The following is a 57,334-nucleotide window of genomic DNA, read 5'->3' as shown; positions in this document are numbered from 1 at the left end:
CTGCCTGCCCGACGAACTGAACCGCCGCCCCACCACGACCGGCGCACTCGGTCCCTACGCCAGCCTCCTGACGGGTCATCAGGACTACGTGGAGAACGCCGCGTTTCTCTCGGTCGTGCAGGCCGTCGCCTCCGCGGCCCGCCTGCGGGAGATCCAGGTCCTCGCGGATTCCTACACCCGCCACTTCCGCAACCGCTCGGACGGCGGCGCCCGCCCCCACGAACGACGCACGCTGCTCGAACACATCACGGACGCGCTCGGCCACCTCGAACTCGAGCTGGGCTACAGCGTGGAGACGCCTGCCGATCTGGCCACGCTGATCCCCTCCCTCAGGCCGACGGCGTACCACACCGCCTTGTACGAGGCGATGGGGGTGACCGAGCGCGCCGCCAAGATCAGCAAGGGGCTGTCCCGCCTCGCCAACTCCGCGGCGGCCGAGCTGACGTCGATCCAGTCGACCGAACAGCGCTCCGCCGACCGGCGCCGCGTCCGTACGGTCGCCGCCGTCACCTTCGTCACCACGGTGACCGCGACCCTGGGGCTCCTCTTCGCCTTCTTCGGCGTCAACTCCTCAGAAGTCGACGCCCACCGCTCGATGTTCGACCACACCTACACGCCTGTCTACGCCGTCATCGCGTCCGTACTCGTCCTCGCGTTCGCCCTGTACGCCACCCTGCAGGCCGTCGACCGCGCGGCCCTGCGCCGCGACCGCGCCCCACTCCCCACCTGGCACGGCACCCACCGCCTCCTCGCCCACGAACTGGGCGGCTCGATCCTGGACGGCACCCCCCTATCCACATCCCTGCCACCGGTCCCCGCTCCCCGCCCGACGCCGCCCCCACCCCCGTCCCCGCCCCCGGCCCGCCAGTCGGCCGAGCGGTGAGAGGCCGAGGGCCTCGACTTCCACTCGCCGCGAAGGTCCTACGTCAGCCAGCTGATCGAGGCCGGCCACGACGCCGGGATCGCTTCCTCGACGATGTGGCCGAGCCCGGGTCGCAGCCGACCCGAGTCAGCCGGCCGCTTCGACGTACGAGGCCAGGTTGGCCAGCGAGGAGGCGATCCCGGCCTCGTGGACCGCTTGGTCGATACCGGGTGGCACGTCCGTGGCGGTGACGGTCACCTCGGTCCTGTCACCGTCGGCAGCGAGGTGCCAGGTCATCGTCATGGTGCCCGCGAATGACGGGTCGTCGGCCTCGAACACCGCCCGCTGCACCACGCGCTCCGGTGGCACCAGGTCGGCGAACGCGACATCGACGACATCCGTCGCATCCGAAGTCTTGCCGGGGCCGCCGGAGGGGTCGAGGTAGGTGAGGACCATCCGGAACCCGCCACCAGGCCGGGGATCCCACCGCTCGACCCGCCCGCGCATACCGTCCGGCGGCAGCCAGGCCTCAAGGGACTCCCGGTCGAGGAGGGCGCCGTAGACAGTCGCCGGTGGTGCCGCGATCACCCGGCTGGCGCGGTCGGTCCTGCCCATGGACCGATTCTAGGACCTTGAAGTGCTCTCCCGGCTGAAGCCGGGAGATTCCTGCTTACCTTGCGGCAGCGGGCTTGACGCGCTTCGCGCGCCTGACGACTGCCCTCCCGGCAGCCGGGATGAGCGCGAGGCCCATCCGGTACAGGTGCAAGACGTTCCGGGCTGCGTTGTGGTCGGCGTTGCCCGACCAGCCGCAGTCCGGGTTCTTGCACACGAACACGGCCTGGCTCTCCCGGCTGCCGGACGTGGTGAAGCCACACGCTGAGCAGCGCCTGGAGGTGCCGGGGGCGGGGACCTTGACCACGGTGCCGCCGAGCTGGGCGGTCTTGTACGTCAGGATGGTGACCGTGCGGCCCCATGCCTCCTGGCTGATGGAGCGGTTCAGCCCAGATTTCTGGGCAACGTTCTTCCCCGGCTCTTCGACCGTTCCCTTGGCGGACTTGACCATGTTCGTGATGCTGAGTGCTTCGACCACGACGGTGGCGTATGTGCGGGCGATGACGGTGGTCGTCCGGTGCTGCCAGTCCAGGGCCCGGCGCTTGGCTTTCGCGCGCAGTCCTGCGATCTGGTCATAGGTGCGGTGCAGCCGACGGCTGGTGCGCTCGCCGGGCTTGCGGTGCTGCTTACGCTGCGCGGCACGCTGCTCCAAGTGCAGAAGCTTGGCCTTCTCCTTGCCGGTCAGCCATGCGCCGTGCTCGTACGTTTCGCCGTCCGAGAGGGCGATGGGCACGGTGACGCCCACGTCGATGCCGACGTCCGGTCCCTGGTGGGGATCGGGCTTGACCTGAAGGGTCTGAACACGGAAGGCGATGTGCCAGCCGAGCGCGTCCTTGATCAGTCGTGCCCCGGTGATCCGGTTCTCCGCGCCTGCACGCTTGCCTACGGGCAGGTCTTTGGTCCACCGGAAACGGACCAGGCCCACCTTGGGAATGTTGACCATGCCCCAGCGGCGGTGCACGCGGGTGATGTTCAGGTCCCGGCCCTGCGGGATGTCCACGGACATCACCGTGCGGAGGCGGCCCTTGAAGTTCGGGGCGTCGGCGCGGCCCTCCCAGCAGTTCTTCCACGCCCGGAAGTACGTCTTGAGTACCGCTTGCGCGGCCTGGGCGGGGAGGACGGCGAGAAAGTCGATGTCCTCGCGGGCCTGTCGGATCGCGGCGTCCGCGTTCGCGAGTGTCCGCTTCTCCTTCGGCATCATCTGCCACCACGCGTGCAGCAGGTTCCACATCGTGCGGGCCGCGTGCGCCTGGTCGTCTGTCTTCAACATCCCGGCAGGCGACAGCGCGAGCCGGGCACGGTGCCCGAACTGCCGCTTGACCAGGGTGTTGTGACTCACAATCGAGAGCCTATGTCACCGCGCTGGAACCCTAATCCCGATGTCAGAACCGGTCGCCATGTTGTCTACAACCTGCACGTTCACTTGGTTTTTGTCACGAAGTACCGGCGGAAGGCGTTCACCGACGCCATGCTGACCCGCACAGAAGAGATCATGCGGGAGGTCTGCGCCGACTTCGAGGCCGAGCTGAAGCAGTTCAACGGCGAACAGGACCACGTCCACCTGCTCGTGCACTACCCGCCCAAGGTCCAGCTCTCCAAGCTGGTCAACTCCCTCAAGGGCGTCAGCTCCCGCAGACTCCGCCAGGAGTACGACAGCCACGTCCGCCGGTACCTGTGGGGTGGACACTTCTGGTCCGGCTCCTACTTCGCAGGATCATGCGGCGGGGCACCCCTGACCGTCGTCAAGCAGTACATCGAAAACCAGCAGCGCCCCGTCTGACCGTCACCCCGGAGGCGCAGAGCACTCCGGCGCTTCGCGCCTCCGGGCCAAGGATGGCCTTCACCCCCGCCCTGAAGGGCGGAGCACTGACCAAGATCAGAGGTAGAGGTTCCACCAGGCCCATGACGGGTTTCGTATCCCGGACTGTTGAGCGGCGGCGACCGCTGCTGACGCGGGACGGCTGACGAGCTCTGCCGGCCCGCGCGTGGTAGCCGCCGGCGGTGGCAGGGTTCTCTGCTCCCCGCGCCCGAGGGGATGGCCGCGGACTGTGGACGTACCGGCCGGAGCCGGTGTCACCCATTCGCCGGTAGTCACAGAGTGTATTCGATTGGTTACTCTGAGCTAGTTTTCGGCTACTGAGGCGCGACCGGTCGCGTTACGCCAGGACTCATGTCCCGGCGTGGAGAGCGAGACCTTACGTGCGTTCTTGGTGCCGACACCCACCGCACACCCGGTACCCCGGGCCGAACCTGCTCAAGGCGCTGCTCCATGGCGACTGCGAGGCAGAGATGGGAATTACGTGATCAGACGAGCAACCTGGCAGGCGGTGTTGGCGCTGAGTTGCGCCGGCGCCATGCTGGCTCCAGCAACGCCTGCTTCGGCCGATACCGGCGAGGGCAAGCTGACCGTCAATGTGTTCAGGGAGTATGCGGCCAAGGGAGATCTCAACCCGCAGATCCAGACGGCCCTGGCCGGAGCGACGATCCGGATCAGGAGCGACGACTCGGGAGAGGAACGGTTCTACCCGGTGGGCCCGGACGGAACCATCACCATCGATTTCGACGACTGGCTCGACTCCGAGGGCAGGTACCGCATTGACCTGACCGACTGGCCGGACAAGTACGACCCGGCCACCGGCAGGGGATTCCTCCATCCGGCATTCGCGGGCTCCGGACTCTCCTCCCACCTCAATTACGTGGACCTGAGGAGGGGCAAGGACACCACGCTCAACCTGGGCGTGTGGAACCCGGACGACTACTGCCAGGACAACCCCACCCTCGCCACAGCCTGCCAGCAGGCGGCGACCAATCCGGACAGCAGCAAGACCCTGGTGACCTTCCCGTACAACTCCCGGGGCGACACCCAGGGCAACAACACGAATCCGAAGCCGATCGCCGACGTCGGGGACACCGGAGCCCTCTACGGGCTCGCGTACCGCAAGAAGGACAAGCGGATCTTCTCCGGGGCCTACGCCAAGCGGCACACGGAGTACGGCCGCAACGGCCAGGGCGCGATCTATGTCACCGACCGGACCACCGGCGTCACCGGAGTGTTCGCCGTCGTGCCGAACGCGGGCACCACGCCTCACAACCAGGCCAACCGCGTGGACGCCCCCTTCTCCAGCCGGCCCGGCAAGGAATCCCTCGGAGACATCGAGATCTCCTCGGACGGCTCGGAGTTGTACGTCGTCAACATGAACGACGGCAACCTCTACACCTACGACGCCACAGTGGTATCGGCGCTCGCCCCCAAGCGGGCGCCGGTCAAGATCCCGGACACCGCCTGCACCCCCGCCGGCGACTGGCGGCCGATGGGCCTCGGCGTACGGGACGGCGTGCTCTATGTCGGAGGCGTCTGCTCCGCCGAGAGCACCCAGAACGTGAACGATCTGCGGGCCGTGGTGTGGACGTACAACCCCGCCACCGGCACCTTCGGTGCGGCGCCGATCGTCAACGAACCGCTGAACTTCCCCCGCGACCCGGCCGTCGACCCCACCCCGGGCAACTGGAAGCCGTGGACGAGGGACAACCTGGCGCTGTTCCCCACGGGAATCCAGGCCTACCCGCAGCCCATGCTCAGCGACATCGAGGTGGAGCGCGACGGAGGCCTGGTCCTGGGCTTCCGCGACCGGTACGGCGACCAGTCCGGTCTGCAGATGCCCAACGCCAACCCGGCCACCGGCATGGCGCTGGAAAACGGCAACACGGGCGGTGACATCAACAAGGTGTGCCGCAAGTCCGACGGCACCTACCACTGGGAGGGCAGCGCCGACTGCCCGCGCGTCGGCAACGAGTTCTTCACCGGCGACAACTGGTACAGCGGGACCATCCACCGGGAGACCGCGCAGGGCGCGCTGGCGCTGCCGCTGCAGCAGGACACGATCGCCAGCACCGTCATGGACCCGGTGCGCACCATCCAGTCCGGCGGAATCGGATGGTTCGACCGTACGACGGGCAGCCGCGGCGGCGACCCCTCCCAGCAGGGATTCGGCGTCGTCTACGCCAACGACGGCGGCTTCGCCAAGGCCCACGGCCTCGGCGACCTTGAACTGTTGTGCGACGAGCCACCGGTACAGATCGGCAACCGGGTGTGGGTCGACGACGGCGGCGGCAGCCAGAACACCGACGGCTATGAATCCCTGGGCTTCCCCGGTGTGACGGTCACCCTGCGGGACGCGGCGGGCAACGTCGTCGCCACCAAGAAGACGAACGCGAAGGGCGAGTACTACTTCGACCACCGCGACGGACTCCAGCCGAACACCGCCTACACGGTGGAATTCGACAAGACCACCGCCGACACCAGCAAGCTCCCGGCGAAGTTCAGGGACATCAGCAAGCTCAAGTGGACGCCCACCACGGGCCCCGACCCGGCGACCAACTCCGACGCCGTGCCGACCGGCGGCAATGTGTCCTCGCCGACCGCCGTGGCGAGCGTGACGACCGGACCCCCGGGAACGGTCGACCACGATCTGGACGCCGGCATGTGGGCAGGCACCTGACCGCCGCCCCAGCCGCCCCAACCGACCGGAGGGTCCGAGCCACGCCGCTACGAGCGGGGCCCGGGCCCTTTGGCCTTCCCCGAGTTCAGGAGAACAGCGAGGCACCGAGGGGACGCGCGGCCGAGAAGCCCGGCAGCACCAGGAAGGTGCCGGAGGCGGTGGCCGTGGCGAACCGGGAGAGCTCGTCCCCGTCGTCCAGCCGCTGTTGCGTCGCCACGAAGGTGCGCAGCTCACGCTGGAAGCAGATGAACAGCAGCCCCCGGTCGTCCGGCCCGTTGGCATAGCTGTAGCCACGCCGCAGCATCAGCCCGCTGCCCGTGGCGTTGGGGTGGGCGCGCCGCGCGTGTGCCAGTGCCGGGACCAGGTATCGACCCTGCGCGGACTTCGCGCCCAGGTCCAGGGGAGCGTCCGGGCTACCGCCGCTGAGCGGTGCACCGTCCTCGCGGCGCCGCCCGATCGCCCGTTCCTGCTGGTCGAGGTCCTGGGCGAGGAAGCGTGCCACGTCCAGTCTCAGGCGTCGTACCACCGCGACCGTGCCGCCCCGCACCCTGTCCGGGGCCGGCAGCCACACCTCACGGGCCAGCTCCTGAGGGGTGCGCGGCACTGTCATGCCGTCCAGGAACCCCAGCAGATTGCGCACCGGCCCGGGCCGGTCGCGGGGCGCGGGGGACCGGAAACCGTACTGCTCCCAGCGCGGAGCCGCCGAGTGTTCCCGGAGCCAGGCTCTCAGGGCGCCATCAGCCAGCGTCACCACCTGGGGGTCGGACGCACAGACCTGGACCATCAGGTCGCCGCTCCGGGCCGCGTCCGGCATCTCCTCCCGTGCGAAGGCGGGCAGTTCGACCGCCCCGGGCAGGCCGCCGTCCACGGCGGCGACGACCCGCGGGCCCACCCCGACGGTGACGGTCAGGTCCCCCGGCGGGAGCCCGCCGAGGGCCGCATCGCCCCCCTGCGTCAGCGCGAGGACCCGTGTGCCCAGCCCGGCGACCAGATGCGTGTTCCGGCGCACGAAGTCGGCACCCGGAGCGCCCGGTTGGCCCACGCCGGGCAGGTCGTGGACCGACAGGGCCAGATGCTGCTGGGGTTGCGCCGGGCGGTCCACTCCGGCCTGACGACTGCCCCGGGCGGACACGGCCATGGTGCCCGGCGCGGACCGCGCTCCAGCAGGGGAGCCTCCCGACGGTGCTCCCACCTGCGACCCGTCGGCCGGGAGAGCGGTGGGCCGTTGCCGCGCGGCTACCGCGTACCCGGCGATCCCGGCAGCCGCCGTGGCCGCCGATCCCCTCACAAGCGCCCGGCGCCGCGACAGCCACTGTTCCGTGCCCGATTCACCCAAGCGAGTACCGTCTGTGATCACCCGACTACTCTAAGCTAGAATCCGGTGTCCTCATGGATCGGAAGAAACCTCGCATGAACCCGCACATCGTCCGCCCGGCAGGGGGCAGTTGGCGCGCTGCGACGCTCGGCTGCGTGCTGGTCACCGCGCTCCTGTGCGGCGGCTGCTCGGGAGCCTCCACCGGCACCGCCGGCCACGGCAACGGCCCCGCACGCTCGACCGGTTCCGCCACCATCCGGGTGCCGGGGCAGGCGGCCACGATCAACGCCGCCCTCGACAGGGCCCACCCCGGTGACCTGGTGCTCGTCTCACCCGGCGTGTACCACGAGACCGTCACGGTGCGCACCGACCGTGTGGTGCTGCGCGGCACCGACCGCAACCGCGTGGTCATCGACGGCGAGGGCAGGCGCTCCAACGGCGTGGTGGTCACCGCCGCGGGCGTCTCGGTGGAGAACCTGACCGTCCGCAACCACCTCCTCAACGGAGTGCTGGTGACCGGCATGAGCGACGCCGGCGGCGGACTGGCCCGCGGGAGCGACGGCTACCAGCACCTCGACCCGGCCCGCTTCCCTCCCCTCGACGGCTTCCGGGTCCGCTATGTCACCGCCCACGCCAACGGCCTGTACGGCATCTACGCGTTCAACGCCCGGCACGGCGTGCTGGAGCGCAACTACGCCTCGGGCAGCGCCGACTCCGGCCTCTACGTGGGCCAGTGCAAACCGTGCCACGTACTTGTCCAGGACAACATCGCCGAACACAACGCCATCGGCTACGAGGGCACCAACGCCAGCGGACCCATCTGGGTGCTGCACAACCGCTTCACCCACAACCGGGTCGGACTGACGGTCGACACCGACTACCAGGAAGCCTACGTACCCCAAACGGGCGGTGTGGTCGCCGGCAATCTGGTCGCCGACAACAACGCCCCCGACACACCCGAGCAGGCCGACGGAGGCTTCGGGATCGGAATCGGTATCGCCGGCGGGCAGCACAACGCACTCCTGCGCAACCGCGTCAGCGGAAACTCACGCGCCGGCATCGTTCTCGCCTCCCACGAGGACGTACCTCCCCTGGACAACCGACTGGAGGACAACACCCTGTCCGCGAACGCGGTCGACATCTCCTACCAGGCCTCCGCCCGCGCCCCGGGCCAGGGCAACTGCCTGCGCGGAAACACCCTGCACCGCACCCTTCCGGAAGACCTTCCGCACACTGCTCCCTGTCCTGGGGGAAACAGCAGGACCTCCGCCACGGCGCCGCCCACACGCACCGCCCCGCCACCGGCCGGGATTCCCTTCCTGGACGTCGCCCCGCCCTCCGCCCAGCCACAACTCCCGCACGCGCGATCCGCACCCGCCACCCCCGCCGTCCGCCTGCCCGGCGACGTGCACGCCGACCGCGTGCCGCTCCCCGGCCCGGACCTGCTCGCCGTACGTCCCCGCCACGGCGTGACCGTCCGATGAGACCCCCGCGCCGACGCACCTCGCCCGCCGTTTCGGCCTGCGGCATCGCGCTGACTCTCCTGACCCTGCTCGGCGGCACGGCCTGCACCCAGGAAAAGCCGGCCGCCCCGGCCTCCGCCACCAGCGCCCCCGCGCTGACCGCCCGGCAAGCCGAACTGCTCGCTCTCACCCGGTTCGCCAACTACCGGCGCGGCACCGCCCAGGTCACGGCCGACATCCCGGTCCAAGGGCATCCCGCTCGGCTCACCGGCCGCATCGACTGGCGCCACTCAACGGGACTCGCCATCCTCCAGGGCAACGGTGGCGTCCTGGAACACGGTCGTCACCTACTGCGCTGGGACCGCACCACCGTCTCCGTCCAGCGCAACTGGCCGGGCCCCCTCCCCCCGCACCCACCCCGCGACGGCTGGACCCAACGCGCGCTCACCGCGACGACATCCACCATCGACACCGCCCTGCTCCTGCTGCTCAATCTGGCCGCCGACCGACCGGACAACGCCCAACTGCTGCTCCACAGCGGGGCACGCAGCCTCCGGCACGAGGAAGTAGGAGGAGTCCCCGTCACGGTCTTCGCGGGCCCGTCCACCACCACGTCCCAAGAGCCCTCCCCGGGTACGGCCCGCACCACATCGGGCCATACCCGCTACTGGATCGACGCGGACGGCGGACTGCGCCGCTTCTCCGCACGGCTGGGCGGCAGCACCGGGTGGCTGGTGGCGCAGCTCTCCGCTGCGAAGCAGTAGTACACCGCGTTCTTCGGTGGCAAGCCGTTGGGCAGCCGGCGCAACCTGCAGCCGGTGCGGGCTCGGTAGAGGATCGTGTTCGCGATCTCCCGCATCTCGTAGCTGCCTTGGGCCGGCCACGCGTCCTGAGAAGTCCCGGGTAGCGTCGACGGCATGACCGAGAACCCGTTCGTGGCCCATCGCAGCCTGCTGTTCACGGTCGCCTACGAGATGCTCGGGTCGGCGGCCGACGCGGAGGACGTGGTGCAGGAGTCCTGGCTGCGGTGGGCCGATGACGCCCCTACGGCGATCACGGCGCCCACCTTGGTTTTCGCGGGCGGTAGTGACAATCACCCGCCTCAGGAGAGGATCGCGGAGATGGCCGGTCGGTTTCCCGCGGGCCGGCTCCTGACGATCCCCGCGGGTCATCGCGTCCACGCCACCCGTCCCGTGGAGTTCTGCGCGGCCGTCGAGGAGTTCCTCAAGGGATGACGACCGCTCGACGGTCGCTTGACGGCCATGTGGCGACCATTCAGGTATTGGCACCGCGCGCGGCCACCCGCCACCGGTCCAGCTCCACCCCTTGGCGGGCGATCACCAGTTCCTCCGCCAGGTTCACGGGCGTGCACACGTGGTTGGGGACGACGGCGACGACGGAGCCGAGGCGGGGGCCGGGCGTGCCCTCCGGGAGGTGGACCACCGCGTGGTGCTCCCAGAGTGCGGTGATCGTGGCCTCGGGGTACTGCGGGAGGTAGCCGTGACCGGTCACCCACGCGGAGCGGTCCACGCCGAGCACCTTGCTGCCCGCGTCCAGGACGAAGCGGTCCGGGGCCGGGACGCTGATGACGGTCGAGGCGGCGCAGAGGGCGAGGTCGTCGACGGCGCAGGTGCCGATGGCCAGTTGCTGGGCGTCGTTGAAGACGTAGACCCCGGGACGGAGTTCGTTGACGGGGCCGGGGCGCCAACGGTCCGCCGTCGGGGTCGAGCCTCCGCTCAGCACCTCCGCCGCCAGGCCCAGTTCGCCGAAGGAGACAGCCGCCTCGGAGAGCGCCCGCTCCTCGTCGCGGGCCGCCCGCTCCCGGGCCTCGGGGTCATGGCCGTACCCGTGCCCCGGGAAGGTGAACGCTCCGAGCACATGCAGCCCGGCGTCCGCCGCGGCCCGGGCCACCCGCCCCGCTTCCGCCGCCCGCACCCCCGTCCGGGCCGTCCCGCAGTCCACCTCGACCAGCACCTCCACCCCGCGGTCGCTCCCGCGCACCGCGTCCGCCAGCCGCCGCGCCCCCTCCACCGAGTCGACCCCGACCCGCAGCGCGACCTCGTCGGCCAGCCGGCGCAGGCGTCGCGCCCTGTCCTCGTCGAGCCAGAGCGGATACGCGACGAACAGGTCGTCCACGCCCGCCGTCGCGAACGCCTCCGCCTCGCTCAGGGTCGCCACCGACAGCCCGCGCGCCCCTGCCCGGAGTTGGCGCCCCGCGATCTCCGCGCACTTGTGGCTCTTGGCGTGCGGCCGGAGGCTGAAGCCTCCGGTCCGGGCGGCCTCGGCCATGCGCGCGATGTTCCGGTCCAGTACGTCGGCGTCGACGACCAGCACGGGCGTGACAAGCCCTTCGGGCAGTTGCTCAAGCATCAGTACGACCTCCCAGTCCGCTACAGCCTCTCACTCCCCTTCCGGCTGTGTACATTAGGACTCAACCTAGACCCTCTAGGTATGTGGATAGTCAATCAACCCAGTGCCACAGAGGTGGTCCCCATGGCTCGTGCCGGGCTCACGGCCGACCGCGTCGTCGCGGCGGCGGCCGATCTCGCCGACGAGGTCGGGTTCGAGAACGTCACCCTGTCCGCGCTGGCACGCCAGTTCGGTGTGAAGGACGCGAGCCTGTACTCGCACGTCAAGAACGTGCGGGAGCTGCGCTCGCGGATCGCTCTGCTGGCCGCGGGCGAGATGATCGACCGGATCGCCACGGCGGTCGCCGGACGGGCCGGCAAGGACGCTCTCGTCGCCTTCGCGGGCGCCTACCGGGAGTACGCGCTCGAACGTCCCGGCCGCTACGCCGCCACGCACATCCCACTCGACCAGCTCGACGCCACCCTCGCCGCCGAGTCCGACGCGTACCGGCGCACCGCCGAGATCACCTACGGCATGCTCCGCGCGTACGGGCTGTCCGAGCCCGACCTCACCGACGCCGTACGGCTGTTGCGCAGCACCTTCCACGGCTTCTGCACCCTGGAGGCGAACGGCGGCTTCGGCGCCCCCAGGGACGTACAGGCCTCCTGGGAGCGCGCCCTCGACGCCCTGCACACGGCCCTGGAGCACTGGCCACGGAGCGAGGAGAAGAGAGACGATCACGCGTGACGCCCACTACCACGGCGGTCACCTCGGCATCATCGAGCACCCCGTCGAGTTCGCGGATCTGCTCACACGGACGCTCACGGCGACGGGGAGCTGAGCACCTGTACCTCGTCGTACGTCGGCGCGGTGCCGAACGGCGGGCGGCCTGCCCGGATGTCCGCCATCGCGTCCAGCGCCGCGCCGAGCGCCCGCCGGTAGAGGTACGAGCCGAGGCTGATCCTGCGTACGCCGAGGTCGGCGAGCTGGGAGACGGGCGGGCCCGCGGGTGAGTAGAGGATGTTCAGCGGTACGTCGAGGGTCTTGAGCAGGGCGGAGATGCGGGCCGGGTCGGTCAGGCCGGGGACGAACACGCCGTCGGCGCCCGCCTGTTGGTAGGCGTCGAGACGGCGGACGGTCTCCCGCTCGTCCGCACCGTCGCCGAGCCAGTGGGTGTCGGTGCGGGCGTTGACGAAGAGGTCCGGTACGGCCGCCCTGACCGCCGCGATCTTCGCCGCGTGCAGGTCGGCGGGGCCGAGGCCGTCCTCCAGATTGATGCCCACCGCCCCGGCGGCTGCCAGCTCACTCGCCAGCTCCGCCACGTCGGACGGGTCCTGGGCGAAACCGTCCTCGGCGTCGACGGACAGCAGGTACGGACCGGTGCCGAGCTGCCGGACGAGCCGTACGGTCAGGTCCCGGGTCGCCGCGACCCCGTCCGGCAGTCCGGCCGCCGCGGCGACACCGAGGCTCGTCGTGCCGATCGCCGCGAAGCCCTGAGCGGCAAGGAGCGCGGCCGAGGCATGGTCCCAGGCGTTGGGCAGGAGGAGGGGGGTCTCGGCGTGGTGAAGCGCGGCGAAGGGACTCGTCGAGTCGTTCATACGGGGAACGCTAAGGGCGCGATCCTTCGGCACCCGCCGAACCGTCCTCACCTCCCCCGAAAATCAAGGCAACCTTTCGCTCTTCGGCGGCAACCACCCCACATGACCAACGCAAGACCCACCACCACCCACCGCCGTCGCCACGTCGCCCGTAAGCCCCTGGCGGCCGGGCTCGGGGCCGTCGGCGTCCTCGCCGGGGCCTGGTACGCGACCGCCACGCCGACGACGACCACCGCCACCACGGCCGCCGCCGCGCAGGTCGCCGCCGTCACGAACACCACGGTGAGCCTCACCACCAAGTTCCCCTACCTGTCCGCGGGTTACAACAACACCCGCGAGTGGAACCGCACGGCGACCGCCGTGGCGCCCAACGGCACCCTCCGTGTCGCCTGGCCCGCGTCCGACGGCGTCCATGTCACGACGCTGACCGCGGCGGGCAAGCGCTCCGGCGCGGACACGGTCGTCAAGGGCACCAAGGAGGTCGGCGGCCTGGTCGCGCACAACGACGGCTTCGCGCTGCTGACCCGCGTCTCCGACACGAACAAGTGGAAGGAGACGGCGGCGGCGCTCATCCGCTACCAGAACGGCAAGCAGGCCTTCCGTACGAAGCTCACGGGGACCGCCTCGCACGACACGGCGCCGCTGCTGGACGGCCGGCTCACCTGGAACGGCACCAAGTACGGCACGTACTTCGTCGTGCACGGCGCGGGCGGCTTCGCGGACGGCCACTTCGGCGACAAGCTCGCCTACGTCAGCTCCAAGGGCGCCAAGCTGACGGGCGGCTGGGGCTGGGGGTGCAGCCACAACGAGGGCATCGCGCTGCACGCCGAGACGACCGGCGCGTTCACCTCGCTGTGCTTCGACGACTGGCGCTCGGGCCTGTTCGTCTCGACCGGGATAGGCGCCCCCGACAACGCGCCCGCCGTGCAGCGCGAGCAGTGCTGGGCGGGCTACTGCGGCGGCACGTTCGCGGGCCGCAGCGGCGAGCTGGTGAAGTCCTCGACGGGCCGGTACGCCACCGCCTTCGCCTCCCGGGGCGCCGCCTCCGCGGCCAAGAACCCGGCCGATGCGAGCGGCCGCGGCTGGACGGTGAAGCCGAAGACGACGACCCACCAGGTGGCCGTCGCCTTCCTCAAGAACCGCAACACGCCCGCGGGCAAGCCGGTCTACCTCACCAGCGCCGTCGGCACCGAGAGCGTCAACGTGCACATCGCCCCGTACGGCAAGGACCGGCTCCTCGTCTCCTGGGAGTCCCTGAAGAACGCCAAGTGCTCGGCCGGCACCTGCACGGGCACCTTCACCGGCACCCACCTGCGCCTGATCGACTGGAACGGCGCGTTCAAGTCGCCGGACAAGGTCGTCCAGGCCCGTATCTCCGGTGACATCGCGACTCTGAAGGACGGCTCCCTGACCTGGGCGTACGCGCCTGTCACCCCGTCCTACACGAGCGCCCTCACCGGGGCTTCACCGACCACGACGACGCTGAAGATAGCCCGTCTGAAGCCCTGAACCGGAAGCACGCCGAGGGGCCAAAGGCCCAGCTCACGCGGACGTCGTACTCCCCCTCCACCTTCACGGACACCAGCTCCGTGAGGGGAAGGGGATCCGGCTCGCCGGTGAGCCGGACGAGGGCGACGAAGAGGGTGGCGCCGGCTCCCGTGGCACCGGTCGAGTCCGACAGGCCGTGTACGGAGAGGAGTTCGGAGCGCACATCGTCGCCTTCCGGCCACCCCGTGAGGCCTACCGGCGTCCCCGGGGCCGCCCCCGCCACCAGGTGCGCCCGCACCTCGACGGCGCCGTGCGCCACGACGAGGTTCGTGACCCGGACGTCCTCCCCCACCGCGTGCCGGGACGCCACCCAGCCGTCCCCCGCCCCCAGCGGTTCGATGTGCGTCCGGCTCGGATCGTCACCGACGATCACGCTGTTGTCGTAGGACGGCGGCGACGACGCCGAGGGCGCGGTCGCGGTCGAGTACGCGAGCCGTGTGTAGTACGGGTCGTAGCGGACGTCCTCGCTGCCGTGGTTGTGGAGGCGGACCAGGCCGTCCGAAGTGGTCGTCTGGAGGAGCCAGTTGGGCGGCCCGACGGGCGTGACGGCGTCGGCGCGGTCCGTCGGGCCCGGCTCCTCCCGTGCCGTCCACACCTCGTGGTCCGGCGGGAGGAGCAGGCCGAGGAAGGCCTTGCTCGCCCAGTACGGGGAGGCCGGGCCCGAATAGCCCTGCAGGACCGTCTCGTCGGGGCCGTGCCAGCCGAGGGTGAGCAGGCCCCGGCCGTCGACCGCGCCCCGGTCGAGGAAGTACCGGAGGGCGCCGGACGCCAGGCGTCGGGTCTCCCCCGGCGACAGGGGCGTACGGCCGGTGAGGGCGCCGAGCCACAGCGGTGCGGTCGTCGCGAAGCGGTAGGTCAGGGAGCGGCCCTGGCGCATCGGGGCGCCGTCGCCGCCGAACAGGCGGGCGTAGTCGGTGAGATGGCGGGAGAGTCGGCCGCCATACAGGTCCAGCAGACCGGCGTCGTCCGCGAGCCAGGCGTGCAGCACCGGGTACAGGTGCATCGCCCAGCCGTTGTAGTAGTCGAAGGCGCGGCCGGGGCCGTCGGTGTACCAGCCGTCGCCGACGTACCACTCTTCGATCCGCTCCAGGCCGCGGTCGATCGCGGCGCGCGACGCTTCGGGTTCGTGGCCGATCTCCCGCAGGAAGCCGCCGACCGTCACCGGGAACAACTCCCAGTTGCAGGCCCAGGGTTCGGCCGTCAGCGCGTCGCCGAGCCAGGCCGCGGCCCGCTGCCGTACGCCGTCGTCCAGGCGGTCCCAGAGCAGCGGCCGGGTCAGACGGAGCGCGAGGGCGATCGACGCGGCCTCGACGAGCGGCTGGCTACGGTCCTCGATACGGGGCCAGATGCCCGCGGTTCCGGCGGCGAGTCCGTCGGCGTACCGCTCCAGGGCCTTCTCGTCGCGGCGGAAGGCGGCCAGGAGCAGCGTACGGGCGTAGCCCTCCAGGCCGTCGGAGAGTCGGCCCGACCAGCTGGTGTGCTCGCCGGGGAGGTGGTAGAGCGCGCCGTCCCGCGTCGCGTACGGGGCGACCGCGGCGAGCAGGGAGTCGGCGGCCGCCTCCCAGTGGGCGCGGGTGTAGCCGGTGTACGGGCTGAGGGTGCGGTCCTCGGGAGGCATCAGTGGCGCTTCCTGGTTCGGCGGCTCGGTCGGGTGATACCTGGGGCGCCCCGGTTCCGGACGGGACGCCCCAGGGGCTCATCCCACCCTTACCTGGCGCTCGGGCACCAGATGCCGGGCGACGAGTTCGTCGCGGACGAGGCCCGCGTAGACCGTGGCCCCGTGCACGGAGGTGTGCGTGTTGTCCCGCTTCTCGTTGTAGAGGTAGATCGCCTTGGAGCCCTCGACGCCCAGGGTCTCGACGAGGGCCTTGGTCCTGGCCGTCAGGTCGATCAACGGAACGTTCTCGGCGGCGGCGACCGAGCGGATGACGGCCGGGAGGTCGACGCCGAGGCCGTTGACCAGCAGTGCGGTGTTGTTGTTCAGGGTGCCGTCCGCGTTGAACCAGCGGCGGACGATGGGGGTGACCAGGACCGGGTCGCCGCCCTGGGCGCGGACCCCCGCGACGAGGGTCTCCAGGTTCGCACGGTACGTCGGCTCGTCGGTCGTCTTGTCGTTGTGGGCGAGCTGGATGAGGACCAGGTCGTGGCGCCGGATGAGCGGCTGGACGGTCGGGAAGAGCGCGGGGTTCTCAAGGTAGGTGACCGTACTCTCGCCGGAGTCCGCGTAGTTGGCGACCGATACGCCCTTGCGGAGGTACTGGGGCAGTTGCTGGCCCCAGCCGGAGTAGGGGTCGCCGGGCTGGTCGCAGACGGTGGAGTCGCCGACCAGGAAGATCTGGCGGGTGTGCGGGCGGGCCGGGGTCACCTTGATGTCGGCCAGCGCGGGCGCGGAGCCGCCGAGCACCAGGTCCAGGCCGGGGGCGCCGTCGGGACCGGTCGGCTCGCCCTCGGGCGTGCGGACGTTCACCGTGAAGCTGCGGGTCACGCTCTCCCCGGCCGCCGTGGCGGTCTCGGGCAGCAGCGAACGGCGCGTCTCACCGCTGACGCTGGTGCTCGCCGCGGCCTCCCCGCCGAGCCGTACGCGCACGTCGTACGTGCCGGGCGCGACGTCGAAGTGGCAGGCGCTCGCGGTGCAGTTCTCCAGGCCGAGGGCGCGCGGCCCTGCGTGCGCCTGTGCCGGTGCGGCCGACAAGGCGGTGGCAGCGGCCAGCACGGCCACGCCCAGGATGAAACGTCTCATTGCGGCTCCTCCAACAGGACGACAAGACCTGGCGGCTGGACCGTACCGCTACCGGCAAGCGCTTTCTAGTACTAGGCGCGATTTCACATGATTGCCAACTCCCAAGCAGCGAAAGCCCTTTCGCGAAATCGATTCAACTGCCAGTCTTCCGCACACCCGCACACCCGCACCTCCGAAGGAGGCACCCCCATGTCCAAATCCACCGACAGATCCCTCGGACGCCGCACCTTCGTTCTCGGCACGACGGCGGCGGCCGTGAGCGCGACGGCCCTCACCCAGGCGGCCGTCGCCGCGAGCTTCGGCTACACGGACGACGGCTCGAACTACGTCATCGACACCGGCGCGAACCTGGTCTTCAAGGTCAGCAAGACCAACGGCGACCTGACCTCGCTCGTCTACCGCGGCACCGAGTACCAGGGCTACGGCGGCAAGAACTCGCACGTCGAGTCCGGCCTCGGCACCTCCACCGTGACCATCGCACAGTCCGGTTCGACGATCCTGGTCAGCGTCGCGTACGGCACGCTCAAGCACTACTACGCGGCCCGCAGCGGCGAGAACAACGTCTACCTGTGGACCAACAAGGCGGACACCTCGGTCAGCGCGACCCGTTACATCGTGCGCGTCAAGGCGGGCCTGTTCCTCAACGACGAGCCCGACTCCTACACGTACGCGCCCACCATCATCGAGTCCGCGGACGTGTTCGCGAAGTCCGACGGCCAGACCCGCTCGAAGCACTACTCGAAGCACCGTGTCATCGACTACGACTACATCGGCTGGACCACCGGCGGCGTCGGCCTGTGGATCGTGCGCAGCAACCACGAGAAGGCCTCCGGTGGCCCGTTCTACCGCTCCCTGCTGCGGCACCAGAGCGCGGACGGCGGCGGCCTCTACGAGATCCTGTACTACGGCGAGAACCAGACCGAGGACCAGCGCTTCGGCCTCCAGGGTCCGTACGTCATCGCCTTCACGGACGGCGGTACGCCCTCCTCCTCGCTGTACGCGGCGAACCTCACCACCTCCTGGGCGGACTCGCTCGGCATCTCCGGGTACGTGGCCGCCGGGGGCCGCGGCAAGGTCGCGGGCGTCGGCATCTCCGGGCGGAACACGACGCAGGCGTACACGGTCGGGCTCGCCAACTCCGCCGCCCAGTACTGGGGTTCGGCACGGGTGTCGGACGGCTACTACTCGATCGCGGGCGTGCTGCCGGGCACGTACACCCTCACGGTCTTCAAGGGTGAACTCGCCGTGTACACCGCCTCGGTGACGGTGACCGCGGGTGCGACCACCACCCTCAACACGATCACCATCCCCTCCTCGAACGACCCCGACAACGCGAGCGCGATCTGGCGGATCGGCACCTGGGACGGTACGCCGAGCGGGTTCAAGAACGCGGACCTGATGACGTACGCGCACCCGTCCGACCCCCGGGCCGCCGCCTGGACCGGCAACGTGGTCATCGGCAGCGGCAACGAGGCCGCGTCCTTCCCGGCGTACATCTGGAAGGACGTCAACAGCGGCCTGCTGGTGTACTTCAAGCTGACCGCCGCCCAGGCCGCCGCCGCGCACACCCTGCGGATCGGGGTGACGACGGCGTACGCGAACGGCCGCCCGCGCGTCACGGTCAACGACTGGGTGTCGGCCATCCCCTCCCCGCCCACCCAGCCGAGCACCCGTTCCCTGACGGTCGGGTCCTACCGGGGCAACAACAACACGTTCACCTACAGCGTCCCGGCCGGCGCGTGGCTGACGGACACCAGTCAGTACAACGTGCTGAAGATCGATGTGGTGAGCGGTTCGGGAACGACGGCCTATCTCAGCGCGGGGACGTCGATCGACGCGCTGGACCTGCTGGTCTGACGCTCCAAACGGGTGGGACCGGTGTCGCGGTGAGCTTCCGGGCTCGCCGCGGCACCGCGGGCCCTGGGGGCGGGGCGGCGCTTTACACACCTCGTCGAGCGGGGGATCGCCTTTCCCTCAGACCGGCCGAAGGGGGGTTCCGAGGTGCCACGATGGCCTTTCCGTGTCGGTGCTGCTGGACCGGCGCAGCGCCGCCCACGCCCGACAGCAGGAGTCCGACCCCCGGACATCACTGGTCCAAGTCCCTCTGGATCAGCCGGAGGCCGGTTCCTGATGTCGACGCGGCCCCTGCGTCAGGTCCCGCGCGTCCACTGCTGGTTCGTACCTCCGTTGCAGGTGTACGTGATCAGCGCGGCGGAGTTGGCGGTGGACGCGCCGTTCACATCCAGGCATTCGCCGCTCGCGCGGGACTTCAGGAGGACGTAGCTTCCGGAGGCGGTGACCGACCACTGCTGGGTGGTCGCGGTGGCGCAGTTCTCCTGGGTGACGTCGGTGGCGTTCTCGGTGAGGCACAGGGAGCTGTGCCGGGTCATCAGCTCGTAGTAGCCGCTGCCGACCGACTTGAACCAGAACTTCTGGTTGTTGCCGCCGTTGCAGGTGTACTGGGAGAGCGCGACGCCCGTCAGCAGGGACTGGCCCGGTACGTCGGCGCACTTGGCGGAGTGCCGGGCCGTCAGCGACTCGTAGGTGGCGCTCGTCCCCGTGATCGTCCCGGCCGTCGTGTCGATGGTGACTTCCGGCGACCAGCTCATGCTCATGGTCGTCGAGCTGGGGAAGGTCAACGGCAGCCAGACGTAACGGGAGTCGTTGACCGTCCCGCCGAAGGAGTTCCCCCAACGGTCACCCATGTAGAGGTACGAGGTGCCCGAAGTGCCCTGCACGGGAAGGACGTACGCGGTCTGCGAGCCGTACGCCGTCGCGTCGCCGACGTTCGTCATCGCGGTCCAGGGACCGGCGAGGGAGGTGGCGGTGGCGTACTGCTGCTGGTTGGGACTCCAGCCGGTGGCGGCCGAGGTCAGCATGAAGTAGACGCCGTCCCGCTTGAAGAGTGCCGGGGCCTCGCGGTGTCCGCCGTGCCAGGGGTCGGCGACCAGACTGTCGATACCCGTGTAGTCGGCGGTGAGCTTGTAGATCTGCAGGTCGTAGTTCTCGCGGGCCGCCGACACCATGTAGCCGGTGCCGTCGGTGTCGACGAAGGTCGTGATGTCACGGGACATGTACTGGCCGAGCGGCTGGAAGCTGCCCTGGTAGGTGTAGTCGCCGTCGACCGTGTCCGAGACGGCGACGGCGGCGCGCGCCTCGCTGTAGTCGACGCCGTTCTCCTTGTGCATCCACATGACGAACTTGCCGGTGGACGCGTTGTACATGACCTTGGGCCGCTCGATGTAGGCGGTGCCCAGCTCGGAGGCGCTGGACTGGGTCAGGACGTGACTTCGGAACTCCCAGTTCTTCAGGTCGGTGGAGCGGTAGGCGTCCACGTACCGGAAGGTGTTGTCGGCGTTGCGGTCCTCGCCGAACCAGTAGTAGTAACTGCCGACCTTGATGACCCCGCCGCCGTGCGCGTGCACGCCGTTGCCCGAAGTATCGGTGAACTGGGTGCCGTTGGTGATGGTCTGGGCGGCGGCCTGGGCCGGGCCCGCGACCGTCAGGGCCCCGGCGAACGCCAGACAGAGGACCACGAGGACCGCGTACACACGTCTCATCTGGAATCCCTCCATAGATACCCCTGCTCACTGATTGGTTCGAGACTCCGAACAAAATCTGTCATCACGAACGCCGAAAAGGTAAGGGCGTGTTACGTAGAGGTCAACGGGTCGGGCAAGAGGCGACAAAATAAACAGAGAGAAACATCGGGAAACAAAGCCGAACGCGAAATTTCTGTTATCGACCGCCGGTCCGGACCGTCTCCGAGACGTGCGCAGCCATACCCACAAGACAGCAGCGGTCACCGGAGCCCTCGCGGCGGTCGCCCTCACGCTCGGCACCGCCCCTTCTTTTTCCGCGACTCGCCTCGCGACGGCCGCCGCCGACGGGGACGTCACCGCCGACGTGCTCGCGGGCCGGGACGTGACGCTCACCGGCGACGCGGTGGTGACCGTGCCGCCCGGGACGACCACGTACAACGGCGCCTTCCATGGCGAGGGCACGCTCACCGTGCGCGGCGGCGGCACGCTGATCCTCACCAAGGACAGCGACTTCACCCTGCCCAGGGCACGACAGCGGCAGAGTGTGAAGACGCAGGGCGGCAACCACCCGTACACCACGGTGAGCAACCCGGACCCGCCCGCGATCACGGTCGAGCGCGGCGCGACCCTCCAGTACGGTACGGGCGGCGGCACCGGTCTGATCGGCCACTTCCCGTACAACACGCCGGGCTATCAGCTGAACCAGCTCAACGTGCGGGTCGACGGCACGCTCCGGTTGTCCCTGACCCGCACCTTCAACATCGGCACCATCAGCGGCTCGGGTCTGGTCACCCAGCCCCGCAACATGTGGGGCACGCTCGACCTGGCCGGCACCCACCCCTTCTCCGGGGTGATCGACAACGGCACCGGTATGGCGGTGGGCCGCCCCGAGTACCCGGTGGCTCTGCCCAACGCCCGCGCCGTCCTCAACCAGGGCTCCTGGATCATCGACACCCCGCTGTACCAGACGATCACGCTCCGCCAGAACTTCTACCAGCGCGAGTACGGCAGCGACGTCAACGTCCACTCCCGGCCCGGCAGCAAGGTCGTGCTCACCGGCCAGTACAGCTACAGCGACCAAGGCGGCGACACCAACCCGTCGCTGAGCGACCCGGGCATCAACTGGCGCGCCGTTCCCCACAACCTGAACAAGCGGGGCACCAACATCGAGGGCGCGAACGTCCAGTGGGGCGACGGGACCACCCACAAGATCTTCATGCCGGGCACGAAGGACACCGTCTACATCAACCTGCATGTCGCGAGCGGGGTCCGGTCCCGGCTGACCTTCGCCTACAACGGGCCGGTCACCCTGGGCGCACCCATCGGCGGCGGCCGCTACCACGACACGCTGGCCGCGCCCGGCGCAGGGGACGTCGTGATCAAGGGGACGCCCGGCAACGACGTCACGTTCGCGGCCGAGCAGTACTACGACGGGTCGACGACCATCGAGAAGGGCGCCGTGCTGAGGCTCGGCTCGGGCACGCGGGGCGGTGACGGCTCGCTGATGACCGGCTCGGAGCGCCGCCGGATCGTCGACGACGGCACCCTTGTCGTCCGCAATGTGACAACTCCCGTGTCACTGTCACATTTCGGCGGCGAGGGTGGGCTCACCCAGTCGGGTGCCGCGACCACGACCCTGACGGGCGGCGAGGTGTCGTACACGGGCCCGACGACGGTCACCAAGGGCACGCTCGCCCTCGCGTCCGGCGCCACGCTCGCGCACAGCAAGGCGATCCGGCTCACTTCGGCCGGGGCGCGCCTCGACGCTCGTACGACGGGTCTTCGGGTGTCCACGTCCCTCAGCGGCAAGGGCACGGTACGGGGTGCGGTCGTCAACGACGGTGAGGTCGCGGGCGCCCTCACGGTGACCGGCGACTACACGCAGCACACGCAGGGCACGCTGGTCCTGCGCGACAAACCCCTGAAGGTGACGGGCGCGGTCCGGCTGGCCGGGGACCTCGACCTGTCGGCCGCCGGGACCGACTCCGCCCGCGAGATCCGGGTGCTCGACCACACCGGTCACACGAAGACGACCGGAGCGTTCGCCGGCCTGCGCGAGGGCGCCTCGGTGAAGCTCGCCGACACGACGTACCGGATCAGTTACCGCGGGGGCGACGGCAACGACGTCACTCTGAAGGCCGTGGCCGCGCACCGGTCCCCCGGCCCGTCCGCCTCCGCCGCCCCCTCCGTGAAGAACACCGCCGCCGTCGGCAAGAGCGAGGGCACACGCACATGGTGGCCCCTGCTGCTCGCGCCGCTGCTGACCGCGCTCGCCGTGCCGGTGGTCCGGCGAGGGCGGTCGCGGCGGCGCGACGGTCGTCGGCACGCGGCCTCCCGGTGAGTCGACGCCGCCGGTGACGCCGTTCAGGGAGTTGTGCACGAGCGGTTCGAGGATGGCGCGGTCCGCCGGGGCGCCGAGGATCTCGCGTACTTCGGGGCCGAGTTGATCGACTTCATGCATGCCCCAAGGCTAGGCGAGGCCGAAGCCCTGGCATTCCACATTGTGGTCGATTTGTTCATCAGGTGGACGCAAAGGGGCGCGGAGGTCCCCATCGACTAGCGTCATGACATGACCAGCGACACCTTCCGCAGCGCTTCCTCCCGTACCCTCGCCGACGCCCTCGCCTCCGGAACGGTCGTCCTGGACGGCGGTATGTCCAACCAGCTCGAGTCGGCCGGGCACGATCTGAGCGACGAGCTGTGGTCGGCGCGGCTGCTCGCCGAACGGCCCGAGGCGATCACCGAGGCGCACCTCGCCTACTTCGAGGCGGGCGCGGACGTGGCGATCACCTCCAGCTACCAGGCCACCTTCGAGGGCTTCGCGAAGCGCGGCATCCCGCACGAGCGGGCGGCCGAACTCCTCGGTCTCAGCGTGGAGCTGGCCCGCGAGGCGGCCCGGCGCGCGCACGCGAAGGGCGTCACGCGGCCGCTGTGGGTGGCCGCGTCGGTCGGCCCGTACGGGGCGATGCTCGCGGACGGGTCGGAGTACCGGGGGCGGTACGGGCTGAGCGTCGCCGAGCTGGAGCGGTTCCACCGTCCGCGTCTGGAGGTGCTGGCCGCCGCCGCGCCCGACGTGCTGGCCCTGGAGACCGTACCGGACGCCGACGAGGCCGAGGCGCTGCTGCGGGCGCTGCGCGGGCTCGGCGTACCGGCGTGGCTGTCGTACACCGTCGCCGGGGACCGTACGCGGGCCGGGCAGCCCCTGGAGGAGGCCTTCGCCCCGGCCGCCGGCGCGGACGAGATCATCGCGGTCGGCGTGAACTGCTGCGCGCCGGAGGACGTGGACGGCGCGGTCGAGACGGCGGCACGGGTGACCGGCAAGCCGGTGGTGGTGTACCCGAACAGCGGCGAGGTGTGGGACGCCGAGGCGCGGGCCTGGGGCGGGCGGTCGACCTTCACCACCGAGCAGGTGACCGGCTGGCGGCGGGGCGGGGCGCGGCTGATCGGAGGGTGCTGCCGGGTGGGCCCCGGGGCGATCGCGTCGATCGCGCGGACGGTGGGGGAGCTTTCCGCATAGGCCCCCGGGGCAGCCTGCCGACACCACGGCGAGCGACCCGCCGGTACGCCGGCCGACGGCGTCGGCCGGATCGAGTTCCCCGTCTCTCGTCACGTTCCGCTCCGCCTGCTAGCCTCCGGCCCGGGAACCGGTTGCCGTCGATGTTGCCGAGCTTCCCTGGGGGCGGGCGGGTCCCGGCGGCGGCGAAGTCGTCGCCCGGGGCGGAGAAAAGGGGCCGGCATGACGAGGAAGAGCACCACGGACGCCGGGAGCCGGCGCACGATCCGGGACGTGGCTTCCCACGCGGGAGTGTCCGCGTCGACGGTGTCGCGGGTGCTCGGCGGCGAGTACCCGGTGAGCACGGCGACGCGTACCCGGGTGATGCGGGCGGTCCGCGAGCTGGACTATGTGGCCGACGCGCGCGCCAAGGCGATCGCGGGGGCCGGCACACCGACGCTCGCGTTCGTCCTCGACGACATCACCGGGCCGTCGTTCGCGCACATGGCGCACGGCGTGGAGCGCGAGGCGACCCGGCTCGGCCATCTGTGTCTGGTGTGCAGCACGGACGGCGACACCGAGCACGAGCTGGAGTTCATCGAGATGATGCGCGCCCAGCGGGCCGCCGCGGTGATCCTGGTCGGCGGCGCCACGGACACCGCGGAGTACCGCGCGCGGATGGCACGCATCGCCGACTCCCTGGCGTCGGCCGGGTCTCGGCTCGTCCTGTGCGGGCGGCCACCGCTGGACCCCGGGACGCCGGTGACGGTCATCGAGTACGACAACGAGGGCGGCGCGTACGCCCTGTGCGCGCACGTCCTCGCCCAGGGCCACCAGCGGGTCCTGTTCCTCGGGGGCAGGCCGGACAGCACCACGGCCCAGGGCCGCGAGCGCGGTTACCTCGCCGCCCACCGGGCACGCGGCCTCGAACCCGATCCGGCGCTACGCCTGACCGGCGACTTCACCCGCGACTCGGGCCACCGCCTGATACGCCGGGCGCTGGAGCAGGGCCTGGACTTCACGGCGGTGATGGCCTCCACCGACATGGTCGCCTCCGGCGCCCTGACCGCCCTGCACGAGGCGGGTCTGCGCGTCCCGGCCGACGTCTCCCTCGTCGGCTACGACGACATCCCCTTCGCCCGCGACCTCCACCCTCCGCTGACGACGGTCCACGTCCCGTACGAGGAACTGGGCCGCCTGGCCGTCCGCACCGCCCTCGGCCGCACCCCGGAGACCCCGGACGAACACCTTCTCCTGGGGACGCACGTGGTCGTGCGCGACTCCGTGGCGGGGCCAGGGAGCGGCATCCGCCGATAGAAACCGGTTGTCGCACCCCGCCCTACGGTTCCGGCCTGCCGGTCACATGCGGGCCGGACCTGCTCGGCGGGGTCGCCGTCGTCACGGCCGGGGGGCTCCGCCGGAGCGACGGAAACGGCGTACGGCTGACAGCGGTGCCGTGCCGCGCACGGGCGAACCGGCAGGAAGGCGCGCTGCGGGTGTGGATTCCGGAGAGCTGAGCGGCCCGGCCGACTCCGCGTCCCACAGGGCGAGTTCACGGTCGCGCGGCCCGTGGACGGTGTGCGGTTCGCCGGTGCCGAAGACACGGACCGGGTGTGAGGTGTCCCAGGCCTGCCAGCCCGGGTCGCCCTCGGCCGCGAACCGCACCCAGGCGGCGTGCATCGCGTCGGCGAGCTCCTGCGGGGCGCCCTCACCCGCGAGCTTCGCCGACTCCGGCACGTCGGCGGTGTCGAAGACGAAGCCGAGCTCCAGAGCGTGGCAGGCGCCGAGGCCCGGCACGTTCGACGGCCAGGCGAACTCGTAGACGTACGAAGGGGTCTCGGGCGGGCGGGCATCGGCCAGCCGGTGCAGTGGCACCCGCAGGAGGTGGTCGGTGACCATTTGGCCGACAAGGTCGGCGGTGCCCGCGTCCGGGTGGATCGCGCGGTAGCCGCGGGGCACCTCGTGGCCGCAGTGGCAGCGGGCCATGGCACCGGCCAGGGCGACCGGGCCGAGCCGGTCGACGCGCTCCAGGAGACCACCGGGCACCAGCCACAGCCGGTACTCCTCGCTGGTCCAGCCCAGGAGCAGGCCGACGCCGGGCGCGGCGCCCTCGACCAGGGCCTGAAGCGGGTCGCGCGGGACGAGGTCGCCGTCGACGACGATGCCGAAGGCGGGCCCGCCGACCACCGGGCTGCTGAGTCTGCCCACCTCGGCCTGGGTGCGCAGAAGCAGGGCGCGGTCGACGGCGGCGAACGCCTCCGCCGTCGCCGGGATCTTCAGCCGGGTGGCCATCCTGCGCACCATCCGGCGCACCTTGTCGCGGTCGCTCGCCTCGGGCGGCCCGCTTTGCAGCACGGCCCGGTGGAACAGTCCGGCGGCGCGCGGACTGGCCAGCAGCGCCCCGATGCTGATGGCTCCGGCCGACTCACCGAACACGGTCACCCGGTCCGGGTCGCCGCCGAACCGCGCGATCGACGCGCGCACCCACTCCAGGGCGGCCAGCTGGTCGCGCAGTCCCGGGTTGGGCGGCGTGTCCGGGAAGAGGCCGTAACCCTCCACGCCCAGACGGTAGTTGACCGAGACGAGGACGATCCCGTCCCGGGCGAAGCCGCGTCCGTCGTAGACGGGCACGGCCGACGAGCCGCGGGTCAGCGCCCCGCCGTGGATCCAGACCATGACGGGGAGCCGGGCGCCGGGGCCGGGCTCCGGTGTCCACACGTTCAGGTTCAGACAGTCGTCGCCGGGGACGACGGGGTCGGCGAGGAGCCGCGCGAACGCCTCGGAGTACGGCGGCTTGGGCGGTGTCGCTCCGAAGACGCCCGCGTCACGCACCCCGTCCCAGGGCGCGGGCGGCGCCGGTGGCCGGAAGCGACGGGGGCCGAACGGCGGGGCCGCGTACGGGATGCCGCGGAAGACGGCGATCCCGTTCTCGTATCTGCCGCGCACCGCTCCGTACGGGGTGGTGACCACCGGATCCGCCTGCCGCGCCGCGTCCACCGCCATCCGACCACCAGCTCCTCGCCCTCCGTGAACGGTTCACATCAGAGCATCACATCACCTCCGGCTATTCCCCCGGACGTCCCTGACCGGCGCGCTTTTGGACGTCCCTATTTGGCGTACATCAACGTGCCGAAGCCGAGCTGGTCGAAGCCCCCGCTGTTCGGGCCGTAGTCCCCGCCGCCGCCCTCGGGGCGCACGCTCTCCGCCATGGCCTGGATGTACGGGACGAAGAGCCCGCGTCGGCGCGCGTAGTGGTAGTACAGGATGTCCCAGACAGGCCGGATCTCACCGCGGCTCGCGGACGAGATCACGGTCTGCGACTGCTGGGCGCAGCTCTGGCCCGTGCCCCAGGTGTACGTCGTGTAGGGCACGTCCTGGCCGAGGTTGTACTTGGCGACGTACTGGGCGCACTTCATGATCCGGTTGTCGCCGTAGCCGTACAGGTCCTCGCCCTGGGACCAGGCCGTCTCGCAGAAGGCACCGAGCTGGCCCATGCCCATCATGGTGTGGCCCTGGTCGCGGCCGCTCTCCTGGTACTGCGCGAGGCCCTGGCTGTCGTAGACGAACGGGACGGCGTGCGTGAGGGAGCCGTTGCCCGCACCGTTCTTGAAGTAGTTCACCGCCTGGTCGTACTTGGCCGCGTCGTCGCAGAGGATGCCGATGGCCAGGATCGAGTTCATGGTGCACAGATCCCAGTTGGCCCAGTAGTTGGTGATGCAGGCGGTGTTGTGGTGGAGCAGGAAGTCGTTGTTGAGCGGGTAGAAGACGTCGAGCATCATCGTCTTGAACCGCGCGAGGTCGAACCCGGCGTAGCCACGCATGAGTTCGGCGGCGTTCGCGAACTGGTAGCCGTAGATCCCGGCGGCCAGGAAGCGGTCTGCGTTGCCGGTGACGGTGGTGAGCTTGGCCGACCAGGCGTTGAGGATCTTGACGGCCGTGTCGGCGTTGGCGGTGGTCCCCGCGATCTTCCAGCGCAGGGCGTTCTGGTAGGCGGCGTGGATGTCGTTGTAGAGGATGCCGTAGTTCTCGCCGGTGCCGCCGCGGATGATGGTGGCCTGCGGGTTGGGGGTCCAGGTGGCGGCCGAGTGGCTGTTGGCGGTCAGGCGGTTCCAGCCGGAGAGCCACGGGTCGTCGCCCGCGGCGACCCGTACCTTGGCGCGGTTGAGCTCTCCGTAGGCGTGCAGCATTCCGGGGTGGGTGAAGGTCGCCGGTGCGGCGTCCGCGGTGCCACCGGTCAGGGCGGCGGTCCCGGCGCCGACGGCGAGGGCGGCGGTGAGACCGCCGGCGGTCTTCAGGAGACCGCGGCGACTCAATTCCGTGTGGTGGAGGTGCTGGTGGGGGGATGTGCGGCTCATCGCGGTTCAGCTCCAATCCAGTGGTGGATCTAGAGGGGGGTGATGCTCACCTCTTCGAACTCGGTGGTGCTGCGGACCAGGGGGCTGCGTGAGCAGACCACGAGGCCCACGTGGTAGAGGGCGTCACCGAAGCCGGGGATCTCTCCCGCGGCGAGGGGGGTCCAGGTGGCGCCGTCGTCGGTGGAGACGGCCGCGCTGAAGGCGGTCCCGGCGCGCTTCAGTCGCAGCAGGCCGGGGAGGGTGACCGCGGCGGTGCCCGAGAAGGCGGAGGTACCCGCCACGGTCTTGCGGAGCATGAGCTGTGCGGTGGTTCCGCCCGTGACGATCACCCCGGCCGCCTGGTCGAACGGCGACAGGGACTTGGCCATGAGCACCCCCACGCGGTCGGCACCGGCGCCGGTACGCGAGACGAGTCGGGTGGTGATCTCACAGTCGCCGGTGACGGGCTGTCGTACGAACTGGCCTGTCATCCCCTGGCCGTTGACGTTCAGGTCGACCCCGGCGCCGCGGACCGTGAAGGTTCCCCCGTCGTACGCGGTACTGCCGGGGGTACGGATCGCCACCACGCCGAGGGTGCCGAAGTCCCGGTCGTCGAGGACGACGTCGCCGAGGTCGCCGTACGTCCACGGGGCGGGTGGCGGCGTGCCCACCGTGAGAGTCAGGGTGCCGGAGGCGGTCCCGGACGCGTTGCCCGCGGTCGTGATGATGGTGAACTCACCTGTCCGGGTGGGAGTTCCGGAGACGAGGCCGGTGCGCCGGTCGACGCGGAGCCCGTCGGGCAGGCCGTCCGCGGTGAACCGTACGGGCTCGTGCGAGGCCCGCAGCAGATGACGGAAGGCGACGCCCTGGCCCGCGAACGCGGCATTCGGGGAGGTGAGTTCGGGCTTGGCCGGCGTCGGCATCACGGCGGGCGTGCGCGCCGAACGCGGACCGCGGCCGCCGGTGTTCGTCTTCGCGACCGCGTAGTGATACGTCGTTCCGGGCGTCCCGGTCGCGTCCGCGTACCGCAGGCGGGTGCCGAAGCCGACCGGGCCGACGCGGGAGGCGAGGGTCTCGTAGGGACCGCCGTCGTGCGTGGAGCGCAGCACCGTGTACCGGGCCGCGGGGTCCGGGTCGGTCCAGGCCAGCTCGACGGCGTCGGCACCGGTGGCGGCCCGCAGGTCGGTCGCGGCGCGGCTGGGGCGGGGCACGGACCAGACTTCGCCGTACGGGGAGGTCACGCTGACGTTGTCGAAGGCGCCGGTGCCGGTCTCGGCGTAGTCCTCGTCGACGCCGAGGCAGGAGGTCAGAGCCAGGCCCGCGTAGGCGGTGTGCCCCAACTCGATCTCTGTGGACCCGACTTCGGTCCACCGGATGCCGTCCGCAGAGATGGCCCCGGTACAGCGGGGGCCCCTGCGGGTCACCCGAACCCAGTACGGCGCCCACAGCCGGTAGCCGTCGCCCGCACCCTCGACATACGGCGCTTCCAGCGGTGTGGCCGACTCCGGCAGCTCGCCGAGGTCAGAGATCGGGAAGGACGCGCCGGTGGTGATCGCCTGCTGCTGGGAGGCAGGCACGGGCGTGCTCCCGGTGGCGGAGACGGACATCCCGGCCTGTGGGCGTACGGTCCACACGCCGCTCCAGGTGTGCAGCGGCAGCCCCTGGATCAGCATGGCGGCGTGTGCCGCGTCCGCGTCGAGGGAGGCGCGGACGGTGACGCCGATCTTGGAGTACTGCGAGCTGAGCGGCCACACGATCCGTGCGGTGACCGTGCCGTCGCCGTGCAGCGGAAGGTGCGCCAGGCGGTAGGTGTCGGCGGTGCCGGACGCCTCCAGCACGAACCGTTCGCCGTCGAAGACGGCGGCGCCGGGGATCCGCACCTCTCCGACGTCCCGGGTCGACCAGGGTTCGGGCAGACCGGCGGTGGCTGCGGACCAGGTCGAACTGCCGCTGTCTCCCTGGGAGTTGGCGGCGGAGACCGTGTAGAAGTACGTCCGGCCGGCGTGTGCGTCGCTGTCGGTGTACGTCGGTTTGTCGACGCCGGACGCGACCTCCTGGTACGGGCCCTCGACGGAGGTGGCCCGCCGGACCGTGTAGGTGGCGGCCCATGCGGACGGCAGCCAGGTCACGGTGACGGTCCTGTCGTCGCCCACCGCCGTGACGCCCGCCGGAGCCGTCGGCACGGTCGGCGAGGGTGCACTCGCGCCGGCGTAGGCGAAGGTGCCCCAGCTGGGCAGGTCGTCGTTGCTGCCCTCGACGACGCGGGCGCCGCCGGTGCCGCGGAAGACGGCGCTCTTCGTGTACGGGGCGTCGAGGCCGCGGACGCCGGCGTAGTGCGCGTACGCCATCTCGTAGATCGGTGGCAGGGTGCCGCGCCCGGTGGCAGAGACGGTCTTCTTGACGTACTTGCCGGTGCGGTCGAGGTCGGGGACGAAGGGGACGTCGCCGCCGAGGTTGTAGCGGGCGGCGTACTCGAAGTTGGCGAGGATACGGTGGCCGTCGTGGCCCCACAGGTCGACGCCCTGGTTCCAGGCGACCTGGGCGGCGTCCGCGAGCAGGCCGGCCGCGAGCTGTTCGTGGCCCTGGTCGCGGCCGCTCTCCTGGCCCTGTCCGGCGTCGGTGACGACACGGTGCGGGACGCTGCCGTTGCCCGCGCCCGCCGCCGCGAAGCGGAGGGCGTCCTCGAAGAGCGTGCGCTCCTCGCAGAACACGCCGATGGCCAGGATGGATTGAAGGGACGTCAGATCCCAGTTGCCGTTGGCGTAGAGCATGTAGCCGGAGAGGGCCGGATACCAGACGGTGAGGAAGGACTCCTCGCAGCGCGCGATGTCGGCGTCCGTCCAGCCGTCGTAGCCGGTGTGGCGGAGCAGCTCGGCCGCGTTGACGAACTTGAAGGCCTGCAGCCCGGCGCCGAGTGGGCCGTCGGCTCCGGTGATGGCGGTGAGCGAGACGGACCAGGCGTTGAGGATGTCGCGGGCCTTGTCGGCGTGCGCGCGGTCGCCGGTGACGGCCCAGATGTGGGCATTCTGGTAGGCGGCGGCCGAGTCGGCGACCGCCTGGTTCATGAAGTTGGCGGGGCCGCGGCCCCAGGAGGTGATCTGGCCGGTGTTCTGCACGGCGTACGACGCCGAGGAGCGCGCGTGGGCGGCGAGCGCCAGGTAGCCGTCGTAGACGGGTGATTCCTTCGCGGCGATCGCGGCCTTCATCCGGGCGAGGTCGTCGGCGCTGTGCAGCAGCCCGGGGTGGGCGAAGGCCGGGGCCCCGGTGTTCTCCTGGGCCTGCGCCCGGCCGGGCACGAGCAGTCCGCTCGCGCCCGACACCGGCAGCAGGGCCGCGGCAGCGCCGAGGAAGCCCCGGCGGCTGGGGCCTGTCCGGCGGATCGGGCCGGACTCGGGCGACGGTGCCTGGTCACATGCCCCCTCGACCCCGGCAAGATCCGCCGGGCGGGTCCCAGGTGCGGGGATCGTCATGACGCAGCGGCCGCCTCGGCCTCGGCGGTGGTGAGGAACGTGAGATTCAGGACGTGCTCGTTGTAGTACCACTGCACCGCGTCGGTGGTCGCGTACCACTTGGGCTTCTTCATCGAGTCGGCGATGACCGTGCCGTTGATCACCAGGTTCTCGAAGGTGACGTTCTTGATGGCGTGGTCGGCGTCGTAGCCGAGGAAGAGCGACGGGCCCGCATGCGTACCCGTGTAGGAGAGGTTCTTGACGTAGACGCCCTCGATGCCGCGGCCGACCGAGGTGTTGTACTTGGTGTTGTACATGACCCGCATGTGGATCACCTGGCCCCAGCGGAAGTCCTCGATGCGGACGTCCTCGATAAACACGTTCTTGATGAGGTTGGAGTCGCCGGGGTTGAGGGCGATGCAACCCTGGTAGCCCATCTGGGGCTCACGGTGGTCGAGGATGTCGAGGTTCTTGAAGACCAGGTTCTCCAGCACCTCGGGGGCGTCGGTGTTGCCATGCGTGCCGACGTTGATCGGGTGGGCGACGTCGGCCCACAGGGTGCAGTTCTGGACCGTGATGTCGCGGGTGTCGCCGTAGTAGTTCCAGCGGTGGGCGTAGATGGCGATGCAGTCGTCGGAGTTGCGCATGAAGCAGCCGTCGAAGACGACGCCGGTGGAGGAGAAGACGTCGAAGCCGTCGCCGTTGCCCTTCGAGCTGAACGAGCGCGCCTTCTTGATGTGGACGTTCTCGCTCTCGGCGAAGGTGCCCGCATATCCGTTCGGGTTCATGATGATGACGTCCTGGACGCCGATGTTCTTGCTGCCCTCACACAGGACGCCACCCGGGCCGGCGTACAGCATGCCGTGGCCCCTGAGGCAGGCCTTCTCCACGTCCTTGAAGAAGACCTGCGCGGTCAGGACGGCGCCGCCCGCCAGATAGACGGTCTTGCCGCTCGGAACGGTGAGGACGTTGCCGGTGACGCTGTGCACGCCGGGGCCGAAGTAGATGACGTCCGGATCGTCGGCGGCGGGCTGGTGGGGGTCGATGTGGTTGGTGATCAGGTGCAGCGCGTCGAAGATCTCGTCGTTGATCTGGACGACGACGTCACGCGGCTCGTCCAAGGTGAAGCGGAGGGTGTCACCGAGCAGTTCGGGGGTGATGCCGAGGGCGTCCGGTCTCACCCGGGCCTTGGTGGTGCCGCCCTTGAGGTAGGTGACCTCTATCTCGACGGAGCCCCGGAAGTCGAAGTACGCCATCGACGTGTTGTAGACCTTGCCCGACCCGGTGGTGGGGTTGATCTCCTCCAGCTGCGGCCGGTAGATGTCGAGGGTCCCCCACTCGCCGTCGGGGGCGACGCGGACCCGCACCTTGAAGCTGGTGTTGGTCGGCATGGCGGACGGACGCGGGTAGGTGACCAGCTTCGGCGCGCAGCGGTCGTCGTCCGTCGCGTCGGCCCGGGCCGTCGTGGCCGTCAGACCGGACAGACCGGCGGCGAGCACGGTGGCGCCGGCCGCCTGGAGGGCGGTACGGCGGGACAGCGGCGTGTTCATCAATGACTCCTCGCGAGGGCGAACAAGAGGGTGAACAAAGGGGAGCTTTTCGACCACGAATCGGCCTTTCGATCGCGGACCGATTGGCTTGGCAACCGGTTGTTGCGCGACGGGGCAGAGCTTCTTCCGGTCCGGAAACCGCGTCAAGAGCCTTGACGAACTTTCGAAAACAATGGGCAGCCTCAGCGACATGCGCCAGAGGGCCGGAGAGTTGCCGCGCGGCCTGCGGCGGTCGAACGAAGAGCAGATCATTGACCTGCTTCTCACTCAAGAACCCTTGCACCGTGCCGAGTTGACACGTCGGACGGGGGGTGTCCCGGACCACGGTCTCGACGATGGTGGGCGAGCTGATGGGACGCGGCCTGATCGACACGCTCGACGAGGAACCTGAGGCTCTCTCGACGGCCGCGCCGGAAACCGGTTGCTTCCGGGTAACCGACCGTGCTCGTGAAGCGGGCCTCGTATCAGCCCAGTTGAGACTCGGTGCACGCATCGGTGCACGCATCGGTGCACCGCCCTTCGGGCGGACGACGGGACTTTCACAACAGGCCCTCGGCGACGCCACGCTCGTGCTCAGTGAGACACCCGGCCTGGCCGCCGCGCTCAACCGCATGGCCGGGAAGGGAAGGGCCGTCTGACGTAAACCGCGGCCGCACCCCCGCACCGCATCCTCGTGGACGTCTGCGAGCAACCGGAGAGCAGGGCCGTGGCCGCGGCCTACACACAAAGCGACCGAGCCTCCGAACGACTCACCGACTCACCGACTCACCGACTCACCGACTCACCGACAGAGAACGCCAAGTAACCGTTTTCGACCCAGAGTCGAATCAGGGATCACACCAGCGGCACAAGCACGGACCGCCCCAAATCCGCGCGACCCCCGACTGTGCCGCTCCGCCCCGCCGTGACATGGGCGCATACAGCCGGACAGCTCCACCGGCATCGGCACTCGGCTCTCCGTCCCACACGATTGACCCGAACTTCCTGCCGGATCTACGGTAGAAGGCGCTTTCTGAAAATGTTTCCCAGCGCCTCAGGAGAGTCATGCCCAGCGCCCAGTTGCCGAGGGTCGTGTTCGCCATGGATCCGGTGCACCTGCCCCTGCTCTTCCCTCCGCCACTCCTGGCACGGCTCCAGCAGGCGGCCGACCTCGACCCCGCGCTCGTCGTCCAGGACTTCGCCGATCCGGCGGCGGCGGACGCGTTGTCCCGGGCCGAGGTACTGATCACCGGGTGGGGTTGCCCCCACCTCGACGCGAAGGTCCTGGCCGCGGCACCCCGGCTGCACACCGTCCTGCACGCCGCGGGCTCCGTCCGGTCGCTGGTCGGCGAGGCCCTGTGGCAGGGCGGAGTCACCGTCGCCAGCGCGGTGACCGGTAACGCGCTACCGGTCGCGGAGTACACGCTCGCCATGATCCTTCTCTGCGGAAAGGACACCTTCGCGCACCGCGAGCGCTTCCGCGGCACCCATGCCCACCCCTCCCCCGCCGAGACCGCAGACACGGGCAATCTCGGCCGCCGGGTGGGGATCATCGGCGCCTCCCGCGTGGGCCGCCGGCTGCTGGAACTGCTGCGGCCGTTCGACCTCGCCGTCTCGCTGTACGACCCCTATGTGGGCGCCACCGAAGCGGCCGCGCTGGGGGCCGAACCGCTGTCACTGGAGAACCTGTTGGGCACCAGCGACATCGTCAGCCTGCACGCCCCCGACATCCCCGAGACCCATCGGATGCTCGATCGCGACCGGCTCGCGCTCATCAGGGACGGCGGCGTACTGATCAACACCTCCCGCGGAGCCCTGGTAGACCCCGTCGCGCTCACCGACGAGTTGCTCTCCGGCCGGTTGAGTGCGGTGCTGGACGTCACCGAACCCGAGCCGCTGCCCGCCGGATCCCCGTTGTACGGACTGCCCAACGTCTTCCTCACCCCGCACATCGCCGGCTCGCTCGGCAACGAGCTGGCACGCCTTGGCGGCATCGTCGTCGAGGAGCTGGAACGCCTGGCCGCGGGCCTGCCGCCGGCCCATGAGGTACGTCACGCGGATCTGACCCGTGTCGCCTGAGTCCCGGTGTCGCCTGCGTCCCGCGCCGACGACGACCCGCCTGATCAGGTTCTTACCTCGAAGAAACGATGGGATACGGTTTCGGCACCGGAAGGGGCGTCCCCCCGGCACGTCCGGTCAAGGAGTCGCTACGGCGAAGGAGCCGCTACGGTGAGTCAGCGCAAGGCATCGGGCGACGCCGGCCGGGCCACCATCCGGGACGTGGCGGAACGAGCGGGCGTCTCCGTCGCCAGCGTCTCGCGCGTCCTGTCCGGCAACTATCCGGTCTCGGACGAACTGCGCCGACGCGTGATGAAGGTCGTACGGGACCTGGACTACGTCACCAACGCCCACGCCCGCTCCCTCGCCGGCGGCGGCACGCCGACGGTGGCCATTCTCATCAACAACATCACGGGTGCCGCGTTCGCGCACGTGGCCAAGGGAGTCGAGGGTGCCGCCTCACTGCGCGGCTGGCTCTCGCTGGTCGGCACCACCGGGGACGACCCGGAGCGGGAACTCGCGCTGGTGAACCTCATGCGCCAGCAGGGCGTCGCCGCGGTGATCCTACTCGGCGGCGCGTACGACTTCGACGAGTACCAGCTGAGAATGGCCCGGTTCGCCCGCTCCCTCGACGCGGCGGGCTCGCATCTCGTACTGGTCGGCAGGCCGCCGTTGGAGGGCGACGTACCGGCCACGACGGTCGACTACGACAACGAGGGCGGCGCCTACGCCATGGCCAGCCACCTGCTGTCCGCGGGCCATCGCCGCGTCCTGGTACTGCCGGGCCCTGCCGAACTCACCACGGCGCAGGGCCGGTTGAGAGGCGCCCGGCGGGCCTTCGAGGCGTACGGCGTGCCCTTCGATCCGGACCTGGTGCTGCACGGCCCGTACAGCTATGAGCATGGGTACGACGCCGTCGAGGAGGGCCTGCGGCGGGGACTCGACTTCACAGCCGTGCTCGCGGGGACCGACGTGGTCGCCGCGGGTGCCATGCAGGCCCTGCGCACGGCCGGGAAGAGAGTGCCCGAGGACGTCTCGATCGTCGGCTACGACGACATCCCCCTGGCCTCCCAGCTCACTCCGCAGCTGACGACCGTGCACGTCCCGTACGAGGAGATGGGCCGCGTCGCACTGCGCGCGGTGGCCGACCGGCGAGAGGGCGGCGCCGGCCGCCGCAAGAGCGGCGACGGCGAGCACTTGGTGCTGGGTACACATGTCGTCGTACGGCACTCCGTCCAGCCACCCGCACAGCGGGCTTAGCGTGTTTCGCGGCAGCGTTACGTAAGCGTTTTCACAGCGTTTTCGCGGCTCATCAAGGGCGTGCACCGCGCGGGCAGAAGGCCGCGCGGCCATCGCCCAAGCGCCTCCCACCTGTGCACTTTCCCTCTCGCACCGGGGCGCACCGGGGTGCACCGCAGCGTTCCGGATAACCCCACGGACAACCCGGCGTAACAATTTTCGGCAGACCTCTTGCTAGGGACTGACCGCTCGGCCTACCGTCCACAGCAACCGCTTACTACCGCTTCTGCTTGGCCCGACCTCCCGCAACCGCGAGCCGACCCGACGGTTTTCCGGCCGCCGTTTCCCGGCCGGCGCGGAGCCGCCGTCCTCTCGTTCTGAGAACGCCAACCTCCCGAAGGATCACGGTCAGATGAACTCCATCAGCCCCCGCAGAAGAGTCGTCCACGCCGCCGTCGCGGGTCTCGCGCTGACCGGCCTGCTCACCGCGTGCGGTGGATCCGGTTCCGGAGACTCGTCCTCCTCCGGTCCGGTCACCCTCCCCTTCTGGGGCTGGGCCAACGGCCAGGAAGCCGTCGTCAAGGCCTTCAACGCGAGCCACAAGGACATCAAGCTCAAGTACACGAAGGTCACCGACCAGCTGACCATGCAGAAGCAGCTGACCAACGCCGTCAAGGCCGGTAACGCCCCCTGTCTGGTGCAGAACACCGCCGAGTACGTGACCACGTGGGTTTCGCAGGGTGCCCTCGCCGACATCACCAGGTACGTCGAGGCCGACAAGGACAAGTTCAACGCCGGCGCCTGGGCCGGTGCCCAGGTGCAGGGCAAGGTCTACGGCGTTCCCACCAGCTCGGCGCCCGCCTTCACCATCTACCGCACCGACATCTTCCAGAAGTACGGCCTGAAGGCTCCGTCGACGTGGGACGACTTCATCGCCGCCGGGAAGGTACTGAAGAAGCACGGCATCAAGCTCACCAACTACGCCGGTGAGGACCCGAGCACGCTCGAGGTGCTCGCGATGCAGGCCGGGGCGCACTGGTACAGCATCGACGGCAACGCGTGGAAGGTGAACTTCCAGGACACGGGCACCCTCAAGGCCGCGCAGACGATCCAGGAGATCATCGACAACGACCTGAACTCCAAGCTCTCCTTCGCCGACTACGCGGCCGTGCAGCGCAACTACGACCAGGGCGGCACGGCGACCCGGCAGATCTCCACCTGGCAGATGGCCGGCATGGTCCAGAACTTCACGAAGTCCAACGGGAAGTGGGCCCTGTCCCCGTGGCCGACCTTCAAGGGTGAGGCGGCCAAGACCCCGGCCGGAACCAACCAGAGCGGCGGACTGACCCTGGTCGCCAAGCAGTGCAAGAACCAGGAGCAGGCGGCCCAGGCGGCTCTGTGGATGTCCACCGACACCGGCGCGGTCAAGACCATGGCGAGCCCGGCCACCGGCAACGGCGTCATGCCCGCGCTGGCCGACAGCGGCTCGTACGTCGCCGAGGCCATCTCCGACAAGCTGCTCGGGGACAACTACGAGCCGGGCAAGAAGATCGTGACGGACAGCCTGAACACGGTCACCGGCGACTGGACCTTCGGCCCGGACTGGACCGCGATGTTCACGGAGATGCAGAGCGGCTGGGCCAAGGTCATCAACAAGGACCAGAAGGTCACCGACCTGCTGGCCCACATGCAGGAGTGGACGGTGGGCGACCTCAAGTCCCGCGGCATCAGCGTCAAGAACTAAAGGCTCCCCGCATGATCCGCTCCCAGCGCTGGAAGGGTGCCGCCTTCACGGTGCCCTTCCAGCTCGGCTTCGTCTTCCTGTATCTCGTCCCGATCGGCTACGCCGTCTACCAGTCCCTGTTCCTGGAACAGCAGTCCGGACTCGGCCTCGGCGGCGCCACGCAGAAGTTCGTCGGCCTGGACAACTACCAGCACGGCCTGACCGATTCGGCGTTCATGAACTCCGTCCTGCGGGTGTTCCTGTTCGCCTGCGTCCAGATCCCGGTGATGCTCGCCGTCAGCCTGCTGCTCGCCCTGTTGCTGGACGCGCTCACCGCACGGGCGGCCGGCAGGTTCCGGATCCTGCTGCTGGTCCCGTACATGATCCCCGGTGTGGTCGCCGCCATCGTGTGGATCAACCTCTACAGCCCCACGGTGGGCCCGCTGACATCGCTGGGCGACCTCTTCGGTTTCCACTGGAACTTCTTCGCGCCCTCGATGGTCTGGCCGTCCATCGGCAACCTGCTCACCTGGCACGGTATCGGCTACAACATGGTGATCATCTACTCGGCGCTCCAGGGCGTGCCCCGCGACCTGTTCGAGGCCGCACGCCTCGACGGCGCCTCCGAGGTGCGCATCGCGCGCAGCATCAAGATCCCGTACGTGCGCGGAGCCCTGGTACTGACCGGCCTGCTGTCCATCATCCAGATGCTGCAGATCTTCAACGAGCCCGCGCTGCTCAGGAACGTCACACCGCAGACGGTCGACGACAGCTTCACCCCGATCATGATCATCTACAACCAGGCGTTCAACGCCGGCAACTACCACTACGCCGCGGCCCTGTCGGTGCTGCTCGCCCTCATCCTCGGCGTCGCCTCCTTCCTCTTCTACCGGTTCACTTCGAAGGAGGTCGACTGATGATGCTGACGGAACATCGGAGCGAGAACACCACCAAGCGGCCCCCCGCCCGCCCCGTCCGTCGGCTCACCCGCCCCGACGACGCCTCCCGCGGGCGGGGTGGCCAGCGCTTCCTCCTGGTCGGTCTGATCCTGGCCAGTGCCTACAGCCTCTTCCCGGTGTGGTGGCTGATCGTCGCCGCCACCAAGGACCGGACCGGGCTGTACCAGAGCAACGGCCTGTGGTTCTCCGGCATGCACCTGTGGGACAACCTGCACCAGCTGTTCACCTACGAGGACGGCATCTTCCTGCGCTGGACCGCCAACTCCTTCCTGTACGCGGGAGTCGGCTCCCTCGGCGGCACCCTGATCGCCCTCGCCACCGGATACGGCCTGGCCCGCTTCGAATTCCCGGGGCGAGGCGTGGTGTTCGCATGTGTCGTGGGATCGTTTCTGATCCCGCTCGCCCTGCTGACCCTCCCCCTGTACCTGCTGTTCTCGGAGATCGGGCTGGTCGACACCCCGTGGGCCATGCTCATCCCCTGCCTGATCAACCCGTTCAGCGTGTACCTGGCCAAGGTCTACACCGAGGCCACGATCCCCTTCGAACTCCTGGAGGCGGCCCGCCTCGACGGTGCCGGGGAGCTGCGGATCTTCTTCAGCATCGTGCTGCGGATGATGACGACAGGCGGCGCCACCGTGTTCCTGCTCGCCTTCGTCAACACCTGGAACGCGTTCTTCCTCCCGCTGACCGTGCTGCGCGGCGAGAAGAACTGGACCCTCAACATCGGCCTGTACAACTGGACCGGCAAGCGGCTGGAGTCCGGCATCGACCTGACGAGCCTCGTCCTGACCGGCGCGCTGCTCTCCATCGTGCCGATGGCGATCATGATGGTCGCGATGCGCCGCTACTGGCGCACCGGTGTCACCCTGGGGGCCCTCAAATGACCGCACCCCGGACCGTGGCGCGCAACCCCGTCATCCGCGGCTTCGCCCCGGACCCCTCGCTGATCCGGGTCGGCGAGTGGTACTACGTGGCCACCAGCTCGTTCGAGTGGTTCCCCACCATCCCCCTCCACCGGTCCCGGGACCTGGCGCACTGGGAGTACGCGGGACATGTGCGAGGCGCGGTCCCGGGGGACTCGCTGGCCGGGGTTCCCGACTCGGGCGGCATCTGGGCGCCGTCGCTGAGCTGGGACGGCGAGCGGTTCTGGATCGTCTACTCGATCGTGCGCTCGGTGGGCACCGTCTACTTCGACCTGGACACGTACGTCACCACCGCCACCGACGTGGCCGGGAAGTGGACCGCCCCGCGCCGCGTCACCAGCCATGGCTTCGACCCCGCGCTCTTCCACGACGAGGGACGGCTGTGGCTGCTCAACATGCAGAGCGACCACCGTCCCGGCGGCAAGCGCTTCGCGGGGATCGTGCTGACCGAACTCGACCGCGACACCCTCGCCCCGCTCGGCGACACGCGCCTGCTGCTGCAGCACGAACGGCTCATCGAGGGGCCCAAGTTGCTGCGGCGCGACGGCTGGTACCTGCTCGTGCTCGCGGAGGGCGGCACGGGATTCGAGCACGGCGTGCTGGTGGCGCGCAGCCGGACCGTGACCGGTCCGTACGAGCTCGACAGCCGGCCCCTGCTGACGGCCCGGGACGCCCCTGAAGTGCCGTTGCAAAAGGCCGGGCACGCGGAACTGGTCCAGACGCCGGACGGCGAGTGGTTCATGAGCCATCTGGCGGCCCGCCCGCTGCGGACCCCGGACGGACCCCGTTGCACCCTCGGCCGCGAGACCGCGATCCAGGGCGTGACCTGGGACGCGGACGGCTGGCCCCGGCTGCGCCAGGGCGGCCGGCACCCGGCGGTCGAGGTCGACGTACCCGCTCGCCCCGGCCCACGGCCCCCGGCTGCTGGGCCCTGTCGTCACATTCCCGTCTGCCCCGCGACGACAGGACCCATGACCGACGCGCTGTCCTGGCCGTGGAGCACCCTGCGCGCATACCCGGATCCGTCCTGGGCCGACACCAGCGGCCGTCCCGGCTGGATCCGACTGCGCGGCCGTCAGGGCCCGGAGTCCCGGTGGGAGCAGAGCCTGCTCGCCCAGCGGATCACGGAGCACCGCGCGGAGGCCGAGGTCACGGTCGAGGCCGCGCCGCGCACCTTCACCCAGGCCGCGGGCCTGGTGCTCTGGTACGACACCGCGTCGTATCTCACGCTCGATCTGACCTGGGCCGAGCCCGAGGGCGAGCCACAGCGTGGCCAGCAGTGGAAGGGCACCGGCCGCACGGTGCTCAGTCTGCTGGAACGCGACGAGGAGGGCGCCCGGCAGGTGGCAGTCGACGACATCGACACGGGTGGTCCGGTCACCCTGGGTGTGACCGTCGACGGCGCCGACGCACAGTTCTGGTACCTGCGAGACGGGGAGCGCACGCCGATCGGGCCGCCGCTCGACTTCAGCCGCCTGTCCGACGACTACGGATCCCGGCTGCGTTTCACCGGCGCGTTCGCCGGTATCCGCGCCCACGACCTCGTCGACGCCGCCTTCACCGCCGACTTCACCGGCTTCCGGCTCACCTGCACGCCCGGGTGACCTCCCGTCGGCGTTCGATGTTTCGAAAGTTTTGGCCAGCGTGATCCTGCGAATACCCGCCTCTTCACGCCCGTATGGAGGCGGGCTTACTGTAGGAAGCGCTTACCATACGTCGCTCGGCTCTCCTTGCGTGAGCAGCGCGACGTGAAACTTTCGATGGCCCTCGGGCGGGCCGGAGAGGCGGTTTCTCGATGGCCCGTACCGGGAGCGGGAGCACGGCGGTCGGACCCACCCTGGCAGTTGTCGCCCGCGCGGCCGGGGTGTCGGTGCCCACGGCGTCGAAGGTCGTCAACGGCCGGGAGGACGTGGCCCCGGAGACCCGCCGCCGCGTCACCGAGGCCCTCGACCACCTCGGCTATGTCCGCAGACCCCGCTTCGAGGCGACAAAACCTCCGGGGCTGGTCGACCTCGTTCTGCACTCACTGGAGAACTCCGGGTCGGGGGCGGTACTGCACGGCGTGGAGGGCGCGGCGCACGACGCGGGCCTGGAGGTGGTGGTCTCGGCGGGTCTGAACAGGAGCGGGGGCGGGCGCCCGGAGCGCGGCTGGCTGGACAAGCTCACCACGCGCGGCTCGGCAGGCGTACTGTTCAACCTCGCCGAGCTCACCCCGTCCCAGTACGCCTGGCTCGACCAGCACCGCATCCCGTTCGTGATGATCGACCCGGTCCTCGAACCACCGCCCGGCGTGGTGTCGGTGGGCGGGGCCAACTGGCAGGGCGGGGTACTGGCGACGGAGCACCTCCTCTCCCTCGGCCACGAACGCATCGCCGTCATCGGCGGCTACCGCCGCAAGATGTGCGGCAGCGCCCGTGTCGCCGGCTACCGCTCGGCCCTCGCCTCGGCGGGCATCAAGCACCGCCCCGAGTACGTCCGTTACGGCAGCTTGAATGAGACCGGCGCCCACCGTCGCATGCTGGAACTCCTCGACCTGCCGGAACCGCCCACCGCCGTCTTCGTCTGCTCCGACAAGATGGCCCTGGGCGCCTACCAGGCCCTGTCCGAAAGGAAGTTGAGCGTCCCGGACGACATCAGCGTGGTCGGCTTCGACGACCTTCCCGAGTCCCGCTGGGCCACCCCGGCCCTCACCACCGTCCGCCAGCCGCTCTCCGAGATGGCGGCGACGGCACTGCGCCTGCTGGTGCGCATGATGGCGGGCGAGCAGCCGGAGGGCACGCGTACGGAGCTGTCGACGCGTCTGGTGGAACGGGCGAGTACGGGGCCGGTGGCGAGTGCTCAGCGGGCGGCCGCCCAGGTGATGCCGCCGAGCAGATGCGCACGGAAGCCGGGGTCCTCGTACGCCTCCGAGGCGTGCCCGAGCGCGGTGTAGAAGACCCGGCCCGCGCCCTGCTCCCGGCACCACACGAGGGGATGGTCCCGGCCCATGCCCCCGCCCTCGTACGAGGATTCGTCGGCGGAGACGAGGACGCGGACCGAACCACGCGGACTGGCGCGGAAGTCGTACCACTCATCCGTGAACTCCCAGACGGGTGGGAGGTGTTCGGTCGCCGGATGCCCGTGGTCCTCGACGAGCGCCTTGCCCGGCTGGTACTCCGGATGCCGGTCGAAGCGTGCGCCGAGGAGCTCGCCGTAGTACGGCCAGTCGTACTCGGTACAGGCGGCGGCGTGCACCCCGACGAACCCGCCGCCGCCCTCGACGTACGCCGCGAGCCGGGTCCGCCCCTGAGGGGTCAGCACATCCCCGCTGGTGGAGAGGAAGACGACCGCCGCGTACGGGTCGAGGGGCGTCTCGAAGGCGCCGGGGTCCTCGGTGGCGTCGACGGCGAACCCGTGTGCCGCGCCCAGCGACCGTACGGCGGTGACGGCGTCCGGGATGGAGTCGTGCCGGTAGCCGGTGGTGCGGGTGTAGACGAGAACGCGGGAGATCACGGGACCGAGTCTATTTCCGCGGTGGGGCGAGCCCCAACGAGGCGGTCATCGAGGACCCAGAAGCCGTTGGCGGGCACGATCTTCACAGAGGCGGTGAACGGGATGATGCCCAACTCGACCGTGTCCATACCGATCATGCCGGTCAGCCGGTCGAGCTGTGCGCCGAGTACCGAGGGAGGGCAGATCATTGAATCCTCCCCCTCGTGAGCGAGGGGGATTCCTGGCTCAGGCCGCCTCCCGGAGCAGCGCTCCGGGAGGTCTTGCGCCTTCGGCACCAGCCGGGTTGAGACCAGCCCGGACGAGCATCACGCGGGCTGAGTTCTTGTCCCTGGGGGACACGGCTTGGCACGCGGTGCAGGTGTAGGTACGTTCGGACAGCGGCAGTGCGTGCTTGGTTCTCGCTCCGCACGATGCGCAGTCCATGGTGGTGTGCGCGGGATGCACAAGGCGGACGTCCCGCCCGTGCTTTTGGCCCATCTCGATCAGGGCCTTCTTGGTGGCGCCGATCGCGGCATCCGCCGCCTTGCGCGCCATCGAGGTTTTGGCGAGGAACTTCGGGCGGAAATCCTCCACTGCGATCGCGTCATGGTCGCGGACGACCTTCTTGGCCCACTTGCGGGCGGTGTCCCGCCGCTGCCGGGCGGCCTTCTTGTACGCCTTCGCGCGCAGCTTCCCGGCCTCGCGGTAGCCCTTCGAGCCCGGCTGCCCCCTGGCGGGTCTGCGGCGGGCCATCATCCGGTCGTACCGCGACAGTTTCGCCTGGGCTTTACGGCCGTGCTCGGCGTGGGGCAGGTCGTGGGCATCACTCGTGGTGGTGGCGGTCTCCTTCACGCCCCAGTCGACACCGATCACCGCACCCGTCCTGGGCAACGGCTGGATCTCGGCAGGGACAACGAACGAGGCGTACCAGTGGCCGACGCTGTCCCGGTACACCCGCACCGAGGAGGGATCGGCGGGCAGGTCGCGGGACCACACGACCCTCAGCACGATGTTGCCCGCGAGGTGCAGGAGACCGTCTTTCAGCCGGAAGCCGCGCTTGGTGTAGTTCAGACTCGGGACGGCGTCGCGCTTCTTCTTCCACTTGGGCATCCCGGCCCGCCGCCGCATCGCAAGCCGGTCCTTGATGTCCTTGTGCGCCTTGGCACGGGACTTCCCGAAATCCCGGATGATCTGCTGCTGCGGCACCGACGAGCCCTCTCGCAGCCACGGAGTGCGGGTGCGGGCCCCGGTCAGCATTCTGTCGAGCTGTGCCGGACCGCACGTCTGCTTGTCCTCACCCTCGGGCCGGTGCTGGTTCCGGGTGTGCGCGGCCCTGGACTTGGCGACGCACTCGTTCCACACCCACCGGCACCGGTTCCACTCGGCTTCCAGAGCGGTGCGGGCAGCGGACGACACGCGCAGCCGGTACGTGTACCGGGCACGCCCGGCCTCGTCGACTTCACTTGGCGTCATCACGCGGCCAACGTAGCGTCATGATTCGTTTCTCACTCCGGATCCCGGCAGCCCTACACGAACGGGTGACCGAACGGGTGACCGCTCAGGCCACTGCGGACCGGCAGTCCCTCAACTCCGAGATCCTCCACCTCCTGGAGGTCGCCCTCGCCGCTCCCCGGGCGGACACCGGATCGCCCGGCGGCGATCCGGCTTCTCCTGCCCCGCCACGCGGGAAGCCGGACTCCTCCCCGGCCTGAAGGCCGGGGCACCCTCCGGTCACCAGGTGAACGCAACGCGGCCTCCCACATCAGCACGTGAAGCTTGCGACCCGACCGGTACAGCCACTCCTGGCGCTGCACCCGGGCGCGCACGGCGTCCTCGATGTCGTTGGCCGGGCCGAGCAGCTCCGAATAGCGCTGGATGACGTGGCGTGCGTACTCGGGGGTCTGCATCAGACCGGCGACTACTGACTCTTCCCACACCCATATCTCCGAGGTGCGCTCGATCTCCTTGCTCAAGCCCTCGTGCAGTGGCTTGAAGCCGTTCGCCAGGGCGCGACGCCACGACCTGATCTGGGACTCGAATCCGGCGAGACGGGCGGCGAGTTCGGGATACAAATCCGGCCGCTCGGTCGCTTCGGCCCATGCCCGGAGGTCCTCGGGGGTTGCCGTCTGTTTGCCGTTCTCCAGCTTGCTGACCTTGGAGCCCGGCCAGCCGAGCCGCTGCGTGAGTTGCCGACCGGTGAGCCGGCCGCCAGGGCACGAGAAGCGGAGTTCACGGAGCCGCGTCCCCAACGCCGCTCGTGCCTGCTGGTAGTCAGTACTCACCGGTCGCGCGCGCTACTCGGTCGTGGCCACCTGCGCGTCGAACTGGTCGTACGACACAGCGTGGTGCATGGCCGCGTCGCGCACGATGGAGTACCGCACGACCTCCGCGGGCTCCGTGATCAGTTCGATGTTGAGCAGGTTGTCGTCATCGTCGAAGTGCAGCAGGGCGACGAGGCGCGAGTCGAAGATCCAGAAGTCCTCGGCGGGCAGACCGGCCCGGTCCGCATTCTCCCGCCACAGGTAGCGGATGTCCTCCCCGACGGCCGCGTTGTGCCGGGCGTAGTCGAGCAGGAACAGCAGTTCCGTGGTGGGCGGGTTGTCGGCGATGCGGACGCGGCCAACCTGCTTGCCAGCGTCCGTCTGGCGGCGGATGTTGATGAACCAGGGTTCGCTGGGGTCCCAGGTGGAGGATCCGGTGGCCAGGAACGCCTGATAGTCGGGGTCCTGGCGGTCCGACGCATAGCCGCGTCGCGTCTCCAGGCGCCAGGCGGTGTGTTCGAAGGTCTCGAAGAGGCGCCGGAAGGTGTCCCGGTCGACCAGTTCGGGCACCCGCTCCATCTCCTTCGGTCCCCAGTTCACGAGCAGTTCGCGCGACACGACCACGGCGACCTCTCGTACCCGCCCGGGGCGGTCCGGCCGTAGATCCCCCAGCGTAGGGGACACCAAGACCCGCACGCGGCCACAGTCGTCAGAAGGGCACGCCCGCGCGCTTGGCGAGGCGGGTCAAGCGGGGGTTGCTCCGGCGGTGCAGCGAGGTCAGCACGCGCATCAGCTCCTGTGACGTCGGGTGGACGCGGGCCATCTCGGGCGCGACCTCCCACGCTTCTTCGAGCGATTCGAGTGCAGCGTCACGGTCGCCCAGGGCGAGGTGCGACCGGCTGAGGTTCATGTGCAGAGGGCCGATGCGGGTGGCCGGTAGCGAGGTGCCGCCCCGGATCAGGTCGTCGGCAGTGTCCAGCGCGGTGCGGTGCTGGTCCATATCGGAATACGTCGAGATGACGTGCGTCGCGGTCTGGTCGGGCCCGAAGTGGATACCGTGCTCGTCGGCGTCCTCGCCGTACTCCTCGGCCGTCCGCCACGCGGCCTCAATGTGCTGCCGGGCGGTGGCCTTGTCCTTGAGCCGACCGGCCAGCGTCAGGCCACGCAGGTGCAGGATGCCCAGGCCGAACGCGCGGTCACGGCCGTGCAAGGTCGTCTCGGCCTCCACAATCGCGCGGTCCACGATGGCCAGCCCACCCCCGAAGTCGCCGGAGTTCAGGAAGGTCCCGGCCTCGTCCCTGGCGGCCACCGTGGCGGCGATCGGGTTCGCCCGTTCGGCGGCCAGCCTCTGCTTCATAACGGCCAGCTCGGCGAGGTGCATCCAGCGGTGCCGGGCGGCCAGCCAGTAGACCACCGAGTACGTGTCGGCGACGCGCGTCCAGGCGTCGGGCGACTGGGTGGCGTGCGCGAAGTTAGTCGTCCGGGTCAGCACGCCCGGGGTCTTCTGCAACACGGCCGACAGCTCGGTCCGGTAGCGGTGTTCGTTCAGCTCGGCCAGCTCGCTCGGCAGGTCCTCGGGGTGAGGCGGAGGAGCGTCGGGGATGTCGAACCGCCGGATGGCGTCGTTCAAGGCGGTCACGCTGGCCTCGTCGGCCTTGGTCACCGGCGCGGTGCCGAGCAGCTCATCGAGGGTCATCCGCATGGCCTGCGCGAGGGACGCGGCGATGCTCTGCGTCAGCGCGCGGTCGCCCACCTCGATCTTGCTGAGCAGCGAGACCGACACGCCCGCCCGCCGGGCAAGGGCGACCTGACTCAGGCCGCGTTCCTTGCGGCAGACCGCAACGTTCGTACCAGGTCCGGGAATCTTGGTCGCGCTCATACCGTGCGTCTTCCGCTCGATTGCCGTTACCTCCCATCGTCTCACCGCGGCCACTCACGTGCCCTGGTGTTGTGCAAGAGGTGTGCAAGTTCGGTTTGCGCGGTGGCAGTTCTCTTGGGTGACACACGTATGCCCAGGTGGGACGAGAGGTCATGGCACAGACATACGAGAAGCAGCCGACGATGCTCAGCCACGGTGAATTGCCCTACCCAATGGGGACGCTCGTTGAGGACACGCTATCGAAACGCACGGGCGAGCTTCACGGCGTGATCGAGGAGCGCATCAAGGAGGGCAACAAGGTCATCAGCCGAACGGCATACCTCCGGCCGGAAGGCGGTGGCACGGAATGGGACGTCCCTTTGGCCCGCATCCGGCCCGTCGAGAGCCATTAGATGTCCCCACCAAACGCGCGGCCCTCATCACCCCGGGCGACGTCATCGGCTACGAGGGCGAGTGGCGCACCGTCAAGACCGCCACGACCGCCCGGGGTCCGATGGGCGGGTTAGCCGTCGTGGTCACCTGGGAGGAGGGCGGCACGGCGCGGTTCCCCGCCGGGGACGAACTCCTCCTCGGAGAACCAGACTCCACCTGACCAGCACTTGAGCCCCACCCCAATTCGACTGGGGTGGGGCTCAGTTGCGCCTTGCCGAAGATCGCGCCGGTATGCGCTAACCTGTGTGCATCGGGGTTGAAGCCCCGGGCGCACCTGAGCGCCCCTACGAGTTGGGAAGTCAGGACGACCCAGAATTTGTATTGGTGGGCGCGGATCTTCGCCATCGTGCCCTGACGCAAGCCAGTGCGGAACTCGGTCGAACTCTTAGTAGATTGACTCTCAGTCTTGCGTGACCCCCTGGACAGATGCGTCCAGGGTCCGAAGACATTTACGTCCGCGTCAGCGTAGGTGTCTCGACCCGAACCGTAGGGTTCGGATCGAGGCTGCCTGCGCACCCGATCCGACCCATGACAGGGAAGGTAAGGATCGGTGGACGGCACCACCCTCATCATCATCGTTCTCGCCATCGCTGGCGTGGTGACCATCACGCTGTACGTCCTCAAGGGCGTGCTCGATCAGCTCCCCGACGTCTTCGACTCCGCCGGACGGGCGCGCGATGCATGGGACCGGCTGACCAAGAAGAACGGCGAGGCTCCCCAACCCGAGGAGCCGCCGACTCCGCTGGCACCCCCGGCCAGCAGCGAGGAGCCGCCTGCCGCCGCATAGGTCATCCCGGGTTTCCGTGGGGTCTCGGAGCGCACGAGACCCCGTCCCGGGGCACCGGGCCCGGCAGGCACACGAGAGGCCACGGGAGATACCGCCCGTGACCACGTGCTCTGCGAGGGGGTAACTCAGGCGGCGATGGCCACCCGGAACCGGATCGGCGCCAGAACGGTGCGCCCGCGAAGAGGTGTGGGCACCCCTATCGTGAACCGCCCAAGCTTCTGCGATGCGCCCGGTAGCGGGCGAGTCGCTGCGGTACTCGGCTGCGATCGGCCGGAGAGCCTCTCACACACCTCATAGATGCATACAGGCCTCACGTATCGATCCGGCCCATCGATCGCTGTCGGCTGCTACCACTCAGAGGCACCAACGTCCGATTCGTTCAAGACCAGCCGCCGGCGCCCTGCCTACCGTGGCCGCATGAGTCCACGATTCGATGTGATCGGCCTCGTCGTCAGCGACATGGCCGCCGCCCTCGCCTTCTACCGCCGCCTCGGGCTCGTCTTCCCCGACGGCGCCGAGGACCAGCCGCATGTCGAGGCCGAACTGCCCGGCGGGCCCCGGCTGGCGCTGGACACCGAGGAGACGATCCGGTCGTTCCACGCGGGGTGGCGGCCGCCGGGCGACGGGGGCGGCCGGGTGTCGCTCGCCTTCGTCTGTGACGGTCCGGCGGAGGTCGACTCCGTGTACGAGGACCTGGTCGGCGCCGGGTACCACGGCGAGCTCAAGCCGTGGGACGCCTTCTGGGGCATGCGGTACGCGGTCGTGCACGACCCGGACGGCAATGGCGTCGACCTGTTCGCACGGCTCCCCGAGTAGGCCGCCCACGCCCCGACGGTCCTACGAGCGGGGATTGACCATCGCCGGGCAGGAGTTCCACAGCTCCACCCCGGCCCCGGTCAACTCCAGTACCGCGCGCTGTTCCTCGGGAGTCCACGCGACGCTCTCGCCTCCGAACAGCTTCTCGTAGGCGCTGTTGTGGAGTGGTCCCTGCTGCGGCAGCCGGTGGACCGCGTCGAGGCCTCGAGCCAGATCCTCGAAGAAGTTCCACGCCTCCAGCACCCTGCCCGGCGGGACCTGTCGGCGCACCGGATCCTCCAGCCAGTGCTGAACACGGCGGAGTTCCAGCGTGTCGACCTCGGAGGCGGCCGGCTCCCGGCCCCGTCGGCGCACATACACCCGCGCCTGTCGAGCCGTCACGAACACCGGGACGTGCCGGCGGCCGGCTTCCGGCACCGTGAACACCTGGTCGGGTTCGTCGCCCCGCCCACCGATCCACAGGATTACGGCACTGCGTCCGCGCCCGCGCACCCGGTACGCATAGAGGCTCCGCCTTGCTCCGCGGTGTCCGGTCGCGAAAACATCTGCCGTCTCGATCTCTCCCACACCCTCACACTGACAGGACCCATCAAATCCGTCGCGGCAGTTTCCCTGATGCGGGCAGAGCCATGCAGAGCCATGAGGAGCGGGCGAGCAGCTCCCCCAGCGGCATGCCCGCCAACTCCCTTACGTCCCGCGCCAGATGGGCCTGGTCCGCGAAGCCCGACCGGGCCGCCGTGTCCGCGAAGCGCACCCCGGTCCGGGCGAGGGCGAGTGCCCGTTGCAGGCGCAGGACGCGGGCCAGGGTCTTCGGTCCGTAGCCGAACGCGGCCAGGGAGCGTCGGTGCAACTGGCGTGCGCTCAGGTCGAGGTGGTCCGCCGTCGCCGCGATCGAGTGCCCGGCGTCCAGGGCCGTCACGATCTCTCGCAGCAGCGGATCAGGCGGGGACGCGTCTGCTGCCCGGTCCAGCGCCACCTCTTCGAGTGCGGCCACCGGATCGGTCGCCGCGTCGACCCGCGCGGTCAGGCGGCGCACCTCCGACGGAAGCCACAGTTCCGCCAGGTCCACGCGCATATCGCGGAGTTCGTCGGCCGGAACGCCCAGGAACGTCGGCGCCGTACCGGGGAAGAAGCGGACCCCCGCCCAGCCGCCGGGCACACCGTCGGGAACGTACGCGCGGGTGTCGGGGCCTGCGACCAGCAGCCGTCCCTCGGTCCACAGCAGGTCCATGCAGCCGTCGGGGAGGACGGGGCCCGCGGCCGTGGCGGGCCCGGACAGAGCGCGGCTCCACACCACCGCGCCCGGCAGCCGGGACGCCCGCTCCACGTACACGTCCGTCACGCTACTCCGCCCGTGTCCGGTGCTCCTGCGGGCTGACGCCGTACACCCGTTTGAAGGCGCTGGACAGTGCGAACGCGCTGCCGTAGCCGACGTGGCGGGCGATCGCGTCGAGCGTGTCGTCCGTTTCGCGCAGGCGGTCGGCGGCCAGGGCGAGGCGCCGGTCCATGAGGTACGTCATCGGGGGCTCGCCCACGAGTTCGCTGAAGCGGCGGGCCGGCGCGGCCCGGGAGACCCCGGCCTTGGAGGCGAGCGTCGCCACCGCCCAGGGGTGTGCCGGGTCGCCCTGGACGAGTCGCAGCACCCGGCCGACGACGGAGTCCGCGAGCGCCCGGTACCAGGCGGGGACCTCGGCCTCGGGGCAGGAGAACCAGGGGTAGGTGCACGCGCCGCCCGGCAGGATCACCGCCTGGGGCGGGGTCGCCGGGTCGTCGGCGGGCGCTCTCCCGCGTCCGGCACGACCCAGGCCTCGCCGCACACCACGAGCTTGATCGTCAGCGGGGCGCGGTCATCGACGTGCGGGACATCGCGGAGGTCGTGGTGGCCGCGCTGACGGCGGGCGACCGGTACGTCAGGCAGGACGTCGCCCTCTCCGGGCCCCGGCGGCTGAGCTTCCGGGAGGCGGTCGCGGAGATCTCGGAGGCGACGGGCGGTGAGCTGACGTACCTCCCGGTGACGGCGCGCCGGTACGGCGTCCGGCTGGCCGGGTTCGGGGTGCCGCCGGAGGAGGTCGAGTTCCTCGTCGATCTCTTCGAGAGCGCGCACGGGACGCCGCGGGGGCGGGCGCGTGGAAGGGCTGGGTTCGGGCGGGACCCCGGTTTTCGCCCCCGCCGCCCCTACCCGTCCCCTCCCGTTCCTGGGGGCTGGGCGCGCGGTTCCCCGCGCCCCTGACAGGGCGCGTCCCCCGCAGGGGTCCTACTCCTCCGGGCAGTGGTCGTCGCCGTGGTTCTTGCGCGGGTGGTGAGTGCTCTTCACATGGGTTCGGAGGCGGGACGTCACGTCCTCCGGGGGCAGGAAACGCGACCAGCGTTCCGGGAACTCGGAGGGCATGTCCGGGTCGTCGGGGTCGGGCTCGGCGGCGCGGTGGGCGGCGGCGCGGGCGACGTACTCGGCGGCCTGCTCCTGGCGCAGGCGCTCGTTCGCGGCGCGGGCCGCGGCCGTGGCGGCGGCCGGCCAGACCCGGTCGATTGCGGCGTTGACCGCGGCGCCGACCAGGACCGCGAAGGCGGACACACCGATCCAGAGGAGGACGGCGACGGGGGCGGCGAGTGAGCCGTAGATCGTCGGGCCCTCGACGGTGCTGGTCAGGTAGATGCGGAGCAGGAAGCTGCCGAGGACCCACATGGCGAGGGCGACCAGGGCGCCGGGCACGTCCTCCACCCAGGGTGAGCGGACCGGCACTGACACGTGATACAGCGTGGTCAGGAAGACGACGGAGAGCACGATGACGACAGGCCAGTACAGGACCTGCACGAGCGTCGCCGACCACGGCACGATCTGCACCACCGCGTCCGGACCCGCGACCATCAGCGGCAGCGCGATCGAGCCGATCAGCAGGGCCACGATGAACAACAGGAACGACATCACGCGGGTCGCCACGATCCCTCGGGTGCCGTCGAGGCCGTACATCACGGTGATGGTGTCGACGAACACGTTCACCGCGCGCGAGCCCGACCACAGGGCGAACAGGAAGCCGAGGGAGATGATGTCGGGCCGGCCGCCCTTCATCACGTCGTGGAGGATCGGTTCGGCGATCTGGTGGACACCCTTGTCGGTGAGGACCGTGCGGGAGGCCTCCAGGATGTTGGACTCCAGGCTCGCGATCGAGTGCGCGCCGGTCCAGGCGTCCACATAGCCGAGCAGTCCGATCATGCTCAGCAGCAGGGGCGGCACGGACAGGAGTGTGAAGAAGGCGGCCTCGGCCGCCAGCCCCAGGATCCGGTACTCCATGCACGAGTTGACGGTGTCCTTGAGCAGCAGCCAGGCGGTCCTGCGCTTCGACACGTTCCTGTACAGCGCGCGAGCGCGGTGGAAGCGGCCCGAGGGAGGCCGTTCGGGTGTTTCTTTTGCCTGGTGCACATCCTTACCGTATCCGTATGGCAGCCAGCACCCACACCGTGACCAACCAGGCTCCGCCCCTGGTCGGATATGACGTCTTTGCCGCCGACCGGGCCCTCGTGGAGGCGGTCGAACGGCATCTGGATCCAGGGCTTCTCGACGAGGCGCGCGAGGAGCTTTCCACGCTCGGGCGTACGACGGGCTCCGCGCAGGCGCAGGAGTGGGGGGTGCTCGCCAACGAGAACCCGCCGAAGCTGCGCACCCACGACCGCTACGGCAACCGCGTCGACGAGGTCGAGTTCCATCCCGCCTGGCACCGACTGCTCGGCAAGGGCGTCTCGGCGGGGCTGACGGCGGCCTGGAACCGCCCCGGCGGACACCTCAGGCGCGCGGCCGGCTTCGTCGTCTGGACGCAGGCAGAGGCGGGCCACGGCTGCCCGCTGTCGATGACCCACGCGGCGGTGCCCGCCCTGCGCACCGACCCCGCGCTCGCCGCCCTCTGGGAGCCGCTGCTCACGTCCACCGTCTACGACCAGGGGTTGCGGCCCGCCTCCCAGAAGGCCGGTGTGCTCTTCGGGATGGGTATGACGGAGAAGCAGGGCGGCAGCGACGTTCGGGCGAACAGGACCGAGGCGCGGCCGCTCGCCGAGGACGGGACCTATGAGCTGACGGGGCACAAGTGGTTCTGTTCGGCGCCGATGTCCGACGGGTTTTTGGTGCTGGCGCAAGCTCCGGGCGGGCTGACCTGCTTCCTGGTGCCCCGGGTGCTGGAGGACGGGACCCGGAACGTGTTCCGCATCCAGCGGCTCAAGGACAAGCTCGGCAACAAGTCGAACGCGTCGAGCGAGGTCGAGTTCGACGGGACCTGGGCGCGCCGGGTCGGGGACGAGGGGCGCGGGGTGCGCACCATCATCGAGATGGTCGCGGTGACCCGGCTGGACTGTGTGCTCGGCGCCGCGGCCGTCATGCGGCAGGCCGTCGCGCAGGCCGTGCACCACTGCACCTACCGGGAGGCCTTCGGCGGCAAGCTGATCGACAAGCCGCTGATGCGCAACGTCCTGGCGGACCTGGCGCTGGAGTCGGAGGCGGCGACGACGCTGGCGATGCGCCTCGCGGCGGCGTACGACGACGGCGGCGAGGACGAGCGGGCGTTTCTGCGGCTCGCGGTGCCGGCCGCCAAGTACTGGGTGACCAAGCGCTGCACTCCGGTCGCGGTGGAGGCGCTGGAGTGCCTGGGCGGCAACGGGTACGTCGAGGAGTCCGGTATGCCCAGGCTGCTGCGCGAGTCGCCGCTCAACTCGATCTGGGAGGGCGCGGGCAATGTCCAGGCCCTCGATCTGCTGCGCGCGCTCCAGCGTGAGCCGCAGGCGCTGAACGCGTTCCTGAAGGAGATCGGCCGAGCGCGCGGCGCCGACCACCGCCTCGACGGCGCGATCAAGAACCTGCTGGCCGAACTCGCGGACCTGGACGGTATCGAGGGCCGCGCCCGGCGGCTGGCGGAGCGCATCGCGCTGGTGCTGCAGGGTTCGCTGCTCGTCCAGTACGCGCCCCCGGAGGTCGCCGACGCGTTCTGCGCCTCACGGCTGGGCGGCGACTGGGGTGCGGCCTTCGGCACCCTGCCGCACAGTCTGGATCTCGCCACGGTGGTGGAGCGGGCCCGGCCGGTTTCCTGAGCCGATCTCCGCACCGGGTGGCGCGGGGGTGGTGCTGCGCCGACACGGCACCACCCCCGCTCTCCGGCCCCGTCGTGAGGAGCACGAACGCCGCACGGCGGCGTTGCTCAAGTTTCCGACCCCGTACGGCTGTTCGCCAGGGTTGCAGGGGGTTGCAACTTTTCCGGCTTCTGTGGCCGGACTGTGTCCCTCCGGCGGCGCCGGGCGGCACTATGAGAACAGCAGTCAGTACGGGCCCGGGTGACCGTGGCCGAAAAGGGCCGGGAAGTGGTGGGCCACCCGTGCCCGAGCCCGTCCGGGGAGGATTCCGTGGCGCACTCGCCGATCGACGTGACCCGGCTCGCCGCCCTGGACGCCGCGCAGGCGGCCCGCGTGCTGCGCGAGGTGCGCGACGCCACGCTCGCCGGGCAGCCCGCCCGCGTCGCGCCACGCCCGGTGATCGAGCAGTCCTGGGATCGCATGCTGCGCGGCGGCGTCGACCCCGACCACGACTTCCGGGCCGGGCTGCTGGCCCGCGACGAGGTCGAGCGGCGGCGGCAGACCTCGGAGCTGCGGCACGTCCTGCCGGTGCTGCGTGAGGGGTTGCTCTCGGTCGCGGACGTCGCCCACCACATCATGGTCGTCGCGGACGCGGACGGCCGGGTGCTGTGGCGCGAGGGCAGCGCGTCGGTGCTGCGCAAGGCGGACGGGTTCGGCTTCGAACTCGGCGCGGACTGGCGCGAGGGCGTCGTCGGCACGAACGGCGTGGGCACCCCGCTGGTGACCCGCCGCCCCGTCCAGGTCTTCTCCGCCGAGCACTTCGTGCGCACCCACCACTCGTGGACGTGCACCGGCGCCCCGATCACCGACCCGCGCGACGGCGGTCTGATCGGCGTCGTGGACGTGAGCGGACCGCTGGACACCCTGCACCCGGCCACGCTCGCCCTGGTCGGCTCGGTCGCCAAGCTCGCCGAGGCACGGCTGCGCGAGCTGCACCTGACCTCGCTGGAGGGGCTGCGCGCGGTGGCCGCGCCGGTGCTGGCCCGGCTCGGCGGGCGCGCCCTCGCGGTGGACCAGGACGGCTGGACCGCCGCGGTCACCGGGATGCCGTACACGAACCGGCTCGCGCTGCCCAAGGCACTCGCCCCCGGGCGGAGTTGGCTGCCGTCCCTCGGGCCCTGCGAGGTGGAACCGCTGCCCGGCGGCTGGCTGCTCCGGGCCGCCGACGAGCCGGAACCCCGGCGGGCCGCGCGGATCGTCCTGGACCTGGCGCGCCCGCGCCGCTCCTCGGTGACCGTGGTGTCCGACGCGGGCTCCTGGCGCCACGAACTGAGCCCTCGCCATGCCGAGTTGCTCTATCTGCTGGCCGTACGCCCGGCCGGCCACAGCGCCGCGGGCCTCGCCGACGATCTGTTCGACGACCCTGGCCGCACGGTGACGGTGCGGGCCGAGATGTCGCGCGTACGGCGGTATCTCGGGGCGTTTCTGGAACACCGGCCGTATCGTTTCCGCGAGGACGCGGAGGTCGAGTTGGTCCTGCCGGAGGACCCCCGGGACCTGCTTCCGCACTCGACGGCGCCCGCGGTGCGCAGGGCGCGCGCCTCCGGGCCCCCTCGGACCTCTTGTACTCCCGGCATCCCTTGTACGTCCTGTACCCCTGGCATCCCTTGTACGCCTGGTACCGCACCGGAGCCGGACGTACCTCCCGAGCGGCCCGAAGCGTCGCTCCAGAGGTACGAAGCCTCGCTCCAGAGGTCCGATACGTCCGCCAAGAGGCCGGATACATCCCCCAAAAGGCTGAATATGTCCCCCGAGAGCCACCTGGAGCGTATTTCGCGACCGTCTTCCCGGGTCCTTGGCCAGGCACGTGGCTCTCTGACGTAGCATCCCCTCACAGGCCACCCCACCCGTCTCTCCGTCAACGCACTGATCATGAGAGGCAGTTGGCCTTCCTCGGGAGGACGCATGAAGCACCGCGGCAGGCACCGTCGTAGGCGAAGAGGACAGGCGCTGCGCGCCACCCTGGCCGGAACCGCCCTCGCGCTCACCGCGGCCGCCACGCTGATCAGCACCTCCCAGGCCACCGGCAGCAACAGTCCGGGCGCGCTGACCCCGCTCACCTCGGCCTCGGAGACCGGCCGGCTCCGGCTGCACGAGAACCTGGTCGCCGAGGACACCCTCAGCACACTCACCCGGAGCATGGGCGGCAACGTCGGCGTCACCGGCGTCCTGGCGAGCGCCGACCACGCGATGCGCGACGGGGCCGACTGTTCCGACACCGAGCGGGCCGCGCTGCCGCTCGAACCGGTCGCCACGCGCGCGTACTGCTGGGCCGGCGACGACGCGCGGACCCAGCAGTGGCTGCCCGCTTCCGTCACCACCTCCGGGGACGCCGACGACGACG

The 57,334-nt window shown here is 70.2% G+C and carries 47 protein-coding genes and 5 pseudogenes (2 of these 52 only partly in view); 29 read left to right on the top strand and 23 right to left on the bottom strand.

Annotation, left to right across the window (positions count from 1 at the left end; genetic code table 11):
- Positions 1-883: the 3' portion of a hypothetical protein gene (locus OG747_RS35445; protein WP_405883430.1), read on the top strand. The gene continues 641 nt to the left of window position 1, outside the view; 883 of the gene's 1,524 nt are visible here — the last part of the coding sequence; its start codon lies off the left edge, out of view; it ends in the stop codon at positions 881-883.
- 126 nt (positions 884-1,009) lie between these two features.
- Here OG747_RS35445 and OG747_RS35440 read toward each other — a convergent pair whose 3' ends face one another.
- The gene (locus OG747_RS35440) at positions 1,010-1,477 is read right to left on the bottom strand and encodes an SRPBCC family protein (RefSeq protein WP_405883429.1); all 468 of its coding nucleotides are present in this window, start codon (positions 1,475-1,477) and stop codon (positions 1,010-1,012) included.
- Positions 1,478-1,532: 55 nt separating this feature from the next.
- Positions 1,533-2,744, bottom strand: a complete 1,212-nt coding sequence (locus tag OG747_RS35435) for an RNA-guided endonuclease InsQ/TnpB family protein (protein WP_405885865.1) — start codon at positions 2,742-2,744, stop codon at positions 1,533-1,535.
- Positions 2,745-2,825: 81 nt separating this feature from the next.
- On the opposite strand from OG747_RS35435, the gene tnpA reads away from it, so the two are divergent.
- Both tnpA and OG747_RS35425 read left to right on the top strand, forming a co-directional pair.
- Positions 2,826-3,254, top strand: a complete 429-nt coding sequence (gene tnpA / locus OG747_RS35430; protein ID WP_266991251.1) for an IS200/IS605 family transposase — start codon at positions 2,826-2,828, stop codon at positions 3,252-3,254.
- A gap of 520 nt (positions 3,255-3,774) precedes the next feature.
- Positions 3,775-5,973, top strand: a complete 2,199-nt coding sequence (locus OG747_RS35425) for an SdrD B-like domain-containing protein (protein ID WP_405883428.1) — start codon at positions 3,775-3,777, stop codon at positions 5,971-5,973.
- 85 nt (positions 5,974-6,058) lie between these two features.
- Here OG747_RS35425 and OG747_RS35420 read toward each other — a convergent pair whose 3' ends face one another.
- A complete protein-coding gene (locus OG747_RS35420; protein WP_405883427.1) occupies positions 6,059-7,111 on the bottom strand; it encodes a Dyp-type peroxidase in 1,053 nt (350 codons plus the stop codon).
- A 272-nt stretch (positions 7,112-7,383) separates the two neighbouring features.
- On the opposite strand from OG747_RS35420, the gene OG747_RS35415 reads away from it, so the two are divergent.
- Both OG747_RS35415 and OG747_RS35410 read left to right on the top strand, forming a co-directional pair.
- The gene (locus OG747_RS35415; RefSeq protein ID WP_405883425.1) at positions 7,384-8,772 is read left to right on the top strand and encodes a nitrous oxide reductase family maturation protein NosD; all 1,389 of its coding nucleotides are present in this window, start codon (positions 7,384-7,386) and stop codon (positions 8,770-8,772) included.
- Positions 8,769-9,515: a hypothetical protein gene (locus OG747_RS35410; protein WP_405883424.1), complete on the top strand. Its 747-nt coding sequence runs from the start codon at positions 8,769-8,771 to the stop codon at positions 9,513-9,515. Before OG747_RS35415 ends, OG747_RS35410 begins: the two co-directional genes overlap by 4 nt.
- On the opposite strand, the gene OG747_RS35405 is transcribed toward OG747_RS35410, so the two are convergent.
- Complete coding sequence (locus OG747_RS35405) at positions 9,416-9,670, bottom strand: transposase (RefSeq protein ID WP_405883423.1); 255 nt, start codon at positions 9,668-9,670, stop codon at positions 9,416-9,418. The genes OG747_RS35410 and OG747_RS35405 overlap by 100 nt on opposite strands.
- Between OG747_RS35405 and OG747_RS35400 the strand changes: the two are divergent.
- A pseudogene (locus OG747_RS35400) lies at positions 9,669-9,788 on the top strand (sigma factor); the annotation flags it as partial. The gene OG747_RS35405 and the pseudogene OG747_RS35400 overlap by 2 nt on opposite strands.
- Before the next feature lie 238 nt (positions 9,789-10,026).
- Here OG747_RS35400 and OG747_RS35395 read toward each other — a convergent pair.
- Positions 10,027-11,121 (bottom strand): alanine racemase, encoded by a 1,095-nt coding sequence (locus tag OG747_RS35395; protein WP_405883422.1) that lies wholly within the window; start codon positions 11,119-11,121, stop codon positions 10,027-10,029.
- Between the two features lie 123 nt (positions 11,122-11,244).
- Between OG747_RS35395 and OG747_RS35390 the strand changes: the two genes are divergently transcribed.
- Positions 11,245-11,847: a WHG domain-containing protein gene (locus OG747_RS35390; protein ID WP_405883421.1), complete on the top strand. Its 603-nt coding sequence runs from the start codon at positions 11,245-11,247 to the stop codon at positions 11,845-11,847.
- A 74-nt stretch (positions 11,848-11,921) separates the two neighbouring features.
- Here the strand turns inward: OG747_RS35390 and OG747_RS35385 are convergent, their stop codons facing one another.
- On the bottom strand, positions 11,922-12,698 hold the full coding sequence (locus tag OG747_RS35385) for an isocitrate lyase/phosphoenolpyruvate mutase family protein (RefSeq protein ID WP_405883420.1): 777 nt from the start codon (positions 12,696-12,698) through the stop codon (positions 11,922-11,924).
- Between the two features lie 102 nt (positions 12,699-12,800).
- Here OG747_RS35385 and OG747_RS35380 point away from each other — a divergent pair, with 102 nt between their 5' ends.
- Positions 12,801-14,207: a hypothetical protein gene (locus tag OG747_RS35380; RefSeq protein WP_405883419.1), complete on the top strand. Its 1,407-nt coding sequence runs from the start codon at positions 12,801-12,803 to the stop codon at positions 14,205-14,207.
- Here the strand turns inward: OG747_RS35380 and OG747_RS35375 are convergent.
- Together OG747_RS35375 and OG747_RS35370 are read right to left on the bottom strand one after the other, a co-directional pair.
- Positions 14,152-15,864, bottom strand: coding sequence for a DUF2264 domain-containing protein (locus OG747_RS35375; protein ID WP_405883418.1), 1,713 nt, complete (start codon positions 15,862-15,864; stop codon positions 14,152-14,154). The two genes, OG747_RS35380 and OG747_RS35375, sit on opposite strands and share 56 nt — an antisense overlap.
- Before the next feature lie 78 nt (positions 15,865-15,942).
- Positions 15,943-16,986 carry a rhamnogalacturonan acetylesterase gene (locus OG747_RS35370; protein ID WP_405883417.1) on the bottom strand — a complete coding sequence of 348 codons (1,044 nt, stop codon included), beginning with the start codon at positions 16,984-16,986 and terminating at the stop codon, positions 15,943-15,945.
- Positions 16,987-17,175: 189 nt separating this feature from the next.
- Here OG747_RS35370 and OG747_RS35365 point away from each other — a divergent pair, with 189 nt between their 5' ends.
- On the top strand, positions 17,176-18,843 hold the full coding sequence (locus OG747_RS35365; RefSeq protein WP_405883416.1) for a rhamnogalacturonan lyase B N-terminal domain-containing protein: 1,668 nt from the start codon (positions 17,176-17,178) through the stop codon (positions 18,841-18,843).
- A gap of 293 nt (positions 18,844-19,136) precedes the next feature.
- Here OG747_RS35365 and OG747_RS35360 read toward each other — a convergent pair whose 3' ends face one another.
- A complete protein-coding gene (locus tag OG747_RS35360; protein WP_405883415.1) occupies positions 19,137-20,546 on the bottom strand; it encodes an RICIN domain-containing protein in 1,410 nt (469 codons plus the stop codon).
- 211 nt (positions 20,547-20,757) lie between these two features.
- Between OG747_RS35360 and OG747_RS35355 the strand changes: the two genes are divergently transcribed.
- From OG747_RS35355 to OG747_RS35345, 3 genes are all read left to right on the top strand, one after another.
- The gene (locus OG747_RS35355) at positions 20,758-22,869 is read left to right on the top strand and encodes an autotransporter (RefSeq protein ID WP_405883414.1); all 2,112 of its coding nucleotides are present in this window, start codon (positions 20,758-20,760) and stop codon (positions 22,867-22,869) included.
- A gap of 228 nt (positions 22,870-23,097) precedes the next feature.
- The gene (gene mmuM, locus OG747_RS35350; protein WP_405883413.1) at positions 23,098-24,045 is read left to right on the top strand and encodes a homocysteine S-methyltransferase; all 948 of its coding nucleotides are present in this window, start codon (positions 23,098-23,100) and stop codon (positions 24,043-24,045) included.
- Positions 24,046-24,264: 219 nt separating this feature from the next.
- Entirely contained in the window at positions 24,265-25,338 is a 1,074-nt protein-coding gene (locus OG747_RS35345) for a LacI family DNA-binding transcriptional regulator (protein ID WP_405883412.1), read from the top strand.
- A gap of 81 nt (positions 25,339-25,419) precedes the next feature.
- On the opposite strand, the gene OG747_RS35340 is transcribed toward OG747_RS35345, so the two are convergent.
- The 4 genes from OG747_RS35340 to OG747_RS35325 all read right to left on the bottom strand — a co-directional run bounded on the left by OG747_RS35340 (position 25,420) and on the right by OG747_RS35325 (position 33,354).
- On the bottom strand, positions 25,420-27,024 hold the full coding sequence (locus tag OG747_RS35340) for a carboxylesterase/lipase family protein (RefSeq protein ID WP_405883411.1): 1,605 nt from the start codon (positions 27,022-27,024) through the stop codon (positions 25,420-25,422).
- Positions 27,025-27,128: 104 nt separating this feature from the next.
- Entirely contained in the window at positions 27,129-28,376 is a 1,248-nt protein-coding gene (locus OG747_RS35335; RefSeq protein ID WP_405883410.1) for an alginate lyase family protein, read from the bottom strand.
- 29 nt (positions 28,377-28,405) lie between these two features.
- Entirely contained in the window at positions 28,406-31,651 is a 3,246-nt protein-coding gene (locus tag OG747_RS35330) for an alginate lyase family protein (RefSeq protein ID WP_405885864.1), read from the bottom strand.
- A gap of 170 nt (positions 31,652-31,821) precedes the next feature.
- Complete coding sequence (locus OG747_RS35325) at positions 31,822-33,354, bottom strand: glycosyl hydrolase family 28 protein (protein WP_405883409.1); 1,533 nt, start codon at positions 33,352-33,354, stop codon at positions 31,822-31,824.
- Positions 33,355-33,689: 335 nt separating this feature from the next.
- Between OG747_RS35325 and OG747_RS35320 the strand changes: the two genes are divergently transcribed.
- From OG747_RS35320 to OG747_RS35285, 8 genes are all read left to right on the top strand, one after another.
- Positions 33,690-33,992, top strand: coding sequence for a hypothetical protein (locus OG747_RS35320; RefSeq protein ID WP_405883408.1), 303 nt, complete (start codon positions 33,690-33,692; stop codon positions 33,990-33,992).
- 406 nt (positions 33,993-34,398) lie between these two features.
- Entirely contained in the window at positions 34,399-35,412 is a 1,014-nt protein-coding gene (locus OG747_RS35315; RefSeq protein WP_405883407.1) for a hydroxyacid dehydrogenase, read from the top strand.
- Positions 35,413-35,562: 150 nt separating this feature from the next.
- Positions 35,563-36,651: a LacI family DNA-binding transcriptional regulator gene (locus OG747_RS35310; RefSeq protein WP_405883406.1), complete on the top strand. Its 1,089-nt coding sequence runs from the start codon at positions 35,563-35,565 to the stop codon at positions 36,649-36,651.
- Positions 36,652-37,042: 391 nt separating this feature from the next.
- Positions 37,043-38,374: an ABC transporter substrate-binding protein gene (locus OG747_RS35305; RefSeq protein WP_405883405.1), complete on the top strand. Its 1,332-nt coding sequence runs from the start codon at positions 37,043-37,045 to the stop codon at positions 38,372-38,374.
- An 11-nt stretch (positions 38,375-38,385) separates the two neighbouring features.
- Positions 38,386-39,270: a carbohydrate ABC transporter permease gene (locus OG747_RS35300; RefSeq protein WP_405883404.1), complete on the top strand. Its 885-nt coding sequence runs from the start codon at positions 38,386-38,388 to the stop codon at positions 39,268-39,270.
- Positions 39,270-40,196 (top strand): carbohydrate ABC transporter permease, encoded by a 927-nt coding sequence (locus OG747_RS35295; protein WP_405883403.1) that lies wholly within the window; start codon positions 39,270-39,272, stop codon positions 40,194-40,196. Before OG747_RS35300 ends, OG747_RS35295 begins: the two co-directional genes overlap by 1 nt.
- The gene (locus tag OG747_RS35290; RefSeq protein ID WP_405883402.1) at positions 40,193-41,839 is read left to right on the top strand and encodes a glycoside hydrolase family 43 protein; all 1,647 of its coding nucleotides are present in this window, start codon (positions 40,193-40,195) and stop codon (positions 41,837-41,839) included. The genes OG747_RS35295 and OG747_RS35290 overlap by 4 nt, the downstream gene beginning before the upstream one ends.
- A gap of 191 nt (positions 41,840-42,030) precedes the next feature.
- Positions 42,031-43,167, top strand: coding sequence for a LacI family DNA-binding transcriptional regulator (locus OG747_RS35285; RefSeq protein WP_405883401.1), 1,137 nt, complete (start codon positions 42,031-42,033; stop codon positions 43,165-43,167).
- On the opposite strand, the gene OG747_RS35280 is transcribed toward OG747_RS35285, so the two are convergent.
- The 3 genes and pseudogenes from OG747_RS35280 to OG747_RS35270 form a co-directional block, all read right to left on the bottom strand.
- Positions 43,074-43,727, bottom strand: coding sequence for a ThuA domain-containing protein (locus tag OG747_RS35280; protein WP_405883400.1), 654 nt, complete (start codon positions 43,725-43,727; stop codon positions 43,074-43,076). The genes OG747_RS35285 and OG747_RS35280 overlap by 94 nt on opposite strands.
- 29 nt (positions 43,728-43,756) lie before the next feature.
- Positions 43,757-43,918 (bottom strand): annotated as a pseudogene (locus tag OG747_RS35275) (transcriptional regulator); the annotation flags it as partial.
- A gap of 34 nt (positions 43,919-43,952) precedes the next feature.
- Positions 43,953-45,179 (bottom strand): RNA-guided endonuclease InsQ/TnpB family protein, encoded by a 1,227-nt coding sequence (locus OG747_RS35270; RefSeq protein WP_405885862.1) that lies wholly within the window; start codon positions 45,177-45,179, stop codon positions 43,953-43,955.
- Positions 45,180-45,199: 20 nt separating this feature from the next.
- On the opposite strand from OG747_RS35270, the gene OG747_RS35265 reads away from it, so the two are divergent.
- Positions 45,200-45,418: an Arc family DNA-binding protein gene (locus OG747_RS35265; RefSeq protein ID WP_405883399.1), complete on the top strand. Its 219-nt coding sequence runs from the start codon at positions 45,200-45,202 to the stop codon at positions 45,416-45,418.
- Between the two features lie 21 nt (positions 45,419-45,439).
- Here OG747_RS35265 and OG747_RS35260 read toward each other — a convergent pair.
- The 3 genes and pseudogenes from OG747_RS35260 to OG747_RS35250 form a co-directional block, all read right to left on the bottom strand.
- Positions 45,440-45,988 (bottom strand): annotated as a pseudogene (locus OG747_RS35260) (Scr1 family TA system antitoxin-like transcriptional regulator); the annotation flags it as partial.
- Between the two features lie 12 nt (positions 45,989-46,000).
- Positions 46,001-46,654: a DUF6879 family protein gene (locus OG747_RS35255; protein ID WP_405885860.1), complete on the bottom strand. Its 654-nt coding sequence runs from the start codon at positions 46,652-46,654 to the stop codon at positions 46,001-46,003.
- A 22-nt stretch (positions 46,655-46,676) separates the two neighbouring features.
- Positions 46,677-47,846, bottom strand: a complete 1,170-nt coding sequence (locus tag OG747_RS35250) for a helix-turn-helix domain-containing protein (RefSeq protein WP_405883398.1) — start codon at positions 47,844-47,846, stop codon at positions 46,677-46,679.
- A gap of 152 nt (positions 47,847-47,998) precedes the next feature.
- On the opposite strand from OG747_RS35250, the gene OG747_RS35245 reads away from it, so the two are divergent.
- From OG747_RS35245 to OG747_RS35230, 4 genes are all read left to right on the top strand, one after another.
- Positions 47,999-48,238, top strand: coding sequence for a hypothetical protein (locus OG747_RS35245; protein WP_405883397.1), 240 nt, complete (start codon positions 47,999-48,001; stop codon positions 48,236-48,238).
- The gene (locus OG747_RS35240) at positions 48,193-48,438 is read left to right on the top strand and encodes a hypothetical protein (RefSeq protein ID WP_405883396.1); all 246 of its coding nucleotides are present in this window, start codon (positions 48,193-48,195) and stop codon (positions 48,436-48,438) included. The genes OG747_RS35245 and OG747_RS35240 overlap by 46 nt, the downstream gene beginning before the upstream one ends.
- 390 nt (positions 48,439-48,828) lie before the next feature.
- Positions 48,829-49,065: a hypothetical protein gene (locus tag OG747_RS35235; protein ID WP_405883395.1), complete on the top strand. Its 237-nt coding sequence runs from the start codon at positions 48,829-48,831 to the stop codon at positions 49,063-49,065.
- Between the two features lie 417 nt (positions 49,066-49,482).
- The gene (locus tag OG747_RS35230; protein WP_405883394.1) at positions 49,483-49,881 is read left to right on the top strand and encodes a VOC family protein; all 399 of its coding nucleotides are present in this window, start codon (positions 49,483-49,485) and stop codon (positions 49,879-49,881) included.
- 21 nt (positions 49,882-49,902) lie between these two features.
- Here the strand turns inward: OG747_RS35230 and OG747_RS35225 are convergent, their stop codons facing one another.
- The 3 genes and pseudogenes from OG747_RS35225 to OG747_RS35215 form a co-directional block, all read right to left on the bottom strand.
- Positions 49,903-50,298: a hypothetical protein gene (locus tag OG747_RS35225; protein ID WP_405883393.1), complete on the bottom strand. Its 396-nt coding sequence runs from the start codon at positions 50,296-50,298 to the stop codon at positions 49,903-49,905.
- A gap of 172 nt (positions 50,299-50,470) precedes the next feature.
- A complete protein-coding gene (locus OG747_RS35220; protein ID WP_405885858.1) occupies positions 50,471-51,214 on the bottom strand; it encodes a helix-turn-helix domain-containing protein in 744 nt (247 codons plus the stop codon).
- A gap of 10 nt (positions 51,215-51,224) precedes the next feature.
- Positions 51,225-51,799, bottom strand: a pseudogene (locus OG747_RS35215) (helix-turn-helix transcriptional regulator).
- On the opposite strand from OG747_RS35215, the gene OG747_RS35210 reads away from it, so the two are divergent.
- Positions 51,737-52,111 carry a hypothetical protein gene (locus OG747_RS35210; protein WP_405886111.1) on the top strand — a complete coding sequence of 125 codons (375 nt, stop codon included), beginning with the start codon at positions 51,737-51,739 and terminating at the stop codon, positions 52,109-52,111. The pseudogene OG747_RS35215 and the gene OG747_RS35210 sit on opposite strands and share 63 nt — an antisense overlap.
- A gap of 24 nt (positions 52,112-52,135) precedes the next feature.
- Here OG747_RS35210 and OG747_RS35205 read toward each other — a convergent pair whose 3' ends face one another.
- Complete coding sequence (locus tag OG747_RS35205; protein WP_405883392.1) at positions 52,136-53,299, bottom strand: YihY/virulence factor BrkB family protein; 1,164 nt, start codon at positions 53,297-53,299, stop codon at positions 52,136-52,138.
- Positions 53,300-53,316: 17 nt separating this feature from the next.
- Here OG747_RS35205 and OG747_RS35200 point away from each other — a divergent pair, with 17 nt between their 5' ends.
- The 3 genes and pseudogenes from OG747_RS35200 to OG747_RS35190 all read left to right on the top strand — a co-directional run.
- Positions 53,317-54,951 carry an acyl-CoA dehydrogenase family protein gene (locus OG747_RS35200; RefSeq protein ID WP_405883391.1) on the top strand — a complete coding sequence of 545 codons (1,635 nt, stop codon included), beginning with the start codon at positions 53,317-53,319 and terminating at the stop codon, positions 54,949-54,951.
- 309 nt (positions 54,952-55,260) lie between these two features.
- Positions 55,261-56,535, top strand: a pseudogene (locus tag OG747_RS35195) (GAF domain-containing protein); the annotation flags it as partial.
- Positions 56,536-56,895: 360 nt separating this feature from the next.
- Positions 56,896-57,334 carry the start of a hypothetical protein gene (locus OG747_RS35190; RefSeq protein WP_405883390.1) on the top strand. It continues 941 nt past the right edge of the window, so only the first 439 of its 1,380 coding nucleotides appear in the window; its start codon is at positions 56,896-56,898; its stop codon lies beyond the right edge, outside the window.

The organism is Streptomyces sp. NBC_01384, assembly GCF_045040035.1.
Lineage (GTDB): Bacteria > Actinomycetota > Actinomycetes > Streptomycetales > Streptomycetaceae > Streptomyces.
The sequence above is the reverse complement of the archived record's forward strand: the minus strand, read 5'-3'. Positions and strand labels throughout refer to the sequence as shown.

What these genes read in the sequence shown, in the direction of transcription:
- OG747_RS35410 (WP_405883424.1), top strand. Translation starts at nt 8,769, where the DNA reads ATGAGACCCCCGCGCCGACGCACCTCGCCCGCCGTTTCGGCCTGCGGC.
- OG747_RS35415 (WP_405883425.1), top strand. Translation starts at nt 7,384, where the DNA reads ATGAACCCGCACATCGTCCGCCCGGCAGGGGGCAGTTGGCGCGCTGCG.
- OG747_RS35380 (WP_405883419.1), top strand. Translation starts at nt 12,801, where the DNA reads ATGACCAACGCAAGACCCACCACCACCCACCGCCGTCGCCACGTCGCC.
- OG747_RS35340 (WP_405883411.1), bottom strand. Translation starts at nt 27,024, where the DNA reads ATGGCGGTGGACGCGGCGCGGCAGGCGGATCCGGTGGTCACCACCCCG.
- OG747_RS35295 (WP_405883403.1), top strand. Translation starts at nt 39,270, where the DNA reads ATGATGCTGACGGAACATCGGAGCGAGAACACCACCAAGCGGCCCCCC.
- OG747_RS35245 (WP_405883397.1), top strand. Translation starts at nt 47,999, where the DNA reads ATGGCACAGACATACGAGAAGCAGCCGACGATGCTCAGCCACGGTGAA.
- OG747_RS35435 (WP_405885865.1), bottom strand. Translation starts at nt 2,744, where the DNA reads ATGTTGAAGACAGACGACCAGGCGCACGCGGCCCGCACGATGTGGAAC.
- OG747_RS35370 (WP_405883417.1), bottom strand. Translation starts at nt 16,986, where the DNA reads ATGAGACGTTTCATCCTGGGCGTGGCCGTGCTGGCCGCTGCCACCGCC.
- OG747_RS35395 (WP_405883422.1), bottom strand. Translation starts at nt 11,121, where the DNA reads ATGCTTGAGCAACTGCCCGAAGGGCTTGTCACGCCCGTGCTGGTCGTC.
- OG747_RS35365 (WP_405883416.1), top strand. Translation starts at nt 17,176, where the DNA reads ATGTCCAAATCCACCGACAGATCCCTCGGACGCCGCACCTTCGTTCTC.
- OG747_RS35335 (WP_405883410.1), bottom strand. Translation starts at nt 28,376, where the DNA reads ATGAGCCGCACATCCCCCCACCAGCACCTCCACCACACGGAATTGAGT.
- OG747_RS35305 (WP_405883405.1), top strand. Translation starts at nt 37,043, where the DNA reads ATGAACTCCATCAGCCCCCGCAGAAGAGTCGTCCACGCCGCCGTCGCG.
- OG747_RS35300 (WP_405883404.1), top strand. Translation starts at nt 38,386, where the DNA reads ATGATCCGCTCCCAGCGCTGGAAGGGTGCCGCCTTCACGGTGCCCTTC.
- OG747_RS35250 (WP_405883398.1), bottom strand. Translation starts at nt 47,846, where the DNA reads ATGAGCGCGACCAAGATTCCCGGACCTGGTACGAACGTTGCGGTCTGC.
- OG747_RS35440 (WP_405883429.1), bottom strand. Translation starts at nt 1,477, where the DNA reads ATGGGCAGGACCGACCGCGCCAGCCGGGTGATCGCGGCACCACCGGCG.
- mmuM (WP_405883413.1), top strand. Translation starts at nt 23,098, where the DNA reads ATGACCAGCGACACCTTCCGCAGCGCTTCCTCCCGTACCCTCGCCGAC.
- OG747_RS35270 (WP_405885862.1), bottom strand. Translation starts at nt 45,179, where the DNA reads ATGACGCCAAGTGAAGTCGACGAGGCCGGGCGTGCCCGGTACACGTAC.
- OG747_RS35240 (WP_405883396.1), top strand. Translation starts at nt 48,193, where the DNA reads ATGGGACGTCCCTTTGGCCCGCATCCGGCCCGTCGAGAGCCATTAGAT.
- OG747_RS35345 (WP_405883412.1), top strand. Translation starts at nt 24,265, where the DNA reads ATGACGAGGAAGAGCACCACGGACGCCGGGAGCCGGCGCACGATCCGG.
- OG747_RS35325 (WP_405883409.1), bottom strand. Translation starts at nt 33,354, where the DNA reads ATGAACACGCCGCTGTCCCGCCGTACCGCCCTCCAGGCGGCCGGCGCC.
- OG747_RS35420 (WP_405883427.1), bottom strand. Translation starts at nt 7,111, where the DNA reads ATGGCCGTGTCCGCCCGGGGCAGTCGTCAGGCCGGAGTGGACCGCCCG.
- OG747_RS35315 (WP_405883407.1), top strand. Translation starts at nt 34,399, where the DNA reads ATGCCCAGCGCCCAGTTGCCGAGGGTCGTGTTCGCCATGGATCCGGTG.
- OG747_RS35230 (WP_405883394.1), top strand. Translation starts at nt 49,483, where the DNA reads ATGAGTCCACGATTCGATGTGATCGGCCTCGTCGTCAGCGACATGGCC.
- OG747_RS35265 (WP_405883399.1), top strand. Translation starts at nt 45,200, where the DNA reads ATGATTCGTTTCTCACTCCGGATCCCGGCAGCCCTACACGAACGGGTG.
- OG747_RS35405 (WP_405883423.1), bottom strand. Translation starts at nt 9,670, where the DNA reads ATGCCGTCGACGCTACCCGGGACTTCTCAGGACGCGTGGCCGGCCCAA.
- OG747_RS35385 (WP_405883420.1), bottom strand. Translation starts at nt 12,698, where the DNA reads ATGAACGACTCGACGAGTCCCTTCGCCGCGCTTCACCACGCCGAGACC.
- tnpA (WP_266991251.1), top strand. Translation starts at nt 2,826, where the DNA reads ATGTCACCGCGCTGGAACCCTAATCCCGATGTCAGAACCGGTCGCCAT.
- OG747_RS35360 (WP_405883415.1), bottom strand. Translation starts at nt 20,546, where the DNA reads ATGAGACGTGTGTACGCGGTCCTCGTGGTCCTCTGTCTGGCGTTCGCC.
- OG747_RS35285 (WP_405883401.1), top strand. Translation starts at nt 42,031, where the DNA reads ATGGCCCGTACCGGGAGCGGGAGCACGGCGGTCGGACCCACCCTGGCA.
- OG747_RS35320 (WP_405883408.1), top strand. Translation starts at nt 33,690, where the DNA reads ATGGTGGGCGAGCTGATGGGACGCGGCCTGATCGACACGCTCGACGAG.
- OG747_RS35375 (WP_405883418.1), bottom strand. Translation starts at nt 15,864, where the DNA reads ATGCCTCCCGAGGACCGCACCCTCAGCCCGTACACCGGCTACACCCGC.
- OG747_RS35200 (WP_405883391.1), top strand. Translation starts at nt 53,317, where the DNA reads ATGGCAGCCAGCACCCACACCGTGACCAACCAGGCTCCGCCCCTGGTC.
- OG747_RS35290 (WP_405883402.1), top strand. Translation starts at nt 40,193, where the DNA reads ATGACCGCACCCCGGACCGTGGCGCGCAACCCCGTCATCCGCGGCTTC.
- OG747_RS35390 (WP_405883421.1), top strand. Translation starts at nt 11,245, where the DNA reads ATGGCTCGTGCCGGGCTCACGGCCGACCGCGTCGTCGCGGCGGCGGCC.